Source organism: Nonomuraea sp. NPDC048892, assembly GCF_040649735.1.
GTDB lineage: Bacteria > Actinomycetota > Actinomycetes > Streptosporangiales > Streptosporangiaceae > Nonomuraea > Nonomuraea maheshkhaliensis.
On sequence record NZ_JBEZFZ010000008.1, the window covers coordinates 248683 to 305937 of the forward strand.

Here is a 57255-nt window from a genome sequence, read left to right on the forward strand (position 1 = left end):
GCGTCATCCGGCCGCCGATCCCGTCGCCCGGGGCGCCGGCAGGACGGCGTGCACCTCGAAGCCGCCGCCCGCGCGCGGCCCCGCCGTCAGGGTGCCGTCGTGCAGCTGAACCCGTTCGCGCATCGCCACCAGCCCCGTGCCGCGGCCGCCCGGCTCCACGGCGCCGCCGCGGCCGTCGTCGCGCACACGCACGGTGACCTCGCGCCCGGTGACGGTGATGGCGACCTGCGCGCGGGCGGCCGGGCCGGCGTGGCGGAGCACGTTCGTCAGGCTCTCCTGGACGATCCGGTAGACCGTCAGCCCGGCCAGCGGGCCCACGGCGCCCCGGTCGCCCTGGACGTGGAGCAGGGCCCGGTCGTCGAGGCGGGCCACCAGGTCCGCGACGTCGTCGAGACCGACGGCGGGACGGTAGTCGGCGGCCGGCCTCGGCTCGTGCCTGCGCAGCATCGCCACCACCCGGCGCAGCTCGTCGAGCGCCTCCCTGGAGGTGTCGGCGATCACCGTGAGGATCTCCTGCGACCGGTGCGGTTGGCGGGCCACCATCGCCCGGCCGCCCTCGGCCTGCACGGCGATGACGGCCAGCGAGTGTGCCACGAGGTCGTGGATCTCGCGGGCCACCTCATGGCGTTCGTCGTCGGCGGCGCGGCGGATCGCCCGCTCCCGCTCGGCCATCGCGGACCGCTGCCGCTCGGCTCGTTCGTGCTCCTGCCGCTCTCGCAGCTCCTCGCGTTCGCGGGCCCGCCGGCCGACGACGAACGCGGCGACGACGACGGCGCCGTGGCCGGCGATCGAGGTCACCCAGCTCCCCAAGGACGGCGCTTCGAGATGGACGCTCAGCCACCGGGCCGGCCCGATCACCGCTCCGGCCAGCCCGACCGCGAGCGCGGCCCTGGCCGCCGCGACCGTCGCCCAGCGGGCCAGGCTGTGCACGACGACCGGCACGGCCACCACCGCCACCGTCGCGTCCCTCAGCACCACGACGTGGAGCGCGGCGGCGACGCACATCGTGATCAGCGCCGTCCACGGGCAGGCCCGGCGCAGCACCAGCGGGACGCACATCGCCACGGCGATCGCCGCGTGGGGCAGGTGCGGCAGGATGACGACACCGGCCACGGCCAGCCCGACGGCGAGCTGAGCATCACGGAGCAGCCGTCCGACGGGATGGGTGTCCAGCGGCAGCCGGACGGCCGGACGGATGCCGCGCAGCAGGCGGGCGGCCGGATGGGCACGGCGCAGCAGGCGGGTGGCCGGGTGGGATTCACGCGGTGGCCGGGTGGCGGTGGAGTGGTGCGGAGCAGGCATGGCGCCTCCCACCGTAGACGGGACCGGCGCCGTTGCCATCCGACCACGGTCGCAGATCGCCCCAGCCTCTCGTTTGACTCAGGCGGCGCTTCTGGCCAGGAACGGCAGGATGACGTCGGCCATCTCGTCGGGCACCTCCTCGGCGAGATCGTGTCCCGCGTCGAAGACGTGACCGGTGACGTCGTGCGCCATGAGCCGCAGCTGCGACTCGTTGCGTTCGCCGATGAAGGCCGAGCCGCCGAGCGCCAGGACCGGGAGGTCCAGCTTCCGCCGCGCCGCCTGCCGGTTCTGCTCGGCGTCCACCAGCATCGCCCGGTAGATCGACAACATCGCGCGGATACCGCCGGGCATGGAGTAGGTGCGCACGTACTCTTCGAGGGCATCGGGAGTGGCCGAGTCGGGGTGGGTGCGCTCGTTCTTGATCATGTACGTGATCAGCTCGCGCTCGTGCCCCGAGATCAGCATCTCGGGCACGTCGGGCTGGAAGTAGAAGCCCAGATGCCACAGGTGCATGCCACCGGCGACGTTCTCCGGGGTGAGCGCGGTGTGCTCCTCGAAGCCGAACCCGGGGAACAGCGCCTCGGCGAAGACGAGGGCCAGGACGCGCTCGCGGTGCCGGGCGGCGAGCTGGTAGCCGATCACCGCACCCCAGTCCTCGCCCGCCACGGCGTACCTCTCGTGCCCGAGGTGAGCCATGAGTTCGGCGACGTCCTCGCTCATCGTCACGGAGTCGTAGCCGCCGGAGGGGCGGGCCGAGTCGCCGAGGCCGCGCAGGTCAGGTACGACGACGGTGTGGTGAGGCGTGAGCCGCTTGAGCAGGTGGCGCCAGTGGTAGCCGGTCTTGGGCACGCCGTGCAGCAGCACCACGGCCGGGCCTGAACCGGCCGTCCGGTAGTGCAGGCTCGTTCCGTTGACGCCGGCCCGGCCTGTGCGGACCGGCCTGCCGTCGTGTTCGTACATCATGGGTTTCTCAGCCTTTCTGGATCAGTTGATACAGTTTGCGGGCAGGAAAAATCAGTCGAGGGCGGTCAGCGCGACCTCCACGAGGGGTTCGAGGGCGCGGGCGTCCGGCGTGATCTTCGAGGAGACCAGCAGCCCGTTGAGGAAGGTGACGAGGAAGGCGGCCAGCGTGCCGGGGTCGTGGCGGGCCGCGACCCCGCCTCGCTCCGCCGCGGCGCTCAGCACCTCGGTCAGCGCCCGCCGGCTGGCGTCCTGCATGTCGCGGATGACGCGCCGGATCGACGGATCCTCGGGCAGGCGCTCGCACGCGGCGTTGACCGCCAGGCAGCCCTGGCCCCCGTTGTCCACAGCGATCCGGACCCGCTCCACCAGCATCGCGCGGATCGCCGAACGGGCATCCTTGCCCTCGGCCAGGTCGCGCAGGGCGACCGCGGCCAGGGTGGTGCGGTAGTGCTCCAGCGCCGCGCGGTAGAGGCCGTCCTTGTCGCCGAACGCCGCGTACAGCGAGCCCTGGCCGATGCCCAGGCGGCTGGTCAGGTCGCGCAGCGAGGTCGCCTCGTAGCCGCGCGTCCAGAACAGCTCCATCGCCCGGCTCACCGCCGCCTCGGTGTCGAACTCCCGCGTTCTCGCCATGCCCTCACCGTAACACCTTTCTGGATCAATCGATCCACAATGGGTGCCGGCGGTGTTCCCGTGGCATGGGCCCGTGGCATGGGCCCGTGGCATGGGGAGGGGGCCGCACCGGCGGCTGGTGCGGCCCCCTCGGTCTTCCGGTTCTGGCGGAATCGTGGTGAGGCGAGATGGCCGTGATACGGCCCGGCTCGACTCGGTTCGGTTGCTCGTTCTGTCGGTTGGTCGGTTCGGTCGATCGGTTCGGCTTGCTGGATCGATCGGTTCGGCCGGCACGGACGGCCGGGTTCAACCGGCCTGTCTGGTCAGCCGATCCGATCGGCTCGGTTCGGTGGGTTTGGTCGGATTGGTCCGGCTTGGTGCGGCTCGGACGGTCGTCGGCTTGGCTTGGTGTGGTTACTCGGCGTCGATCGGCAGATCAGCCGCCTCCGCCGCCACCTCCACCACCGCCTCCGCCTCCGCCGCCGCCTCCACCGCCGCCGCCTCCACCACCGCCGCCTCCACCACCACCACCGCCGCCGCCTCCGCCGATGTTCTGGTTGCTGATGTCGATGTTGGCGCCGCCTCCGCCGCCTCCACCTCCACCGCCACCGCCACCTCCGCCGCCTCCGCCGCCACCTCCGTGGCCGCGGGCCCGGCACCTGGCCGGGTTCCGGTGGAATCGGCAGGGATGCTGCGTCGTGAGGGTCTCCGTGGACGTCGTGCGCTGGGCCGTGGGCTCTGCTGCTGCGGGCGGAGCCGATGCCGCCACGGGGACGACGAGAGCCGAGGCCGCCATGGCGGCGGCCGCGAGGATGTTCTTGGCGCTGTTCATGCCAGTTCACCTCCGCTGAGGCTGGCGTTGGGGGGCCACTCGGGTCCTGTATCGGGACGCCGGTTCTCGGCCCGGACTTGATGTCCACGCTAGGACGCCGCTCGGGCCGGGCTGATCCAACGGCGGCAAAGGCTCGGCACCCCTAATTTTGAACGGCGGGAACGGCCGGCGCGGTGTGGTGAGGATCGTAAGAAACGGGATCATCGGCGCCAAAAAGCAGACCAACGACGGCCGCCGTACGTAGCGGGATGCCGATGACGGGCGCACGATGCATCGCGTCCTGAGGAGAAGTCGGTAAAGGGCCGCGGACGCCTCCGCCGGGCCCGGAACCCGCGCGGCGGCGGGCACACGGGGCAGGCCGGTCCGGGCGCGCTTTACGACCTGAACGCGGCGGTAGAGCAAGGGGTCCGCCCCGGTTGCGGTTCCATGACCGTCGCGCCCGCCGGAGAAGAGCGCCGCTGCGCTCAGTAGCGCTTGGCGACCAGCGGGTAGCCCGGGCGGGCGCGGGCGGCGGGCGGTATCGAACCGATATGGGAACGGTCCATTCCCTCGCGGAATCGTCAATATGATCGTTTCCCGCATATCGCCCATCGCAGGAGGATGTGTCGTGCGTATCCCCTCAGTGCTGGCAGCCGCCGCGTTAACCGTCGCCGTCGTCTCCCAGCCGGCCCACGCGGCGGCGCCCGCCGTCGTGTTCACCAAGATCTACTACGACTCGCCCGGCTCGCCGGACTTCGGCGCGAACAGCAGCCTGAACGGAGAGTACGCCCAGCTCAAGAATCGGACGAAGAAGGCCGTCAGCCTCAAGGGATGGACCCTGCGGGACGAGACGAGGCGGTCCGACCACGTCTACACCTTCGGCGCCTTCACTCTCGGGGCGGGCAAGACGGTGACCGTGCGGACCGGCAAGGGCAGGGACACCCGCACCACGCGCTACTGGAACAGGAGCGGGGGAACCTACGCCTACATCTGGAACCAGACCGCGGACACGGGCTACCTGCGCAACGCGTCCGGCAGACTGATCGACTCCTGCTCCTACGACTCCTCGCGGGCCGACTACAAGATCTGCTGAGCGTGAACGCAGGAGAGCGGCCCGCCGGGTCCCGGGTCAGTGACGCCGCGACCGCCACCGGCTGAGGAAGCGCCGGGCCTTCTCCTGGGTGTGGGGGTCGCGGGCCATCCGCTTGACCTTCTCGACGTTCTGCCTGCCTTTGGGGCTGCGCAGGTACGCGCGCACCCGTTCCATGACCGTTGCCATGGGTGCCCACTACCCAGCCGTTCCCGATGGAAGCCCTCGGCGCCCGAGAGATCTGGTTCGGGCAGCTAGGACGGGGATGTTCGCTCCGTGCCCTGGGCGGCGGGGGAGACGAGGGGTGGCGTCTCCGTGAGCGGGTCCGTGTGCGGGCGGGGTTGCGGGGGCACCTGGTCGACGATGGTCTGGATCGCCGCCTTCCGCCGTTCGATGCCCGCCCCGTCGATGCTGATCTGCCGCCTGCGTCGGATCCTGTCGTCAGTCACGCTGGGTAGCGTATTGAGACGGCCGCCAACTGTGGGTCACGAGAGGCTCATCAATGGTTGGTCCCCGTCCCAGTCCCCGCCTCTGTTCCCGTCCCGGTGCCGCCGGGGGTCTCGCCGCACGTCGACCCGGGGGCGTACGCGAGGACGTGGTCGCGCAGCATGTCGCCCGACCGGGGATCGTTCCGCTCGAACGCCTCCACCAGCGCCTCATGGTCGCGAGCGTTCTCCTGCGGCCGCATCCGGAACAGCCGGATCGACAGATGCGTCCACACCTCGACGCCCAGTGACTCCCACACCGACAGCAGCACGGCGTTGCCCGCCGCCGCCACGATCTCCCGATGGAAGTCGACCCCGTGCCGCACCTGGTCGGTGAGCGACCCGCCGGCGGCGGCCTCCTGGAGGCGGCGCAGCTGCCGGCGCAGCGCGTGCACGTCAGGACTTCCGAGGCGGACGGCCGTCTCCTCAAGGCTCGCCCGCACCTGGTAGACCTCGCGCAGGTCGGCCTCGGTGATGCCGCGCACCTGGGCGCCCCTGTTGGGCGAGGACTCGATCAGCCGCAGCGCCTCCAGCTCGCGCAGCGCCTCGCGTACGGGGGCCTGGCTGACGCCGAGCTCGGCGGCCACCCGCCGCTCGACGATGCGGTCGCCCGGCGCGTAACGGCCGCTGATCAGCCCGTCCACGACCGCCTGCCGAATCTGGTCGCGTAGTGGAGCCCGCACAACCGGTTTCACGGGCGAAATCCTACCCCTCAACACATCGGATGATCGATCATAGGGTGTAATGGTATACATGGAGACAGACTGGGACCCCCAAGAGACGGCCGAGTGGCTTGAGTCGCTGGAGGCCGTACGGCGCCAGGCAGGCCCCGAGCGGGCCGAGTTCCTGTTGCGGCGGCTGGCCACGAGCGGCCGCTATCTCAACACCGTTCCCACCGAGGACGAGCCCGCCTACCCGGGCGACCTCGCGCTGGAACAGCGGATCGCGGCATACGACCGGTGGAACGCCGCCGCGATGATCACCCGAGGGAGCAAGCTCGGCCTCGGCGGCCACCTGGCCACCTACGCCTCGGCCGCGTGGCTCTACGAGGTCGGCTTCAACCACTTCTTCCACGGCGGCCACGACCAGGTCTACTTCCAGGGTCACGCCTCGCCCGGCATCTACGCCCGCGCCTTCCTTGAGGGCCGGCTGAGCGAGGAGCGGCTGGACCTGTTCCGGCGGGAGCCTGAGGGCGGCCTGCCGTCCTACCCGCACCCGCGGGCCATGCCGGACTTCTGGCAGTTCCCCACCGTGTCCATGGGGCTCGGGCCGCTCAACGCGGTCTACCAGGCCCGGTTCAACCGCTACCTGCACAACCGCGGCATCAAGGACACCTCGGCCTCTCACGTGTGGGCCTTCCTCGGCGACGGCGAGATGGACGAGCCCGAGTCCACGGCCGCCCTCACCCTGGCCGCCCGCGAAGGGCTGGACAACCTCACCTTCGTGATCAACTGCAACCTGCAGCGGTTGGACGGCCCCGTACGCGGCAACACCCGCATCGTCCAGGAGCTCGAAAGCGTCTTCCGCGGCGCGGGCTGGAACGTCGTCAAGGCGCTGTGGGGGCGCGACTGGGACGACCTGCTGCGCTCCGACGAACTGGTGGCCAGGCTGGCGGAGACACCGGACGGGCAGTTCCAGACGTTCGCCGCCTCCTCCGGCGACTACATCAGGCAGCGGCTGTTCCACGGGCTGGAGGTGCCTCACTCCGACGAGGAGCTGCGCCGCATCGTCAGCGGCTCGCGGGCTGGCCACGAGCCGCGCAAGGTGTACGCCGCCTACCGCCGCGCCCTGGAGCACCAGGGCGTCCCGACGGTGATCCTCGTCCAGACGGTCAAGGGCTGGACGCTCGGCGCGGGCGTGGAGTCGCGCAACGCCAACCACCAGATGAAGAAGCTCACCCAGGACGAGTTCCGCGCCATGCGCGACCGGCTCGACCTGCCCGTGAGCGACGCGGAGCTGGCCGGTGACCTGCCGCCGTACCTGCACCCGGGTCCCGGCTCGCCGGAGGTCGAGTACGCGCTCGAACGCCGGCGCGCGCTCGGCGGCCCCCTTCCCGGCCGGACGGTCACGCACCACCCGCTGCCGGATCCGGACGAGCGGCACTTCAGCCGGCTCGCCAAGGGCTCGGCCCAGCCGATCGCCACCACGATGGCGTTCGTCCGCCTGGTCAAGGACCTGATGCGGGAGCCGGAGACGGGACGGCGGTGGGTGCCGATCGTGCCCGACGAGGCCAGGACGTTCGGCATGGAGTCGCTGTTCCCCACGGCCAAGATCTACTCGCCGCTCGGCCAGCGGTACGACGCGGTGGACCGGGAGCTGCTGCTGTCGTACACGGAGGCGGCCGACGGGCAGATCCTGCTGGAGGGCATCACCGAGGCGGGGTCGATGGCGTCGTTCACGGCGGCGGCGTCGAGCTACGCCACCCACGGCGAGCCGATGATCCCGTTCTACATCTTCTACTCGATGTTCGGCTGGCAGCGCACGGGCGACCAGATGTGGGCGCTGGCCGACCAGCTCGGCAGGGGGTTCCTCGTCGGGGCCACGGCGGGACGCACCACGATGACGGGCGAGGGGCTGCAGCACGCGGACGGGCACTCCCAGCTGCTCGCCTCCGCCAACCCCGCCTGCCTGGCCTACGACCCGGCGTTCGCGTACGAGGTGGGCGTGATCGTGCGGGACGGGCTCAGGCGGATGTACGGCCCGGCGGCCGAGGACGTGTTCTACTACCTGACCGTCTACAACGAGCCGATGCCGCAGCCCGCGATGCCGGACGGTGCCGAGGAGGGCATACTCAAGGGCATCTACCGTTACCGCGAGGGCGGCGGGCAGGCCCACCTGCTGGCCAGCGGCACCGCGATCCACTGGGCGCTGGAGGCGCAGCGGCTGCTGGAGGAGGAGTACGGGCTGGGCGTGGACGTCTGGTCGGTCACCTCGTGGAGCGAGCTGCGCCGCGACGCGATGACCGCCACCGGCGTGCCCTACCTGCGCCAGGCCATGGCCGGCACGCAGGGGCCCGTGATCGCCGTCAGCGACTGGATGCGGGCCGTGCCCGACCAGATCGCCCCCTTCGTCCAGCGGCCGTGGACCTCGCTCGGCACCGACGGCTTCGGGCTGTCGGGCACGCGTGAGTCCGTACGCAAGCACTTCGGCGTCGATCCGCGCTCGATCGCGGACGCCGTGCTGAAGGCGGTGGAGGAGGCCGAGGGCTGAGACGCAGGCGGGGGCCGGACATAGGGGGCCGGAGATCGGGTTTCGCGGTCGCGGGGGGTGCCCGTGACTCGGTCGCTTGACCGTGTCAGAGGGAGTCGGCAATGATCATCGCCGAGTCGTACTTCCCTCAGAAAGGGCACCACGTGCGCTTGTTATCGGCAAGACGCGCGGCACTGGCCGCGACCCTGACCGCCGCCACCCTCACCGGCGGCGTCATCGCCGCCCCGGCCCCCGCTTCAGCCGCGGCCCAGCTCATCGCGAACGGCACCTTCGACACCACCACCGCCCCCTGGGCCGCCCTCGGGCAGACCACCGTCACGCTCGAACAGCAAGCCATGCGGATCCAGGTCCGGCAGAACGTGGCCAACCCCTGGGACGCGATGGTGGCCTCGCCCACCGCCGCCGCCCTGAACCCGGGCAAGAGCTACACCCTCTCCTTCGACGCGTACTCCACCGCCGCCTTCACCGCCAAGGCCACGGTCCAGTACACCGCCACCCCGAGCAGCAACCAGTCGCTGGCCACGGACGTGCCGCTGACCACGACGAGCAAGCGCTACACCTTCCCGTTCACGGCCGCCCAGGCGGGCGCCACCGCGGCCGAGGTGACCTTCCAGCTCGGCGGTTCCGGCGGCACGCCGGTCGTCCGCTTCGACAACGTCTCGCTGATGGAGACGCAGACGACCCGCCCGACCGCGCTGTACGTCAACCCGAAGTCGAACCCGGCCCGCTGGGCCTCCGAGAACGACGGCAGGCCCGAGAGCGGGCCCATCATGGACGCCATCGGCAGCAAGCCGATCTTCGACTGGTTCGGCAACTGGTTCCCCGACATCACCAAGGCCGTGGACACGTACGTGGGCGCCGCGCAGGCCGCGGACAAGCTGCCGATGCTGGTGGCCTACAACATCCCCAACCGCGACGCCTGCGCGCTGTTCTCGGGCGGAGGCGCGGGCGACGCCGCCGGCTACCACGCCTGGATCACCGACTTCGCCAAGGCGATCGGCAACCGCCACGCCATCGTGGTGCTGGAGCCGGACGCGATCGCCGCCGCCCCGTGCGTGGCGGACCTGAACCCGCCGAAGAACCCCGACGACCAGTACCGGATGTTGCTGGACGCCACCCAGGTGCTGAGCACGCACGCGCCGAACACGTGGGTGTACCTCGACGCGGCCAACGCCACCTGGCGGACGCCGAGTTTCATGGCGGACAAGCTGGTGGAGTCGGGTGTCGCCAACACGCGCGGCTTTTCGGTAAACGTATCCAATTACCTCACCACCGCCGACAGCGAGCAGTACGCGGTCGCGGTCAACGGCCTCCTGTCCGGCACGGTGGGCGCGAAGAAGTACGTGATCGACACGAGCAGGAACGGCAAGGGCCCGTACGAGGACGACACCCCCGGCGACAACTGGTGCAACCCGCCGGACCGCAAGCTCGGCACTCCTCCGGTGCGGCAGACGAGCGGGGCCGAGTACCTGTTCTGGGTCAAGGTGCCGGGTGACTCCGACGGGGAGTGCGGGTTCATCGACGACATCCCCGCCGGCAGTTTCGACCCCAGGCTGGCCATGTCCCTGATCACCGGGGAGTCCTGACATGAGTGGAGAACGAGTGTCCGGCTGGAGGGCGTGCGCGGCGGGCATGACCGTCGGCACACTGCTGGCCGCGGGCCTGATGACCACCCCGGCGGCCGCGGCCGCGGATCCCGCCACCTACTACGTCGACAGCGTCTCCGGGCGCGACACCGCCGACGGCACCTCCGAGGCGACCGCCTGGCGCACGCTGGCCAAGGCCGGCGCGGCAGACCTGACCCCCGGCTCCAAGCTGCTGCTGCGCCGCGGATCGTCGTGGTCGGAGCAACTGGTGGTCTCCAAGTCCGGGGACGCGGACGACCCCATCACCGTGGACGCCTACGGCACCGGCGCCAGGCCCATCATCAAGGCCGGCCCCGCCTACTCGTGCGTCCTGCTCTCCGGCGACTACATCGAGCTGCTGAACGTGCAGGTCGGCGTCAAGGGCGCGCAGCGCTGCCTGTGGTCGGGGGTGACGGTCGAGGGCGACCACAACTTCCTCAAGAACAACTACTTCACCGGCTCCTCGGCGGGCGTCTACATCGACGAGCCGGCCCGCTACACCTCGATCAACGCCAACGACTTCGTCGACAACAACGTCATGAGCGTCAACACCGACGCCGAGGAGATGGGGGAGGAGTACGCCGACGACGACGCCGGAGCCTTCGCCATCCTGGTGCACGGCGACGACTCCGAGATCTCCTGGAACGACATCAGGGGCTCGATCGCGCAGAGCTACGACTACGTCTGGGACGGCGCGGCCGTCGAGATCTTCAAGGGCTCGCGCACCTGGGTGCACCACAACACCTCGGTGGACAACGACACCTTCACCGAACTCGGCACCGACAGGGAGCCGACGGGCGAGACCAAGGACCCGGACGGCGTCTCGGACAACGTGTTCGAGTACAACGAGATCTACGGCACGCGCACCAGAGGAGGGCTCGTCACCCGGGGGCCGTTCAAGGAGACCCCGGACCGGCCGGTGGACGTGAACGGCCCCGTGCTGCGCACCATCTTCAGGAACAACTCGGTCAACCTGCCCAACGAGGATGCCGAGGGCGTGGTCTGCGACTCCAACTGCACGAACGAGCACCTGACCATGACCCAGAACGCCATCTACGCCGCCAAGAAGAGCGCCTACGGGCCCGGCATCACCGGGGCCGCGAACTCCTACAACGTGCTGGAAGGCACGCAGTACCAGCTCGGCGACGACGGCGTCGGCAACGTCTTCGAAGACCCCAAGTTCGACCCGGCCCGCCCGCTCCAGCTGCTTCCCGGCAGCAGGGCGATCGGGCTGGGCCGCCAGGCGTACGGGGAGATCGCGCTGAACGGCGTCGCGATCGGCTCGGACGGCGGCATCGAGGCCGGCGCCTACGAGTACGTGCCGGCCAGGTAGCCGCGGGCGGCCGGGAGGGCCTGACCCCTCCCGGCCGTTCCCGGCCATTACCCGGGCAGCGGCGGGTGATACCTGCGCCAGGCCGGCTCCGGTGTCTCCCCGTCCGCGCCGGCGCGGTAGGCGGGCAGGCGCACGGTGAACGTGGCGCCGCCGCCCGGCCGCCCGTCCGCGGTGATCGTGCCGTCGTGACCGTCCACGACCTCCCGTACGAGCGCCAGCCCCAGCCCGAACCGGGCGCCCTCGAACCGGGTGAACAGCCGTTCGGCGTCCCGGGGATCCAGGCCCGCGCCGTCGTCCCTGACCGTGAGCAGCACCGAGGCGGGGCCGCTCGACAGGGTCAGCCAGACGTGCCCGCCCGGTCCCGTGTGGCTCAGCGCGTTGTCCAGCAGCGCCGACAGCACCCGGCGCAGCGCCGACTCAACCCCGCGCACGACCGGCTCGCCGGGCCCGTCGCAGCGCACCTCGACGGCCACCCGCTGCAGCGTGGCCCTGGCGTTCTCGGCCGCGGCCAGCTCGGCGGCCAGCACGGCCAGGTCAACCGGGCCGAACGGGCCGCGCAGCTGCTTGAACCTGGCCGCCCGCAGCAGGTCCTCGACCACCTCGCCGAGCTGCCTGGTGCCGTCGACGAGCTGGTCCACCTCGTCGATGAGCAGGATGGGGTCGGTGCCGCCACGCATGCGGCGCGACAGCAACTGCGCGCGGGTGTGCAGCCGGGTCAGCGGGGAGCGCAGCTCGTGGCTGACGTCGGCGGCGAAGCGCCGCTGGCGGGCCAGCGCCTCGCCCAGCGGGGCGATCGCGCGGCGGGAGACCACCTGGCCGACCAGCAACGCGGCCAGCAGGCCCGCCACCTCGGCCCCGAGCAGCGTGCGCAGCAGCCGATCCCGTTCCGCGGCCTGGTAGCGCAGGTCCATGGCGGCCTGGACGATCGTGCCGCCGCGCGCGCGGGTGTGGATCAGGTAGTCGCGCCCGCCCGCGGTCACCCGCGTCAGCGCCGGCCCCGCGCCGAGTGCCGCCCGCACGGGAAGGACCGCGGGCGCGCCGGGGGAGCTGAGCACGGTGCCGTCGGCGCGCACCTCGTACAGCCACACGCAGGGCGGCGGGTGCGCGACGGGGGAGCTCCGGGCCGCGGCGGCCAGCTCGCGCCCGGCCGAGGCGCTCTGGCCGTGCAGCATGACGCAGTAGACCAGCACGCCGCCCAGCGCCAGCATCACGGAGATCGCGCCGGCCACCTGCACGGTGATGCGGCGGCGGGCCCGCACGAGCAGCCGCCGGTCGGGGTCGCGCCTCCTGGGCCGGTCGCCGCCGGCCGCCCTGGGGCGGCCCGGCGCGGTGACGCTCATAAGTCACCCAGGCGGTAGCCCACACCTCGCACGGTGCGCACGACGTCCGAGCCGAGCTTGTTGCGCAGGTAGTAGACGTAGGTGTCCACGATCGACTCCTTGCTCGCGCCGTCGAAGACCCGCTGGCGCAGCGACCTGCGGGTGTGCACCTGCCGCGGGCGGGCGGCCAGCGCGCTGAGCAGCTTGCACTCCTGCCCCGACAGCGTCACCTGCTCCCCGCTGGGCAGCCGGACGATGTGGGACTCGGCGTCCAGCCAGCCCGCGCCGAGCGGCAGGAGCATGGCCTGGTCGAGGTTGCGCCGGCTGAGCGCGCGCACCCTGGCGAGCAGCTCGTCGATCTCGAACGGCTTGACGAGATAGTCTTCGGCGCCCGCGTCCAGCCCGTCGACTCGGTCGGAGACCGAGCCGAACGCGGTCAGCAGCAGCACCGGCGCGGTGACCGCCTGCCGCCGCAGCCGGCGCAGCAGGTCGAGGCCGTCGAGCGCGGGCAGGCCGCGGTCGACGATGAGCACGTCGTACGCGCGGCTCAGCCCCAGATGCAGCCCTCGCTGCCCCTCCAGCGCCACGTCGACCGTGTAGCCCTGTTCGGTGAACAGGCCGGCCAGCATGTTTCCCAGCTCGCGGTCGTCCTCGACGAGCAGCAGCCGACGGGAGGGCAGGTCGGCCGCGCCCGGTGTCCCAGCCACGGCACAACCGTTTCACCACCGCCCGGCATTTTCCAGGTCCACTGGTTCAATCGGACCACAGAGCGGCCCCTACCTCGGCGATCACGATGAATTGGACCGGACGTCGGCCGTCGCGGGCACGGGCGGCGCGACCGTGGCGCTCCGCTCCAGGCGCTCGGGCAGGGCCAGCTTGTAGAGCGGCAGCGCGCCCGCGGTGGTCAGCACGGCCACGAGCACGAGCATGGAGAACAGCTCCTGCGTGATCATGCCCTGGGCCAGGCCGATGTTGATGAAGATGAGGATCATCAGGCCGCGGGCGTTCATGAGCGCCCCCACCGCGTACGCCTCCCGCCGGCCGAACCCGATCCAGCGCATCGCCAGCGAGCAGCCGAAGTACTTCCCGCAGAACCCGGCCAGCAGGATCAGCCCGAACGCCAGCAGCATCGAGCCGCCCGCGATACCGCCGAGCTGCGTGTTCAGCCCGGAGAAGGTGAAGAACGTGGGCAGCAGCAGGGTTGAGACGATCTCCATCATGCGGCCGTGCAGCACCTCGCGGAACTTGGGGTCGCGCGGCATCGCCAGGCCCGCGAAGAAGCCGCCGAAGACCGCGTACACGCCGATCCAGTCCGTCATCCAGCCGGCCGTGAGCGGGACGAGGATGACGACGTACACGCCGGTGGGGCCGAGCCGGCCGGTGCGCGCCACGCTCCGGCCCAGGGGGCGCAGCATGGGGGCGACCACCTTGAGCATGACGACGGCGAACGCCGCGGTCAGGCCGATGGTGAGCAGCGCGCTCGAGGTGCCCGTGCCCAGGTGCATGGCCGACAGGACGGCCAGCAGGCACCAGGCCAGGGCGTCGTCGATGGAGGCGGCCAGCAGGGTGAGCCGGCCGATGGGGGTGTTCTCCAGGCCGCGCTCGTACAGGATCCTGGCCAGCATCGGGAAGGCGGTCAGCGACAGCGCGCCCCCGACGAACAGCGCGAACTGGAAGGGCGACACGTCGGGACGCGACAGCAGGCTGTGCAGCAGCAGGCCGGCGCCGAAGCCGAGCAGCAGTGAGGGGACGATCCCCGACGTGGCCAGCACGGCCGCCTTGCGCACCTCGCCGGGCGTCCTGGAGGTGTGGTCGATCCCGGCCCCGACCAGGAACATGTAGAGGGTCAGGCCGATCGTGCTGAGCACGTACAGGATCGGGCGCACCTCCGGCGGGAAGAGGGCGGCCTGGGCCTCGGGGAACAGCCAGCCGAACAGCGTCGGCCCGAGCAGCACGCCGGCGACCATCTCGCCGAGCACACGCGGCTGCATCACCAGGAGCGCCAGCCGCCCGCACACCGCCGCGGTGATGAGCAGGACGACCAGGGCGGGCATGACCTTCAGGACGAGCGCGAGGTTCGCGTCAGGAGCCGCGACGGTGGTCAGAGCCAGGACGGGCATACGGGTTCTCCTCTGCAGAGGCGAAGTGGCGTTCGCACAGCCGCTGCCGGCGCGCGTCCCAGACCATGTAGGCGCCGAGGACGAGCTGCGTCAGGCCGCGCCAGACGTCCTCCCAGCGGTCGCGTACGCGCAGGTACGCCAGCGCCGGACCGGGACGGTGCCGGGCGCCGAGCGGGGTGAGCAGGCAGGGGCCGCGGCTGGGCAGGGATCGGGTGTGGGACACGGAGGAGTCCAGGACGTAACGGGCCAGGACCTCCCGCGCCACCACCCGCATGGCGATCGGCGCCAGCCGCCAGGCCGGGCACGGCCGGTTGGCCGCGATGCCGAACGGGATGTGGTTGAGCTCCTTGACCGGCCGGTCGGCGCGGTCCGGGTCGAACCTGCCCGGATCGAACCGGTCCGGGTCGGCGAAGCCGGCGCGGTGGAACGCCGGATAGTCGAAGCAGAGCACCGAGCCGGCCGGGATCGTGGTGCGCTCGTCGAGCTCGATGTCGCCGGTGGTGACGCGGTGGGCGATGCCGAACAGCGGGTAGAGCCGCAGCGTCTCGGCCATCACCTGGTCGAGGTAGCCGTCGTCGCCCGCGCGCGCCCGCTCCTGCGCCTGCGGATGCTGGGCGAGCACCAGCAGCAGGTGCGCCATGGCCTCCGACAGCTGCACGACGGCGGTGTTGAAGAAGGCCCCTTGCAGGTAGTACGCCTGCTGCGTGGGCGACAGGCCCGCAGGGAGCGGCACCCGTACCCGGCCGAGCCGGTCGAGGAGGTAGGCGGTCAGGCGCAGGCGGCGGCGCATGTGCCGCAGGCCCGTGCACTTGAGCGAGCTGACGACGTCGTTCGCGTTGGCCGCGATCAGGTCGCGGGCGCGGCGCGGGCAGGGCTCGGCGAAGACGAGCTCGTACGCGAACTCCGCCCACAGCGGCATCATCAGGTCCCGCAGCCGGACCAGGCCGCGCACGTCCGCCAGGGCCCTGGCCGCGCAGCGGCGGGCCAGCTCCTCGGCCCCGGCGCGCGGCACCGCGAGCAGGGCGCGGGTCACGCGTGCCACGGCCTCGTACCGCTCGCCCGCCTCCAGGTGCTCCTGGTGCATCTCGGGGCCGGGCGCCAGCCAGTACCAGAACAGGTCCGACAGCGCCGCCCCCTCGCTGCGCCCGCCGGCGGCCGGATGCGCGTAGATCTCCCTGAACCGCTCGACCCCGATCAGGTCGCCCGGCACCGTGATGCCCTCCTCGCCGTTGATCCGGGCGAACACACGGCCCCGCAGCGCCACGATCCGGCTCGCCATCCACCCTGGGGTGGTTGGTACGACGCTCACCTTGGGACCGGGGCGGTGCGGCGGGCGAAGAAGGCCCGCAGCGGCTCGACGTGCACCTCGGCGGAGTTCCACTCGTTCTCCAGGTTCTCCGTGATGTGGTGGGCGGCCACGGGCTCGCCGGGGAAGTGGTGGCGCACGACCGGATGCAGGTAGTGGCCCTCGTGCGCCCTGGCGGCGTCGCTCTGGGCGATGCGGCCGACCGCGATGTCGAACGGGTCGTACGCGTCGTGGTGGGGACCGTACTCCAGGGTGATCGCGAAGTGGCCGCGGTCGCCGACCGGCGGGCCCTGGAGGTCGAACGGGACCTCCTCCAGATAGCGGGCCCCGCCCGCGCCGTCCAGCACGATCATGTCGGCCAGCAGGCCGAACTGCTGCCACAGGGCCGAGGTGCGGTTGATCCGCTCGACGACCGCCGCCGCGAGCGCGGCCGGGTCCGCGGGCAGCTCCCTGGCCGGCCAGGGGACGTCGTGGTAGCGGGACTCCATGATGCGGTGCAGGGCGCGGGCGCCGTACCTGAAGCCGTGGATGAAGCCGCTGGTGCCGCGCCGGAAGTCGCGCGACTGGGTCAGGGTGCCGGCGAAGTAGAGGTCCGGGACGCTGACCGACTCGTACGCGGGCGTCAGCGCCGGGAACCTGCCGTCGATCACCAGCTCGGGGCGGCAGCCCGCGGCGAAGATCGAGGCGTCGAAGCGGAAGCCGGTGCACACGATCACCCGGTCGTACGGGATGTCCTTGGTGACCTCGTTGACCCGGGCGAAGGCCACCGTCGCCAGATACGTGCCGTCCGCCTGCCGCTCCACCCGCCTGACGTCGCCGTCGAGCAGGGCGTTCTGCGACTTGAGCTGGTAGGTGTCCAGGAGGCCGTTGTTGATCGCCCGCAGATGCCCGACGTAGTGGGTGCGCCACGCCATGCGCAGCGAGTGGGGGCCCGCCACGTGAATGACCGCGGCCGTCTCGATCAGGTTGTCGGCCGTCTCGAAGCCCGAGTTGCCCTTGCCGATGATGAGCACGCGTTTGCCGATGTAGTCGGCCGGGTCGGTCGAGGCTTCCGCGTAGGTGTCGGCCGTCTCGATGCCCGGAATGGGCGGGATGTTGGGCTTCGTCACGCCGGCCGCCACGATGACCCGCGCGGCCTCGTACGTGGTGCCGTCCTCGACCGTCACCAGGAACTTCTCCGGCCGCTCTATGCGCACCACGCGGGAGTCGTAGGAGACGCGCAGGCCGCGCGCCCGCGCGAAGTCGCCGAGGTAGCGGACCAGGTCGTCGGCGGCGGGGAAGTAGCGGTCGCTGTAGCGGGTGAACAGCAGCTCGGGGTCGTCGGAGAGCAGCGAGTTCCAGTCCATCCGCAGGTTGAGCTCGGGGTCGTCCCAGCCGGTGTGCTTCTTGTTGATCGAGATGAGCGTGCGGTGGCGGGGGAAGGTGCGGAAGAAGCGGCCGGGGGCCTCGCTCGCTTCGAGGATCAGGTAGTCACGGCCGGCTTCGTGCAGGAAGTGGCCGAGCTGAAGGCCGGCGGGGCCGGCGCCGATCACCAGGTAGTCCAGGGAGTTGTCCGGCACTGACGCCTCCGTTGCGACGTAAGTGATTGAAAGGGCAACCTCAGTGTGGGCGGGTGATTATCAGAGATTGCTCAGAGACGCCGGAGGGACTTGCCCGATTGCTCAGGGGGCACTTGTGCCGTACTGGGCGAGCAGGGCCCGTTTGTCGGGCTTGCCGCTGGTGGCCACCGGCGCGCCGGGGACCATCGTGATCGTCTTGGGCACGCTGTCCTCGCCGAGCTCCGCGCGTACGAGCTCGCACAGCGCGGCCGGATCCGGCACCGGTCCCGGCGCGGGCACCACGAACGCGTGCACGGCCTCCCCGGTGCCCTCGTCCGGTGCGCCCGCCACATACGCCTCGGCCACGCCGGGATGGCCGGTCAGCACGCGCTCGATCGGGCCCGCGTACACCACCATCGCGTTGACCATGATCACGTCGCGGGTGCGGCCCGCCAGGTGCAGGAAGCCGTCCGCGTCCACGTGGCCGAGGTCGCGCGTGCGCAGCCAGCCGTCCCGCAGCGTGTCGCGGGTCTCCTGCTCGTCGCCCCAGTAGCCCGCCATGACGTACGGGCTGCGTACATGCACCTCGCCCGTCCGCCCCGGCGGCAGCTCCAGGCCGTCCTCGTCGCGCACGCTCAGCTCGACCCCCGGATGCGGGCGCCCGACCGGGGCCACGACGCCGGCGGCGATGTGCTCGGGGGTGAGCATGGCGACGTTGCCCGCCTCGGTCTGCCCGTACCCCTGGTAGACGACCGGGCCGAGCCGCTCGGCCGCCTCCGCCAGCCGGCGCGGGCCGATCGGCGAGCCCGACACCATCAGCGCACGCAGGCTGGACACGTCCGCCGTGTCCACCAGCTCCAGCATCGCCGCCAGGCGCGGCACGGTGATGATCGAGCCGGTGATCCGGTAGCGCTCGATCGCGTACGGGAACAGCGGCCGCCCGTCGTCCTCGGGGATGACCGCCGTGCCCCCGCCCAGCAGGCACGGGGCCAGGAACTCCAGCACCACCATGCTCGCGAGCGTGCCGAACAGGAGATAACGCTCGAACCCCCGCGCGAGGGCCGCCGCCATCGGGCCCCAGACGCGCGGCTGCCAGGCCCAGTGCTCGGTGAGCGCGCGGTAGGTGATCGCGCAGCCCTTGGGGCGGCCGGTGCTCCCACTGGTGAAGGTCAGCGCCGCCACGTCATCCGCCCGCGCCACCACGACCGGCGACGCGGTCGTACGGACAGGATGGGCCAGCAGGTCCGTCGCCCCGGGCACGGGGCCGAGCGAGAGCGGCGTCCCGGTGCGGAGAAGCCGTGGCGTCGCCGTCTCCGGGTCCACGATGACGGCGTCCACCCCCATGCCGAGCACGTGGTCGAGCTGCCCAGGCGGGTACCCGGGGCGGATGCCGACGACCCGGCACCCCAGGACGTGCGCGGCCATGTGGGCGGCGAACGCCTCCGGCGTCACCTCGGTCCTGACGGCGACCGCCCGGCCGGGGCCCAGCCCGGCCTCGCGCAGCGCGTCCGTCAGCCGCCGGATCAGCTCCAGCAGCTCGCCGCGCGTGACGGTCCTGGCTCCGTGCTCGAACGCCGGCGTCGCGGGGGCGGCCCGCAGCGCGTCGAGCAGGGCGGTCGGGAAGAGCATGCTCGGCTCCTCATCACAACAGTGGCCTATTGCCCAATGCCGTCATATAACGGGATTCACATCAGAGGCGGATCAGAGACGAGCCTGACGTGAAGGTCATCGGCGCCGGATTCGGCCGCACGGGCACCAGATCCCTGCAGGCGGCACTCGAACTCCTGGGCTTCGGGCCCTGCTACCACATGGCGACCGTCATCGCCGAGCCGTACCGGGTGCGGCAGTGGCTCGACGTCGGCGAGGGCCGCTCCCGCGACTGGGACGCGGTGTTCGCCGGGTTCCGGTCCGCCGTCGACTGGCCCGCCGCCGCGTACTGGCGCGAACTGGCCGCCCACCACCCCGACGCCAAGGTCATCCTCACCGTCCGCGACCCCGGCCGCTGGTACGACAGCGTCAGCGAGACCATCTTCCGCGCCTTCCTGGAGCAGCGTCGCCCGCCGCCGCACCGCCGGATGATCAGCCGCCTGGTGGCCTGGCGGGCCCCGGACTTCGCCCTCTTCCCGCGCATGACCAGGGCGACCTTCGTCGATCCCGTCTTCGACGGCCGCCTCGACGACCGTGACCACGTCATCGAGGTGTTCGAACGGCACATCGCCGAGGTGAAGGCCACGATCCCCGCCGAGCGGCTGCTGGTGTTCGAGGCGGGGGACGGATGGGGGCCGCTGTGCGCGTTCCTCGGGGTGCCGGTGCCGGCGGAGCCGTACCCACGGGTCAACGAACGAGCGGCCTTCCGCCGCAAACGCCCCCGCCGCCTGGCCCGCCTGATCCTCCGCGGCCGCTGACGCCGCCTGTCCCGGGCCGAGCCCCGCAGGACCGATGACGCCTGTCAAGACAGCGTCCACTCGCCCTTCTGCTCGGCGAACCCGCTGTCCAGCGCGAACTGGAACTTCGCCGGCACCGCGCCCTCCGGCACCTCGAACACGATCATCCCCATGCGCGAGTCGCCCGCGTTGATCGTCGCGCTGCCGCCGAAGCTCTGGCCCTCGCGGACCGCGTAGACGGTGGAGCGGTACTGCCGGCCCTGGGTGTCGATGAGCCAGGCGCCGTTCGACGGCGCGTCGCCGTAGACGGCCTGGCTGGTGTTGGCGATCGTGACCTGGACGGCGACCAGCTTGGCGCCCGCCTTCGGCTTGAGCAGGTCGGAGGCCGGGGTGGCCGCGGCGACCAGCTGGTTCACGGTCACGGTCATCTGCAGGCCGGGAGTACGACCCGCCAACGTCACCGCCTCACCGACCGCGACCGGCCCTCGCCCCGTCTGCCCGACCGAGCCCTGTCCCGCCGGGCCGGTGGCCGGATCGGTCGTGTCCTGCGCGGGTGGGTCCCCGAGCGGCTCGCGGGACGGCATGACCATAGTCGCACCGTCGGCCACCGGGCCCCCGCCGGTGTCCGTCAGCACCATCGCCACGGCCGCGCCCCCGCTGAGAAGCAGCAACGGGACACCGACCGCGAGCAGCACGATCAACGCCACATTGGACGAGAGCGGCGACGACGGCTGAACGTGAGGCTGCTGCCACGGAGGACCATACGAGCTCTGCGGCGGTCGCGCAGGACCATAGGGGCCATGCGGCGCTCGCGCGGGGCCGAACGGGCCTTGCGGCGGCTGGGGCGGAAAGGCCATGTCGGGGCTCCTGGTCGAAGACGGCAGTATGGGGACGTTCCAGGAGCGAGTCCGGTTGACTGGATCTTCGCCGGAGCAGCCGGTGCCGCCTCAGGCGGTGTCGCGGGTGGCGAGCAGGGCGTCGATGCGGGCGCGGGTCAGGGGACGGGCGAGCATCGAACGGAGTCTGGACCGGGCCCTGGAGCGGTTCTCCGCGGACTCCCGCGACGACATCGCCCGGTTCGCGTAGATCTCCAGCAGATGGCCGTGCTCCGCGATGGCCATGGAGAAGTCGGCCGGTTCGGCGAGCACACCGAGGCCGCCCTCATCCCGGTAGGCCCGCCACGCCTGTGCCGCGTCAGGGTGCGGAAGGTCGGCCAGGATCTTCGCCAGCTCCCAGGCCGGCCGCGCCGACCCACAGTTCTCCCAGTCCAGCACCATCACACCGCCGTCCAGGGCCCGCCGCACGTTCTCCACGTTGACGTCCCGATGGCACGTCTCCAGTGAGGTCGTGTCAGGCGGAACGACAAGGGCGTCCAACGCGATCAGCTCAGGCAGCAGCCGCTCCAAAGCACCCACCCACCCCCATTCAGCCTCCCCACCGGCCTCCAGCCCCACATCAGCACCCGGCCCGGGGTCTGTGCCGGGTCCGGGATCCGCGGCCGGATGTGCGCCCGCTTCCCGGGCCGCGTCGGTGGCGGCCTTCAGCAGGGACTCCCAGCGGGTGCGGCCGAGGGGTTCGGCGAACCAGGGGATGACGGGGCCTTCTGCGGGGTGTCCGATTCGGTGCAGGTGGGCCGTCACCGCGCCGAGCTCCCGCCCCGTGACCACGTCCCCCTCTGCCAGGTCCACCCATGCGTACACCCGGAACCCCTCGTGCAGCACCGCGCCTCGCGTCGTCACCCGCGGCTCCGGCAGCCGGATGCCCGCTTTCGCCGCCGCCCGCTGGAAGGCGAGGTCGGCGCGTACCTCGTGCTCCTCGACGGGCACCAGCAGTTCCTTGACCGCCCACGTGCCGGCGTCGGTGTCGAGTCGCCAGATCCGGCCCAGTTCGCCGCGCGCCGCGTACACCGGGGGCCGCAGCGGCCGGCCCAGGTCGTACGCCGATGCCACGGCCGCGGACCACGTTTCGGTCGGGGCATCAGGGGATTCGGACATGGTGACTCCTGGTTTGGGGGATGGGGTCCATCGTAGGGTGGCGGCAGCTCGCGGCAGGCTCCGAGGAGGCGTCCATGAGCGAGAGCGCGTTCGAACTCGTACGCCGCCACAAGAGCCGTGAGACGACGGCGACCGAGACGGTGCGCGAGACGCTGGACCGGCTTGAGGAGCTGTACGCCCGGATCGGCGCGGTGGCCGCGATCGACCGTGAACGCAGCCTGGTCGAGGCGGCACAGGCGGACCGGCGGCTGCGCGCGGGCCGGGGCCGGATCCTGGAGGGCGTGCCGGTCACGGTCAAGGACTGGATCGACGTGGCGGGCTGGCCGGTCACGGGCGCGACGAGCACCCTGAGTGGCAGCCCGGGGCGCCGGCCCGCCGCAGACGCCACGGCGGTCGCCCGGTTGCGCGCGGCGGGCGCGATCGTGGTGGCGATCAGCGCGGCGATGGCCGACAACCGCCTGTACGGCGTCACCAGGAACCCGGCCGCCCCGGACCGCGCACCCGGCGGCTCGTCCGCCGGGACGGCGGCGCTGGTGGCGGCCGGTGCCGTACCGCTCGGGCTGGGCAGCGACTCCGGCGGCAGCATCCGGCTGCCGGCCGCGTGGTGCGGGATCGCCGGGCTCAAGCCCACGTTCGGACGGGTGCCGCTGACCGGCCACTTCCCCCGCTGCGGCGCCCTGGAGGACGGCAGGACCGTCATCGGCCCCCTTACAGGCGGGGTACGCGACCTCATCACCGCCCTCGCGGTGATCGCCGGCCCCGACGGCCTGGACGCCGGCGTCGCCCCAGTCCCTCTCGGCGACCCGGCGGCAGTGAACCTGAGAGGGCTGCGCGTGGGCGCCATCGCCGTCCCCGGACGCGTGGTGGGAGAGGGGGCGCAGGATGCCTTGACAGCGGCTCCCGGACCCGTGGCGGCGGCGGTCGGGGCGCTGGTGGAGGCCGGGGCCGTGGTCGTGGAGGAGCCGGTGGCCGACCTGCGCGAAGAAGCGATGGAGCTGACCCGCCGCCACTGGGGCCGGGCGGCGTTGTCGGGGGCGGAGCACGTGCAGGTGCTGTGGGACTGGGACCGTTTCCGCAGGCGGGTGCTGGCCGCCACCGCCCACCTTGACCTGCTCGTCATCCCGGCCGCACCCACGCCGCCCCCGCCCTGGCGCGAGTCCGAGGAGTCGGACTACATCTGGACGCTGCCGTGGAGCCTGACCGGCGCACCGGCGGTCGTCGTCCCGGCCGGCACGCAGGCGGGCAGGGCGGGCGCGGTGCAGATCGTGGCGCGCCCCTGGGAGGACCACGTCGCGCTGGCGGCGGCCCTGTGTGTGGAGGCCGCAACCCTCGCGGTCTCGCGGAAGCCGTAACGGCGCAACGACCGCACCCGCCGTGCCGGCGGGCCCCTCACATCCGCCGGACCCGCCGCACCCCCGGCCGGACGCGTCCCCTAGGGTGCGGTGGATGAGTGGACGTGGAGTACTTGTCACGGGAGCGTCAAGGGGCATCGGCCGGGCCGTCGCGGCGGCCTTCGCCGCGGCGGGAGACCGGGTCGCGATCCATCATCGCGACTCCGCCAAGGAGGCCGACAGCCTGCTCGCCGAGCTGCCCGGGCACGGCCACGCGGTCGTCAGGGCCGACCTCGCCGACCCCGAGGGCGTCAGGAGCATGGCGGACGAGGCCGCGGCGGCGCTGGGCGGCGGGATCGACGTCCTGGTGAACAACGCGGGCGTCTACCTGCACCACCCCATCGCCGAGCTGTCGTACGAGGAGTGGCAGGACGCCTGGCGCCGCACGCTGGACGTGAACCTGGTGGGCGCGGCCAACCTGACCTGGTGCGCGCTGCGGCACATGCAGGACGGCGGGCGGATCGTCAACGTCTCCTCGCGCGGAGCCTTCCGCGGCGAGCCCGACAGCCCGGCGTACGGCGCGAGCAAGGCGGGCATGAACGCGCTGGCTCAGTCGCTGGCCATCGCCCTGGCCCCGCGCGGCATCGCGGTGGCGACCGTGGCGCCGGGGTTCGTCGAGACGGACATGGTGAGCGAGCACCTCAAGGGCCCGGGCGGCGCCGCCATCAGGGCGCAGAGCCCGTTCGGCCGGGTCGCGCGGCCGGAGGAGATCGCCGCGGCGGTGCTCTACCTGGCCTCCCCGGCGGCGGAATGGGCGAGCGGGACGGTGCTCGACCTCAACGGCGCCTCCTACCTCCGCTGATCCCAACACATCCCGCTATGCCGTGATCTGCCGGAAATAGCGGGCTATTGTGACCCTCAGGGCACTTCGGGAACTCGTTCAGAGGGAGACGGTGTGGCCAGGGGCTGCGGATACGCGTTGGTGTCGGTCGTGTTCGTCGTCACGGTCCTGGCCGGCACCCTCCTCGTGTACATGACGAGCGGCCCCGCCGCCACGGTCGCCGCCGTCCTGCTCGCCGTGATCGGCCTGTGCGGAGTGGTCGTCGTCCACGACCTGCGGCGCCGCAGGTCGGCGGCGGCCGAGGAGCGCATCCTGCTGGCCAGGGAACGCGAGCACGTCAAGCGCACCGTCGACCTCGTCACCGACCCCGGCCTGAGCGAGCAGGAACGACTGGTCGTCATCGACTCCTTCATCCCCAGGCTCGGGCAGGCCGCCTCGCGCGCCGCCTACCGCGACCGGTTCGTGCTGGTGCCGGAGTTGTCGCCGCCCGCCAGGGCCCTGCTGGAACGCGGCAGAAGGGCGGTCATGTCCGTCTACACCTCGCAGGTCATGTACCAGCGGCTGCTGGACGGGCTGGCCAACGAGGTGCTGCTGCCCCGGCAGATCTGGGAGATCGCCATGCTGCTGCGGGTCCAGACCCAGTTACGGCACGAGCAGGAGCGCGCCATGCGCGGCGTCGTGACGCCCGAGCTGCGGGCCGTGCTGGAGCCGCAGCAGGAGGCGCTGCGCCGCTCGGTGGCGTCCGTGACGGCCCGGATCGAGGGCCTGGAACGGTACGCCCGCCGGGTCCAGGAGGCCGACGCGGCGCTCAGGGCGCAGGCGGCGCTGGCCGACAACGACAAGTACCGGGCGCTGCTGGCGCACACCGACGACGCCGACGGGATGCGCGAACTGGAGGCGCACGGCGACGCGCTGGAGCAGACGCTGGCCAAGAGCGTGCGCGAGGCCATCGAGGCCGGTCGGACGCTCTCACTCCGACCGGCCGCCCCCTGACCCCCTGACCCCCTGACTCCCTGACTGACCTACGCTGACACCCTGACCTACGCGGAGAGCCGGCGCTCCAGCAGCAGCGCCCCCCGACCGGCCAGCAGCGTACGGCACCATCCGCGCAGATCCGCCGGCTTCGGCCCGGACACCTCGCCCGAGTCCAGCAGCACGGCCCAGTCGAGCAGCGACTCGGCCAGCATGAGCGGCACCCCCTGCCGCTCGTGCACCTCGGCCGCCGCCTCGAAGTGCGCGGCCGCCCTGGCCGGCTCGCCCATCGCCAGGCACAGGTGGGCCAGGTAGTGGTGCCCGCAGTGGTGGGCCACCGTGCCGTGCCCGAACGTCTCGCCGTCGGCGGCCAGCGCGTCGTACAGCGTCGCGGCCAGCTCGGACCGGCCCAGCCGCGCGGCGGCCACGGCGAGGTTGTCGAGGGCGGGCCTGTGGGCCATGTTGCGCGGCGGCGTGGCGCCCCCGTAGGCGAGGATGCGGTCCAGCAGCGGGCCGGCCTCCTCGTCGTCCAGCTCGCACAGGTAACGCAGCACCGCGTGCACCGGGTCGGCCCGCGGCGCCTGGCCGGCCTTGCGCAGCCGGTCGCGCAGCTCCCACAGCCGTCCCTGCAGCCGCCGGATCTCGGCGATCTGCTCGGAGTAGAAGGCCATCGCGTCCAGGCGGTAGCCGATCCGCGAACCCAGCCGCAGCGCCGACTCGGCCTCCGACTCGGCCTGGGCCAGGTCGCCCTGCATGAGAGTCAGGCCGGCTTTGGAGTAGCCGATCAGCCAGGTGAGCTGGGGCTGCCCGAGCCGGCGCGCCAGCTCCTCCGCCCGGTCGAGCAGCAGGGCGGCCTTGGCCGCGTCGCCGCCGTCGAGGACCGGGGGAGTGCGCTGCATGTACGCGTGGAACAGCACCAGGTCGTCACCCGTCCTGCGGGCCGCCTCCAGCATCTCGTCACCGTCGCGGTGGCGCTGGTGCAGCGGGTCGGCCGGGATGATGGTCAGGCTGCGCATGCCCAGCACACCGGCCAGCGTGCGCGGGTCGCCGGACTTGCGGGCCAGCGCGACCGCCTCGTCGCTCAGCGCGAAGCGCCGCTCCCCGTCGGGCGCCCAGATGAGCTCGGAGGCGAGCTGGGCGGCCAGCAGCGCCCTGGTGCTGACGTCGGTGGAGTCGACCACCTTGCGCGCCTCGGTCAGCAGCTCGATCCGCTGCCGGTCGGGCGCGGGCGAGATGCTGGAGGCCCGGTTGCCGCTGAGCGCCGCGGTGACGACCAGGTCGTGCCGCTCGCACTCGCGGGCCAGCCGCGCCGCGTCGAGCAGCGTCCGCCTGGCCTCGGGGTGCCCGGCCAGCCACATCGCCCGGCCGCAGTCGACCAGCAGCTCGGCCCGGCGTTCCACGGTGCCACCGGGGGAGTCGTGCAGCAGGTCGAGCGCCCGCTGGTACCAGGTGACCGCCTCACGGTGCGCCAGTCCGGCCAGCGCGTGCTGCGCCGCGAGCACGGCCGCGTCCGCCGCCGCGCTCACCCGGGCCGGGTCGCTGCCGTGCTCGGCGGCGGCCAGCAGGTGCGTGGCCACCACGTACGGCCGCGACCGCATCGCCTGCGGGTCCGTCTGAGACAGCGCGTCGGCCACCCGGCCGTGCAGGAGAGCGGCGCGCGGCGCCGACAGCGTGGAGTAGAGGGCGTTCCTGGTCAGCTCGTGGGAGAAGTGGCAGGACCCGTTGTCCAGCATGGTCACCAGGCCCGCGCCCATCGCCTCCTCGGCCGCGGCCACGAAGCGCGCCTCGTCCAGGCCGAGCCCGTGACGCAGCTCGGCCGAGGACATGCGCTCGCCGACGGCCAGCAGGCTGACCAGGTCTCTGGCGTCGGGATGCAGCTGCGACAGCCGGGCCAGCACCATCCGGATGACCGAGTCGGGCACGGCCAGCGCGTCCAGGTCCTTGCCCGCGGCCAGCTCCCTGATCACCTCGCTGATGAGGAACGCGTTGCCGCCGGTGATCCGGTGCAGCACCGCGGCGTCGCCGGCGGCGCGCGCCTCCGTCAGCGCGTGGGAGACCTCGTCGGGCCCGAACGCGGGCACCGGGACGACGCGGGCGTCGGCGGTCAGCTTGTGCAGCTCCGGCATGGCCGACTCGACCGGCACCGGCCGCGACATCGCGAGGATCAGCAGCGGCAGCGCGTCGGCGTCCCACATGAGGGCGTTGAGCATCTGCAGCGACTCCAGCGTGGCCCACTGCAGGTCGTCGACGACCAGCAGCACGGGCCGTACAGTGGCCAGGCGCTCGATCAGCGTGCGGGCCGCGGCCAGCAGATGGTAGCGCTCGGAGACGGGCTCGGTGGCCGGCGGCACCTCCAGCGACAGCGGCGGCGCGGCCAGCGACGGCGCCAGGCGCACGAGCTGGCCGCACTGCTGGTCGATCCCGGCCCGCAGCAGCAGCGCCGGCGAGGTGCGGGCCAGCCGCTCGACCGCTCCGGCGATCGGCTCGTACGCCTTGCGCGCCGGGTCCGTGCACCGCCCCGCGAGCACCGTGAACTGCCGCTTGAGCGCCCGCCTGGCCACCTCGGAGGCCAGCCGCGTCTTGCCCACCCCCGGCTCGCCCTGCAGCAGCACCAGGTTGCCGCCGAACTCGGCCGCCGCCAGCTCCGCGTCCAGCGTCCGCAGCTGCTCCTCCCGGCCCACGAACGGCAGCCCCCGCTCGTCCAGCCACGGCGCCAGCCCGGCGCCGAGGTGGTGGTCGGCGCTCTGCCAGTGCAGCTCGTAGGTGTGCATCGGCTCGCGCAGCCCCTTGCCGGGCAGCCGTCCGAGATCCTTGAACTCGTGCCGGCTGCGCCCCTGGGCCAGCCGCCGCACCAGGTCGGTGCAGAGCACCTGCCCGCCCTCGGCCACCGCGACCAGCCGGGCCGCCTCCACCGTCGGCAGCCCGCTCACGTCGTCGTGACCCCAGCACACGTCGCCGGCGGCCAGCGCCGCCCTGATCGAGATCTTCTCCTGGGCCCGCTCGTTCTCGTCGGCCACGGCCTGCTGCACCGCGATGATCGCGTCGAGCCCGGCCGTGGCCGAGTCGAACACCGCCATCAGCCCGTCGCCCAGGCTCTTGGTGAACGACGACCCGCTGGCCGTCACCACCGAGCGCAGCAGCTCGTACAGGCGGCGGAAGACGACGTTGGCCCGCTCTTCGCCGAGCCTGATCCGCAACGCGGTGGAACTGACCACGTCGGTGAACAGGATGGTCGCGGTGGTGAGCGTGCCCGGCTCGTGCGCGCGGTCGGCGGTCACTAGTGCGGCCCTTTCCGCCCCTGGGCGGGCGCTCGTAGCGTGCGGCGGACCGTGCGGCGGATCGCGCGGGTCTTCACCGCGGTGCCGGAGCGCCTGATCCGCCACGCGCGGGCCAGCTCCGGAGGGATCCTGAACGCCGCCTGCCCGCCGGAATGGCGGTCGATCAGGGCGACCACGATGTGCCGCCCGGACTTGCGTACCAGCCAGCGAACCACAGAGTCCACCGGGCGGGCCAGCCACGTGCCCCTGTTAGCTTCTCGGGCCAGCCGGAACAGCGCCGTGAACCACCAGGCCGGCGGGGGCACGTCGAGCAGCTCGGGCACCCGGTCGGCGCCGTGGGCGGCGTCGCGGAAGATCCAGTGCACCAGGCTGCGCGGCAGCTTGCGCCAGCCCAGCGGCATGAACGCCTCCATCTCCTTCAGCAGCACGGTCATCAGCCTGACGCCCTCGTCGCTGGGTTCGAGCAGCCGGCCCAGGCGCGCGCTGATCGGCTCGACGTCGTCGAGCGTGAGGGGGCCGTCGCGGCAGACCTCGATGCCCATGAGGTGGCCGAAGACGCTCCAGGTGTAGAGGTTGGCGGCGCGCTCCTCGTCGCTGAGCGTCACCCCCATGGTCTCCATCGCCTTCCACGTCACCACGGAGAAGTCGAACAGTGTGGCCAGCAGGAGCTCCTGGTTCACCGGCGGGCCGTGCCGCTCGATGTCCCACCGGTCGGCGTAGCGCTCCTCGACCAGAGCCCGGACGAACGAGTGCAGGATGCGCAGCCCGATCGCCGTCGTGTGGCCGGGCCGGCCCGGTTGCAGGCTGTCGGTGGACTTCAGCCCCATCACGTCCACCAGCATCTGGCCGGTCTCCGCCACCCGGCGGGTCATGTGGTGCGTGGCCAGGTTGGAGACGCCGGCCAGCACCCTGGCGCTGGACGTCTCCGCGTACGCCATCGGCAGGCAGGCGAAGAACAGCGCGGCCGACTGGTAGAGCCCGTAGTCGGAGAACACGGCCTGCCCCTTGGCCAGCGACTCCCGGTCGTCCCCCCACTCCGGCAGGTCCCTGGCGAAGCCGAGCGCGTCGAAGATCTCGTGGGCGGGCGACTCGCCGGACGGCTCCCTGGCCTCCCGCTTGGCCTCGGCCAGCTCGGCGACGACGGCTTTCACCAGGTCGAGCGCGCTCTTCCCGGCCGGCTGCGCCGCCAGATACTCGGCCACGACCTTGTCGATGTCAGGGTCGGCCTGCCGGCGAAGCTGCCGGAACCTCTCCTCGGGCCAGCGCTCGTCGTGATCGTTCATGTGCCCCGTACTCCAGATTCGGTCAGAGGCCGCCCCGTTTCCGCAGGGCGGCGACATTCAGCAGCGTGATCGTCCGCCCCTTGACGGCGATGAGGTTGCGCGACACGAGCGACTGCAGGGCCCGGTTGACCGCGGGCCGCGAGGCGCCGATCAGGGCGGCGAGGTCGGACTGGGTCAGGCCGGGCAGGTCGACCACCCCGTCGGACTGGCCGTGCTTGTCGGCCAGTTGCAGCAGCAGCTTGGCCAGCCGCCCGCCCAGATCGAGGAAGGCGAGGTCGGCCGCCTGGTCGGTGAGCCGGCGGACCATGCGGCCGAGCAGCCGCAGGAACTCGTCGGCCAGCCCGGGATGCTCGCGCATCAGCTCCAGCAGCCGGGCCCGCGGCAGCGCGAACACCCAGGCGGGCCGCACGGTTGTGATCGAGGCCGACCGCGGCGAGCCGTCGAGCAGCGCCATCTCGCCGAAGGTGTCGCCCCGGCTGAGCATGTTGAGCACGATCTCGTCGCCGTGCTCGGTGGTGAACACCACCTTCACCAGCCCGTCCAGCAGGACGAAGAGCGACTCTCCAGGATCGCCCTGGTGGAAGATGATCTGCCCCGCCCGGTAGCGCCGCGACACCCCCGCCTGGGCCGTGCTCCGGATGCCCTTCTCCCCCAGAACGCGGAACAACGGGATCTCCGCCAGCACGGCGGCGACCGGCTCGACGTCGTGGGGAAGCCCGCTGCGCGCGTTCATGCAAGAACTTTAGGACGCATTCCACGGGCGAACAGCCTCCCGTTGCCGATCTCCGGAATGTGACGAGGACCACACGCGCACTGTCACTTCCGAGACAGTCTTTTCGGATCATCCGGCGCACGGTGAGGTAGCCGGCCGGAATTGGCCCCCCGAGAAACCGGACCGGCGGGGAGAAAGTCATGCAGTTGGACACCATCGAACGCCTCGACACCGCCGCCCTCGTGTCCGCCGCCCAGGAGGGCGACACCGTGGCCTGGGAACGGCTGGTCGAGGAGTTCAGCCCGATGCTGCGCGCGCGCATCCGCCGCTTCCGGCTCAGCCACGAGGACGCCCAGGACGTGCTGCAGACCACGTGGCTGCTGGCCTGGCAGAACCTGCGCAGCGTCGAGGACGGCCAGCGGATGGCCGGCTGGCTGGCCACGATCGCCTTCCGCGAGTGCCTCAAGCTCACCAGGCGGACGAAGGAGATCTGCACACCCGACCTCGACTCGCTCGGCAGCACCGACGACGTCGACAGGGAGCTGGCCAGGATCTGGCTGGCCGGCACGCTGGCCGAGCTGGTCGAGGAGCTGCCGGCGGCGCAGCGGGTGCTGTTCAGGGCGCTCACGGAAACCTCCGAGCCGCACTACGTGGACGTGGCGCGCAGGCTGGGCAGGCCGGTCGGGAGCATCGGGCCCACCCGTGCGCGCTGTTTCGCGAAGCTGCGCGGGCTGCTCCAGGCCCGCGAGATCACGCGCGACTTCCTGGACTGATCTCTTCTCGGTCGGTCATGTCTGGTTGATCGGGTCGGGTCAGGCCTCTTCGGTGACGGCGTCGAGCGGGATCGCTTCAAGGAACGGCTCGAAGTCGAAGTGGGCCATCTCGTGCGCGTCCGGGTCGGTGGTCTCCGCCGGATAGGCGTAGAACCGGCGCCGGCGCCGCAGACCGGGCAAGCTGTCGAACATCACGCTGACGGCCTCGGGCACGAGCCCCCGCGTCATCTCCTCGGCCAGCCCCTCGGCGATCTTCCCGTCGAACGGCACCCGGTAGAGGGCCTCCACGTTCTGGTAGACGCGGAAGTAGCTGACGATGAAGCGCATCCGGTCGGGGTAGGACACCCAGTCGCGCACCCCGGCCGTGGCGGCCTCGCGGTCCTCGGTGATGAACTCCTCGGCCAGCTTGCGTACCTTCTCGTTCTGGATCGGCGCCCACGCCCGGTCGATGTCCACGCCGGCCGGCGCCGTCAGCGGCTTGCCGACCTTGATGTCGCTGAGCGGCGTGGCGACGGCGAACAGGTGGCGGGTGTAGAGCGAGGACCACAGGTCCTCCAGCTTGCGGGTCGGCCAGGGCTGGTCGGCGTGGCTCGCCGCGTACAGCTTGAACCGCTGGAACGGCTTGCGGGTGACCAGTGAACGCAGCGAACGCCACGACACCCGGGTCAGCCAGCGGACCGGCCGGTAGAGCACCAGCTCCAGCGCCGCCTGCGCGCGAGCCTGCTCGTACGCCGACAGCGCGATGTTGGCGCCGAACAGCAGCTCGCCCCTGGCCGCCGGATCCTCGGTCCGCGCGGCCTCGACCATGAGCTGCGCCGCGTCCTTCAGATAACGCGGGTCGGCGGGCGACAGCAGGCCGGTCAGGAACTCGGGCGGCTCGGGCGTCAGCTCGGACTCCGGGCTGACCTTGAGGTAGCGGTCGGGGGTGTCGTTCCACAGGTTGACCGCGAGGCTGGCCGTCTCCAGGAAGATGGCCCGGTTGGCCAGCGCCAGCCCGAGCTGGTAGCTGGGCCCGAGCAAGGTGAGCAGCGTGGCCCGGAACAGCCGCTTGAAGCGCTGCGGCACCCGCAGGCGGCGGCCGAAGTCCTCGATGAACGGCGAGTCAGGACCCAGATCGAGGCTCTCTCCGATGGCCTTCGAGGTCCAGGTGGCGTAGCAGTACCAGTTGTTGGCCGCGCGGCCCAGGCGTACGGCGAGGTCGGTGGCCACACGGTGATAGCTGTAGGCGATGACCATCGCTTCGAGTGCCGCGTCGCGGTCCTTGTAGGCCGCGATGCGCAGTACGTCGTCCGCGGTCACCGCGGTCGGCTCGGACATGAGGTCTCCCAATCGGCTGGTCCCGTCGCCCCCGTGGCGCGCTCATGGGGATAAGAGCGCCTTCGGGTGGCGTCAGATACAGTCCGGCGGCCTCGAAGCCCCGTGACCGCCGGGCAGGAGCGTAGGAGCGCCCGCTTGCGACAAGCTTGCAGCGCGCCGCCCCGGGCGCCCGGCCCGGAGCGGCGCCGCTCATTCCTTAACCATGATCTTGCTGATCACCACGAATCCGCCGAGCGCCCCCGCGGTGCCGGCGGCCGTCGTCGTGGTGAGGTTGACCACCAGGTCGTACGTGCCCGGGGCGAGCTGGCCGCGCATGGGGATCGAAGCGGTGTAGCGGCCCGAGCCAGGGGTGAAGGTCATCTCCACGGGAGGCGACGGATGCCGCGACTCACCACCGCCCAGCAGATCCGCGATGATCTCCAACTGCCAGCGTCCCGTCAGCCAGTCCACCAGCTCACCGGTGACCTCCCAGCTCACGTCCACGGTCCAGCCCTCGCCCCGGTGAACGACGTTCGTGGGTTGAGCTCCGGGATCGACAACCTGGCCGTGAAGAATGCCGGCCAGTTGCTCGGCCGGCACTTTCATCACCTGGAACTCTCCGGTCGCCATTTTTTCCGATCTCCTCTCCGTGCGGGACGGGTCCCCCGCGTGAGGAGCAGAGCGACGACGGCGGCGGCGAAATACGCGTCGTTTCCCCGGGATATGACGGACTTTCGTCAGCCGGTGAAACCACCGATCCTGACCAGATCGCCGGGGCCGGCGGCGCCGGTGCGTACGCCGTCCAGCCGCACGCTGGCCTCGACGGCGCAGTCCAGGTAGGCGTTGACGCCCTTGACCACCACGTCGCCGATCTCGCCGCCGGCCAGGCGCAGCACCGCGCCGCCGCCCTCGGCGGCGACGACCTCCACGGTCCCGTACGGGGTGCGCAGGCCGATCGGCCCCTCGTTGCCCGTCTGGACGAGCACGACGAGGTAGTGCACGTCCCCGTCGGGGTGGCTGCGCAGGTACGCGTCCGCCTCCCCGTACAGGACGAGGCTCTCCCCATCCGGCGGTGCGGGGGCGGCGGGCAGGGGAGTGACGAAGGGGGCGAGCAGCGCGTACGGCTCCAGCCGCTCGTCCAGCTCCGGCACCGGCCCGTCCACCAGCACCACGCCGCCCGCCTTCGCGTACCCGGCCAGCAGCTCCTGCACCCGCCGGTGCAGGAAAGGACCGCCCGGCACGGTGAGCGACCGGTAGGCGGCCAGCTCCTCCTGCGTCGCGCTCTCCAGCTCGACCAGCCCGTAGTCCAGCCCCCGCGCCCGCATCCGCTCGTGGAAGGCCAGCAGCGCCCGCCCACACCCGGGCCCCTCGGAGCCTCCCGAGAGCGCGGCGATCCCGGCATAGGGGAGGTACAGCCCGAACGCCTCACTCCGCTGCGGGACGCACTCCAGGAACTCGGCCCCGTGCGCGGCGAAGAAGTCCGCCAGCGCCCGCACCACCGGCGCCTTCCCGGTCGCCGCGCCGCCCGCGTCCACGGGCGCGCAGTCCGGGTAGGCCCCCGTGTGCGCCGCGTCGAGCTCAGGCCCCCACCCCGACGTGGCCACCCCCGTGTAGACGTTGAACCCGGTCGCCCCCGCCGCCAGCGCCAGCAGCGACTGGTGGAAGCTGGTGGCGCCGTCGATGTAGGCGGGGTCGTACAGCTCGGCGAAGCCCCAGTTCTCCTCCAGGTTCGGCCCGGGGGCGCGCTTGGCCGCGATCACGTAGCGGGCCTGCGCGGCGGGGTCGGCGGACACGACGCCCATCCAGTTGGTGAAGCCGTAGGAGATCTCGCCCCACAGCTCCGGCCTGACCCTGGCCAGCCAGTCGTCCAGCTCGGGCATGGTCGGCGGGTTCAGATTGACCAGGACCGGCAGGTCCGAGCCGACCGCCCGCGCCCAGACGCGGTAGACGCGCGCCAGGTACTCGGCGTGCGCGCGCCCCCAGTCGGCCTGGGCGAGCGGGCCGGCGGCCGGTCCCGGCGGCTCGATCTCCGCCCAGTCGGCGTGGCCGGTGCCGTGCAGTGCGTTGTACTCCTCGGGCGTGCCGTACCAGGACCGCAGCCGGTCCCGGTAGAACGCGATCCCGGAGGGGCTGTAGTCGTAGGCCGTCAGCGGCAGCGCCCCGCTGGTGTAGACGCCCTCGTTCGCGATCTGCAGCGCCACCACCGCGTCGGCGCCGGGCAGCACCTCCTTGCCCACGCTCGCCAGCCAGCGCGTCGTCATGGCCAGGAACGCCGTCCCGAACGGCGCAGGCAGCGGGCGCTTGGCCGCGCCGTCGTCCCAGCATGCGGGCACGCCGCCCGCGTCGAGCAGCGGCTCGATCGACGGGTCGGCGTCCGGGCAGACCCAGTCGGGCAGCCCGCCGTAGCTCAGCTCGGCGTGCACGAACGGACCCGGCTTGGCGATCACCCGCAGCCCCAGCTCGTGGCAGAGCGCCAGGAAGCCGACGACGTTCCTGGCCGGATGGGTGCGGCCGGTGAAGTCGGGGGCCGCGCCCGCCTCCGGCTGATGGTGCCGCCAGGGCAGGTAACAGGTGATCACCTCGATCCCGAGCTCGTCCCGTACCGCACGCAGCCGATCGGCCCACACGGCCGGATCGTCGCGATAGTACGGATAGTCGGCGGTGACGAGCACCCGCGGCACGCCGTCGACGACGGCGACCCCGTCGCGGACCTCGATGACCACAGTGATTTCCTCCTGGTTCCTGAGATTCAGCCCTTGAGGCCGGTGAAGGCGATGCCCTGAAGGATGCGGCGCTGGAAGACCAGCAGCACGCCGATCACGGGCAGGACGGCGAGCGTGGCGCCCGCCATGATGTAGTACGCGCGACCGCCGTCAGGACTGGCCACGAGCTGCTGCAACGCCAGCGGCAGCGTGTAGAGCTCGGGGTCGTTGGTGACCAGCAGCGGCCAGACGAGGTCGTTCCAGTGGTAGAGGAAGCTCGTGATGGTCACGACCGCCAGCACGGGCTTCGACAGCGGCAGCACGATCGTCCAGAAGATCCGCATCCGGCCCGCGCCGTCGATCAGCGCGGCCTCCTCCAGCTCCGCAGGCAGCGACAGGAAGAACTGCCGCATCAGGAAGATGTCCAGCACCGAGGCGATGTTCGGGACGATCAGCCCCCATCCGGTGTCGAACATGCCCAGCGACTGGGTGACGTGGATGCGCGGCACCAGCAGCGTGATCGCGGGCACCATCATGCCGCCCAGCATGATCACGAACAGCCGGTCGCGGCCTGGAAAGGGGATCCGCGCGAACGCGTACGCGGCCAGCGCGTCGATCAGCAGTTTGGCCGGCACCAGCACCGCGCACACCCAGACGCTGTTGACGAAGGCGCCGCCCAGCCCGCCGACGTTGAGCACGTAGTCGTAGTTGCCCAGCGTGGCCGCCCACTCGCCGGTCTTCCTGTCCAGCGGCAGCAGGTTGGGCACCTTGGTGTAGATGTCCTGCCCGTGCTTGAACGAGGTGGCCAGCATCCACAGGAACGGCACCACCGACACGGCCGCGAGCAGCACCAGCGCCGCGTACATGGACGCCTTCCTCACGACGCCTCCTGCCTGACGAACCGGAACTGCAGCGCCGTCACGATCACGATGAAGACCAGCAGGATGAACGACATCGCGCAGGCCGCCCCCATCGCGTCGTAGCGGAAGGCGAACAGGTAGAGGTGCAGCACGTAGGTCAGGCCCGACTGCTCGGGGCCGCCGGTGACGCTGCGCCCGTTGCCGGAGAAGATCACGTACACCAGCCCGAACACCTGCAGCGCCGCGATCACCCCCGTCACCAGCAGGTAGAACGTGGTCGGCCTGAGCATCGGGAACGTCACCCGCCAGAACCGCTGCCACGGCCCGGCCCCGTCGATGACCGCCGCCTCCTGGATCGTGCCGGGGATGCCCTTGAGCCCCGCCAGATAGATGATCATCGAGATGCCGCACTGCCAGGCCGCGATGAACGCCAGCGCCGGGATGACCAGCTCGGGGGTGTTGAGCCAGTTCTGCCCGGGGATGCCGACCAGGCCGAGCAGCGTGTTGATCAGCCCGTACTGGGGGTCGTACAGCCAGCGCCAGATCGCGCCCACCGCCGCCTCGGCCGTGACGACCGGCAGGAACAGCAGCAGCCGGAACAGGTTGGCGCCGCGCCTGATCGCGTTCAGCAGCAGCGCCTGGGCCAGCGCGGCCACCAGCGTCAGCGGCACCGCGATCAGCGTGTACTGCAGCGTGACCCGCACCGATGTCCAGAAGTGCGGATACTTCACGTCGTCGAAGAGCAGGTCCGCGTAGTTCGCCAGGCCGACCCAGTTCGCGTCGGAGCGCAGGTTCCAGTCGGTGAAGCTGTAGTAGAGCGCCGACAGGGCCGGATAGAGCAGGAAGACCACGAAGTAGACGAGCGCGGGCGTCACCAGCAGCACGCCCACGAGATGGTCGCGGCGGCGGCCGGGCCCGCGGCGGGCCCGCCCGCCGGAGCCCGCCGCCACCCGCTCGTCCGCCAGGGCGGGTGCGGCCACGTCAGCCGTTCCAGCCGAGCAGGGAGCGCGTCTTGCCCGCCGCGTCACTCAGCGCCTGCTGCGCGGTGGCCTTGCCGGTCAGCGCCGACTCGATCGCCGGGGCGATGATCTCGTCGTTGACCTGGATCCACTGCGGCACCGCCGGCCGCGCGTGCGCCACCTTGAGCTGGTCGAGGAAGGCCGCCTGCTCGGGCCCGCCCGCGACCACCTGCGCCTTGAGGTGGACCGGGAAGCCGCCGAACGCGTCGGCGACCGCGCCGTTGTGCTCCGCGCTCGCCAGGAACGCCAGCCACTTCCAGGCCAGGTCGGCGTTCGGGCTGGCGGAGAAGACGACGGAGTCCTCGCCGCCGATGTTGCCGGCCGGCTCGCTCTTGTACGGCAGCGGCGCCACGCCGAAGTCCAGGTCGGGGAACTGCTCGCGGATCGTCGGCACGTCCCACGGCCCCGAGATCGTCATGGCGGCCAGGCCGTTCTCGAAGGGCTTGTCGGAGTCGGTGATCTTGCGGGGCGACGACTGCTGCAGGTCCACCCACAGTTGCAGCGCCTCCACGGCGGGCTGCTGGTCGAACAGCACCTTCTTGCCGGCGTCGTCCACCATCTCGCCGCCCGCGCCGTGCACGATGCCGGGGAACATCCAGGCGCCGTAGCCGTCGCCCTTCGGGACGTTCATGCCGGCCACGTTCGCGTCGGCGGCGTGCACCTGGGCGGCGATCCGCTTGAGCTCGTCCCACGTCTTGGGCGGCGCCGGCACCAGCTTCTTGTTGTAGAACAGCGCCACGGTCGTCTGGTCCTGCGGCAGGCCGTAGAGCTTGCCGCCCGCCCGGTTGGTGTCGAGGGCGCCCTTGTAGTAGTCGGCCTCGTTGACGAGCCCGGCCGGGACCTCCTTGATCGTGCCGTCGAGGGCGTACTTGGAGACCAGCGGCTGGTCGAGGATGCCGGCGTCGGGGGTGCTCTTGGCGGCCACGGCGCTGCCGAGCTTGGTGTTGTAGTCGTCCTTCGGAATCTTGACGATCTTGACCGTGACGCCCGGGTTGGCCTTCTCGAAGTCCTGGCGCACCTTCTCGATGACCTGCCCCGCCTGCGGGGTGCGGTCCTGGTACATCCAGAACGTCAGCTCTTTACCATCGCCCTGCCCGCCGCCGCCACCGCCGCCACATGCCGCCACCGCGGTCGCGAGCATCGCCACGACGGCGCCACGCACAAGTCCTCGGCCCATTGTCGTACTCCTCATCGGGGGGATGGTCGGACCATAATCTAAGACTCGAAGAAAGTCAGGAAACGAATCGGTAACATCCATCCGGCCTCGCCGCCCCCTGCGAGGACGTTTGAACCGTGAACTAACATGGCGTCGGGTTCGCCGGAGAGGACGGGACGAGGATGGGCACGTCAGGGCGCAGGACCGTACGCGATCTCCGCCGGGGCAACCGGGCGATGCTGCTGCGCGCGCTCTATTTCGGCGGGCCCGCCAGCCGCAACGAACTGTCGGCCGCGACCGGCCTCAGCGCGGCGACCGTCAGCACCATGACGGCCGGCCTGTTGGAGTCGGGGGTCGTCGTGGAGGCCGGCCAGGTCGACTCCGACGGCGGGCGGCCCCGGGTGCTGCTCAAGGTGAATCCCGGCTACGGCTACGCGGTCGGCGTGGACGTGGGCGAGACCCAGGTCAAGGTGGAGCTGTTCGACCTGGGGATGAACGTACGGGCCGGGGCCCACTACGCCGTCCGCTCGGCCAAGCACGACCCCGAACTGGTCGCCCGCCACATCCTGACCGGCGTGGACGCGGTCATCGCCGAGAGCGAGGTGCCGCCCGAGGGGGTGCTCGGGGTGGGCGTCGGCGTGCCGGGCATCGTCGAGCCGGGCCCCGACGCGCTGGTGCGGGCCAAGACGTTCGGCTGGGAGGCGGTGCCGCTCGGCACGCTGCTGCGGGCCGGCACCGGGCTCGGCACTGGGCTGCCGCTGTACGTGGACAACGGCGCCAAGACGATGGGGCAGGCCGAGCTCTGGTTCGGCTCGGGCCAGGGCACCCGCGACGCGATCATCCTCCTGGTCGGCTCGGGCGTCGGCGGCACGGTGGTCACGGACGGCCGGATCTACCGGGGCGCGGGCATGGCCGCCGGAGAGGTCGGCCATCTGAAGATCGTCGCCGGTGGGCGGGCCTGCCGGTGCGGGGCGCGCGGCTGCCTGGAGGCGTACCTGGGGGCCGAGGCGATCCTCGACCGCGCGGGCGTCGTGGCCGACTCGGCCGACGAGGAGAGCGCGCTGGCCCGGCTGCTGGAGGAGGGCTCCCCGGTGATCGGCGAGAGCGTCGAGCTGCTCGGCGTGGGCCTGTCGAGCCTGGTCCACCTGTTCAACCCCGAGCGCGTCGTGATCGGCGGCTGGGCGGGCCTGATGCTGGGCGGGCGGCTGCTGGCCGAGATCCGCGCGGCCACCGCCGCGAACACGCAGGCGCAGCCGTTCCAGCCGGAGACGGTGGTGCTCGGGCGGCTCGGGCCCGACGCGGTGGCGCTGGGGGCGGCCACGCTGGTCGTCGAGCCGTTCCTGGGCGGGGCGGCGTATCCCGAGTCCGTCCCGACTATTGCCTAGAAGTTAAATCAAGGCTTGACAGAAGTCCGGGCCGCGGTCACGCTCGGCCGAGAGAGCGCTCTCCCACTACCCCCTGCTTGTTCCCGTGAGGAGTCCGCAGTGCACCCCCGCCGCCGTACCTCCCTCGTCGTGGCCGCACTGGCCGCCCTGCTGCTGCCCTTACCGGTCGCGGCCCCCGCCCACGCGGCCGGCCCGCTCATGTCCCAGAGCGGGGCGGCGACTGCCGCGACCGCCGCCTCTAGTGCGAGTGCCGGCGGGTCCGGCGCCATGGCCGCGCCGAGCTGCGGCAGCGCCAACGCCGCGCTCGGCCGCCCCGCCACCGCCTCCTCCGTCGAGAACGCCGGCCTGCCCGCCTCGGCCGCCGTGGACGGCGACGCGGGAACCCGCTGGTCCAGCACGTTCAGCGACCCGCAGTGGCTCCAGGTCGATCTGGGCGCGTCCCGCCAGATCTGCCAGGTGGTGCTCCAGTGGGAGGCCGCGTACGCCTCCGCGTTCCGCGTCCAGGTCTCCGGCGACGGCTCCGCCTGGACCGACGTCCACTCGACGACCACCGGCACGGGTGGCACGCAGACGCTCGACGTGTCCGGGACCGGCCGCTACGTCCGCGTGCACGGCACCGCCCGCGCCACCCCGTACGGCTACTCGCTGTGGGAGCTCACCGTGCGGACCATCACCGACACGCCGGGCGGCGGCGGAGACCTCGGGCCCAACGTGCACGTCTTCGACCCGTCCATGCCGGCGGCGAGCATCCAGTCCACCCTCGACTCGATCTTCACCCAGATGGAGTCGAACCAGTTCGGCCTCCAGCGCCACGCCCTGCTGTTCAAGCCCGGCAGCTACAACGTCAACGCCGACATCGGCTTCTACACCTCGATCATGGGCCTGGGGCGCAACCCCGACGACGTCACGATCAACGGCCAGGTGCGGGTGGACGCGGGCTGGTTCGGCGGCAACGCCACCCAGAACTTCTGGCGCTCGGCCGAGAACCTGTCCATCACGCCCAGCGGCGGCACCAACCAGTGGGCGGTCTCGCAGGCGGCGCCGTTCCGGCGGATGCACGTCAGGGGCAACCTCAACCTCGCGCCCTCCGGCTACGGCTGGGCCAGCGGCGGCTACATCGCCGACAGCAGGATCGACGGGACCGTGCAGCCGTACTCGCAGCAGCAGTGGTTCACCCGTGACAGCAACATCGGCGGCTGGCTCAACGGCGTGTGGAACATGGTCTTCTCCGGCGTCGCGGGCGCGCCCGCCCAGTCGTTCCCAGAACCGCCGTACACGACGCTCGACACCAGCCCCGTGACCAGGGAGAAGCCCTTCCTGTACGTGGACGGCGCGGGCGCCTACCAGGTCTTCGTGCCGGCCCTGCGGCGTAACTCGCGCGGCGCGAACTGGCCGGGAACCGGCTCCTCGATCCCGCTCAGCCAGTTCTACGTGGCCAAGCCCGGCGACACCGCGGCCACCATCAACGCCGCCCTCGCCTCCGGCCTCAACCTGCTCTTCACGCCCGGCATCTACCACGTGAGCCAGAGCATCAACGTCACCAGGCCGGGCACCGTCGTGCTCGGGCTCGGCTACGCCACCGTCATCCCCGACAACGGCGCCGTGCCCATGCGGATCGCCGACGTGGACGGCGTCAAGGTGGCCGGCCTGCTCTTCGACGCCGGCCCGGTCAACTCGCCCATCCTGATGGAGGTCGGCCCGTCCGGCTCCTCCGCCACGCACGCGGCCGACCCGATCTCCATCCAGGACGTCTTCTTCCGCATCGGCGGCGCTCACGCGGGCAAGGCCACGACCAGCCTCGTCGTCAACAGCGACCACACGATCATCGACCACATCTGGGCCTGGCGCGGCGACCACGGCACCGGCATCGGCTGGACCGTCAACACCGCCGACACCGGGCTGATCGTCAACGGCGACGACGTCACCGCGTACGGACTGTTCGTCGAGCACTACCAGAAGTACCAGGTCATCTGGAACGGGCAGCGCGGCAAGACGATCTTCTTCCAGAACGAGATGCCGTACGACCCGCCCAACCAGGCCGCCTGGATGAACGGCTCCACCCGCGGCTACGCCGCCTACAAGGTGGCCGACTCGGTCACCTCGCACGAGGCGTGGGGGCTGGGGGCGTACTGCTACTTCAACGTGAACCCGAGCGTCGTGGCCGAGCGCGGCTTCGAGACACCCGTCACCCCCGGCGTGCGCTTCCACGACCTGCTCACCGTCTCCCTGGGAGGCAACGGCACCATCGCCCACGTCGTCAACGACACGGGAGGCCCCGCCCAGGGCACCGACACCATCCCGGTGAAGGTCGTCACCTTCCCCTGAGCCGCGCGACGCCGGGGCCCAGGCCCTGGACGCCGCCCACCCCCAGCAGTTGCAGCGTACGGACGAGCTCGGCGCGCAGCAGGTCAAGCACCCGCGTGACGCCGGGCTCGCCCCCCGCCATCAGGCCGTAGAGGTAGGCGCGGCCGACGAAGCAGGCCCTGGCACCCAGCGCGACCGCGGCGGCGACGTCGGCCCCGCTGCGCACGCCGCCGTCGAGGAACACCTCCGTGCGCTCGCCCACCGCCTGCGCGACCTCGGGCAGCAGCTCCAGCGGCGTGGGGGAGCGGTCGAGCTGACGCCCGCCGTGGTTGGACACCACGATCCCGTCCACGCCCACCTCGGCCAGCTCCTTGGCGTCGTCGACCCGCTGCACCCCCTTGACCAGCAGCTTGCCCTGCCACATCGACCGGATCCACTCCAGGTCGGCGATCGTCACCGACGGGTCGAACAGCAGGTTCGTCAGGCCCGCGAGATCGTCGGGCGCGCCCTCCGCGGTGGCGAACCGCAGCGGCTCGCTGGTCAGGAAGTCGAACCACCACGCCGGATGCCGCAGCGTCTCCAGCGCCCCGCTCCAGCGCAGCGAGGGCGGCACCGTCAGCCCGCGCCGCACGTCACGCAGCCGCGCCCCCGCCACCGGCACGTCCACGGTCACCACCAGCACGTCCATCCCGGCGTCCGCGGCCAGAGCCAGCGTCTCGGTGTTGCGGCCGCGGTCACGGACCACGTACAGCTGGAACCAGTTCCAGCCGCCGGGCGCGGCGGCGGCCACGTCACCGGCCGTCGTGGTGCCCATCGTGGACAGTGTGTAGGGGACGCCCGCCTTCTCCGCGGCCCGCGCCACGGCCCGCTCACCCGCTCGGTGCATCATCCGGGTGAACCCGGTCGGAGCGAGCACGACCGGCATCGCGATCCGCCGGCCCAGGATCTCGACCTCGGTGGGTGCCTCGGAGACGTCACGCAGCACGCGCGGGCTGAACTCCACCCGGTCGAACGCCTCCACCGCCCTGGCCATCGACCGCTCGCCCTCGGCCGCGCCGTCCACGTAGTCGAACACCATGCGCGGGGCCCGCTTCCTGGCCAGCCGCCGCAGGTCGGCCACGTCGGCCGCCGCCTGCACCCTGGCCGCCCTGGACAGCCGGGGCCGGCGGGGCATGACACCGCGCAGCTCCCGCCAGCGGGGCAGGCGCCGTGGGTCGTCCGATGAGGTGCCGATGCTCAGGACGTTACCTCGCGACGGCGTACGGTGAGAAGATGATCGACGATCGAACCCCGCCCGACGACCCTCCCGACGACCGGACCGCCGGGGAGACGGCGGTGGGGGAGACGGCGGCGGTCGGTGACTGGACCGGGTGCGGGCGGTGGGTGGCGCTCGCGGGCGGTTCCGCCGCCTCGCTCGCCGTGCGCGCCGAGCTGCTCGCCCGCTGGGCCGAGCCGCACCGCCGCTACCACACCCGCACCCACCTGGCCGCCGTCCTCGCCGCCGTCGAGCCGCTGGCCGCCGAGGCGCGGGACGCGGCGGCGGTACGGCTGGCGGCCTGGTTCCACGACGCGGTCTACGACGGCCGGCCCGGCTGGGACGAGGAACGCAGCGCCCAGCTCGCCCAGTCGCGCCTGCCCCGGTGCGGCGTGCCCGCCGGCCGCGTCGCCGAGACCGCCCGTCTGGTCCGTCTCACGGCCGCGCACGACACCGTCGAACCGGGCGACAGCAACGGGGCCGTCCTGTGCGACGCCGACCTCGCCGTGCTCGCCGGGCCCGGCTACGCGGCCTACGCGCGGGCGATCCGCGAGGAGTACGCCCACGTCCCCGGCCCGCTGTTCGCCCACGGCCGCGCGGAGGTGCTGCGCCGCCTGCTCGCCACGCCCTCCCTCTACCGCACGGCCAGGGCCCGCGACCTGTGGGAGGAACGCGCCCGCGCCAACATGACGGCCGAACTGACCGCCCTCCTGGGACAGGACACCCGGTAGCCGGGAGTGCGGGACGTGTCGCCCTGACCTGCGAGGAACGGGACGTGGCGTTCTGCGCCGTTCTGGCCGGGTGGTGCGGCTGGCGTCAGCCCTGGGCGGGAGGTGCGGGGTGGTGCTTCTTGCGACGGCGCAGGCCGGAGGCGATCAGCCGGCGCAGCAGCTCCCGCGAGCTGACCGCCTCGGCCCCCAGCGCGACGGCCCGCGCGTGCACGGTCTCGGGGACGTCGTAGTGGTCCCGGTCGAACGCCCGTACCGGCACCCCCAGCCGCGCCGCGAAGTCGTGCAGTTCGTCCAGCGAGCGGTCGCTGACGAGATGCGACCACATCAGGCCCCGCGGCCCCGGCCAGTCGGGCGGATCGATCAGAACAGTCACGACGTCAAGGGTAGAACCCTCCCAGTGACCCCGAGCTCCCCCAGATCGGGCACCACGACGTGGGCCCCGGCCCCGTCGCCGCCGGTCGTCAGCGCGTCGGTCGTCATCGGGCCGGTCGTCACCGCGTCGGTTCTCACTGCGGCCACCAGCCCGAAGCCGCCCTTCCTGCCCGCCTCGATCCCCGGCAGCGCGGACACCACCACCGCCACCTTGACGGCGGGCAGGTCGAGGCGGCGCGCGGCCTCCAGGTAGCGGGCGGGGTCGGGCGGCCCGGGCAGGTTCATCAGGGCCGCGTCGTTGCCGTCCACCATGAGGTCGAACAGGTGCGTGACGCCCGCCGACCCGATCAGCTTGCGCGCGTGCAGGCTCGCCGAGACCGCCGCCGTACGGGCGCCGCGTCGGCGCAGCTCGTGCAGCAGCGCCACCGTGGACGGGAACGCCGCCACCCCGTACTTGTCCACCTGCTCCATGAAGAGCCGGTCCTTGGCCAGGCCGAGCCCGTGCACGGTCGGCGCCCCCGGCTCGTCGTCAGGCGACCCCTCGGGCAGCTCGATGCCGCGCGAAGCCAGGAAGGTGCGGATGCCGTCGAGCCGCGGGCGCCCGTCCACGTGGCGCAGGTAGTCGTCGCGGATGTCGAACGGCGTCGAGCGGCCGCGCAGGAAGGCGTCGAAGACGTGTTTCCAGGCGGCCGCGTGTCCCCGAGCGGTGTCGGTGACCACGCCGTCGGTGTCGAACACGACGGCGCCGATCACGGTCAGATCGATGACGGGCTCGTTCACACAGCGAACGTAACCGCTCTACCAGGCGACGGGTAGCTCTTTGACGCCGTAGACGATGGCGAGTTCCCTGAACGGCACCTCACCGGCGACGTGCAGCCCGGGGAAGCGGCGCAGCAGCGCGGGGAAGGCGATGCGCATCTCCATCTGCGCCAGCGGCGCGCCGATGCAGCGGTGGATGCCGTGGCCGAACGCCAGGTGCGAGCCCGCCGTCTCGCGGCCGGGCCTGACCTCGTTCATGTCGTCGCCGAGGAAGGGGTCGCGGTTGGCGCCGGTCAGCGAGCACAGCACCATCTCGCCCTTCTTGATCGGCACCCCGTGCAGCTCCAGGTCGTCGCGGGCGAAGCGCGGGAAGGCGACCTGGACGACCGTCATGTAACGCAGCAGCTCCTCGACCACGTCCACGACGTAGCCGCCCACCTCGCGCACCTTGGCCGCCTGCTCGGGGTTGCGCAGCAGCCACAGGGTGCCGAGCGCGAGCATGCTGGTGCTGGTGTCGTGGCCGCCGGTCAGCAGCCCGTCGGCCATGCTGGCCAAGGTGCGGTCGTCGAGCTCGTCGCCGTGCTCGCGCAGCAGCTGCCCGAGCAGCCCGTCGCCCGGATCCAGCCGCTCCCTGGCCACCAGGTCCGTCAGGTACGTCATCGCGTCGTTGATGGCCTGCAGCGACGCCTCGGGCCCCGCGGTGAAGTCGAAGCGGTCCTTGCTGATCTTCACGAAGTCGGCCTGCTCGTCGTACGGGACGCCGAGCAGCTCGCACACGACCAGGGACGGGATCGGCAGCGCGAACTCCTCGACCAGGTCCACCGGCATCCCGTCGGCGGCGCCCTTGGCCTCGATGCGGTCGAGGTGCTCCTCGACCATGGCCTCGATCCGTGGCTCCAGCCTGCGCAGGCGGCGCATCGTGAACTCGGGCGTCAGGTACTTGCGCAGCCGGGTGTGCTCGGGCGGGTCGCGGAAGCCGAGCCCGCCCGGGTCCTCCTGGCTGGAGCCGAGCCCGATGACGCCGGCGAAGTCGTTGCTGAAGCGCTCATGGTCGCCGAGCACCCCGCGTACGTCCTCCCAGCGGGTGACGAGGTAGACGGTCTGGCCGCCCGGGATCTCCATCGGGAAGACCGGCTGCTCCGCCCGGATACGAGCGAGCTCGCCCACGGGGTCGAACCCGTCACGCATGAACTGGACGAGCGGGAACTCTTCTGTTGCTGACATCGATATCCGTCCTGCTGGGATACATCACACCATGTTGGGATAAATCCCTGCATAGATGGTCCCATCCGGAACGGCGGATGTTGCCCTCCGAAAGGACGATTTGCATCTCACCCCAGGCCCCATGGCGCCTCAGCCGCCGCCGCTCTCCAGGAGGAGTTCGCTGCGGTCACGGGTGTGCACGGGCGGCTCGGGCGGCGGCGCCTCGACCGACAGCGCGGGCGGTGCGGGCTTGGGCCTGCGTGGCTCGCGCACGCCGTCCTGACCGCCCCGCGGCCCGTCGGGCGGGGAGTCGTCGTCTCCACCCCAGTGGGGCTCGCCGGGGCCGAAGCCGGGTAACCAGGCGGGCGCGCCGCTGGGCAGGGCGCGGCGTCTGCGTGATCGCTTGCTCACGATCCCTCCTCCCGTCCTGTTCCGTCTCATTGTGCGCCCGCCCCCGGATCCCGGCCACCCCGAAATCCCGGCCGTCATCAGGAGCCCGCCCCGGTCGTGATCGAAGGGTCGCACCGGCTGTGATCGGGCGGCCGCCTCGGGGTGTGATCGGCGAGGCGCGTCCCCGGCCGTTCGCGGGCCGGAACCCCGTCACCACCGGGCTTGTGCGGGCGCGAGTGATGACACGCTCCGTCAAGAACCCTGAACTGCAGTGAAACCTGGGCAAAGTGGGGCAGCCGATGCCGTTTGGCGTACAAGATGGCGACATTCTGCGATGATCTCGTCGCATAGAGCCGGAGTTTGAGCCATCACGGATAGTGACTGATGCCGACATTTGAGGAAATAACAGCCTTCGTAACCGAGAAGCCGCTCGCCACCGCCGTCATCGCGCTGCTGAGCCTCGCCGGGCTGGTCCTGGCCTTCCTGGTGCTCAGGATCGCCTGGCGCGTCGTCTCCTGGTTGTTCACCAGGTACATCGCCCCCCGCCCCATAGAGGACGTGCTGACCGTCGTCGCCGCCTCCATCGCCACGGGCGTGTCCGCGCAGGGCATGTGGCGCTTCTCCGGCGACGTGCTGGGCCTCGACGGGCCGCTGCGGTTACTGCTGTTCGCGTTCATCGAGGTCGCGATCATCACCTCCGCCGTACGCGCCCGCCGCAACATGCGCGAGAACTTCTCGGCCGGCATCGACGGCATCGCCGTGTGGGCCCTGACCTGCCTGACCGCCGTGCTGTCCAGCATGGACGCGCGCAGCCTGCCCGAGGCGGTGTTCCGCCTGGCCGCCCCGCTGGTGGCCGCCTGGCTGTGGGAGCGCGGCATGGCCATCGAACGCCACCGCATCCGCGGCACCGGCCGGATCAACTGGCGCCTGACGCCCGAGCGGCTGATGGTCAGGATGGGCCTGGCCGAGGTCAGCGACCGTACGGCCAGCGAGGTCGACGCCCACCGCAGGCTGACCAGGGTCGCGCTGGCGGCCAAGAAGGCCAAGGCGCTGCGCGAGGGTGGCGCGCCCGAGCGCAAGATGCGCGCCGCGCTGGCCAAGCTCGACAAGGCGATGGACCAGGCCGTCGAGCACACCGGCCTGGCCGTGGACGCCTCGCGCCAGGAGGCGCTGCTGGCCCAGATCGCCGCCCTCTACAACACCTCCGCGCTCATCGACGCCGACCCGCGCGTGCCCTGGGAGCCCACGGCCGACCACCACCCCGTCCCCGCCCGCCCGGCGCTGCCGCCCGCGCTGGCCGAGCTCGTCTCCGACGAGGACGAGGACATCGAGGTGTTCGACACCACCCCGCAGGTCCTCAGCACGGCCGAGCGGGCCGCGCGCATGCGCTCCGCCCGTGAGTACTGGGACCGGCAGATCGCCAAGGGCATCGTGCCGCGCACGGTGGACATCGCCCAGGAGATCGGCATCTCGCTGGCCACGGCACGCGAGTATCGTGCTCTGTGGAAGCTGGAGCCGCAGGCCCACGCCCTCATCGAGGCGCTGTACCAGCAGCACGGCATCGTCGACACCGGCGCGTTCCCGGCCATCGACGACCAGGGGCGGGTGCTGTCCGGCAAGTCCTGAGCGAGTCCTGGGGGTCACACGGTTGCGCGAACGCACGCTCGAACGGGTCAGGAAACTGCTGGCCAAGGCCGAGCGCACCGACAACGAGCACGAGCGGGCCACGTTCATGGCCGCCGCGTCGGCGCTCATGGCCAAGTACGGCATCGACTCGCTGCCGCCCGCGGGCACCCGCCAGACCCCCGGCGACCGCGTCGTCACCCTGCCGGCCCCCTGGGCCAGGGAGAAGGCCCGCCTCGTCAGCCTGGTCGCCCAGGCCGTGCGGTGCCGGCCGCTGCTGATCGGGCGGGGCGAGGGCGGGCAGCGGGTGCACGTGTTCGGGTTCGCGGCCGACCTGGAGCGGGCCGACCTGCTGGCCACCTCGCTGCTGTTGCAGATGGCCTCGGGCCTGGCCCGGGTGGAGCCGCCGAGCGACGTCCGCGCCGTGCGGGCCTACCGCAGGTCGTGGCTGCTGGGCTTCACCGACGAGGTCTACCGGCTGCTGTGCGCGGCCGAGTCACGCGCCGAGGGCGAGCCGGCGGCCATGGGGGCCGCGCTCGTCCTGGCCGACCGGCGGGCCGAGGTCGAGCGGGCGGTCGCCGCTCACTATCCCGACATCCGCAGGAGCGTGCCGAGGACCAGCGGCACCGGCTACCGCGACGGGGTCGCCGCAGGCCGCAGGGCCGATCTCGGGCGGACCGGGATGAGCACCGCCACGGCCGCCGAACTCGAAGGGTAAGCCCTTTCCGGACAGCCGTTTGACGGGGCGGGAAATGGGCATGGGGGCACTCGCGGAACGTAGTCCTGCTCGAAGCGAGACAGATGACCGTGAACGCCTCCGTACACGTCCTCGCCGCCGGCCGCATCCGAGACCTCGCCCATGACCTGCTGACCGCCGCCGGTGTGCCCGGCGACACGGCGGCCGTCGTCGCCGAGTCCCTGGTGGAGGCCGACCTGGCCGGGCACGGCTCCCACGGCGTGCGGCGGATCAAGCCCTACCTCGACCGGATCGCCGAGGGCGCCATCGTGCCGGGAGCCCGGCCCGAGGTCGTCTCACGCCGTGGCGCGAGCGCGGTCGTGTCGGGACGGCGCGGTTTCGGCCAGGCCGCCGCGCGCCTGGCCGCGGCCGAGGCCGCAGACCTGGCCGAAGCGCACGGGGTCGGCGTCGTCGCCGTCCGCGAGTGCAACCACGTCGGCAGGCTCGGCGAGTACGCGCAGACGCTCGCGGGCCGGGGACTGATCGCGCAGGTCGTCGGCAACGCCGACCCGACCGTGGCCCCGTACGGCGGCCGGCGCAGGATGCTCGGCACCAACCCCATGGCCTGGGCCGTGCCTCGGGCCGGTGGCGCCGCCGTGGTCATGGACTGGGCCACCGCCGCCATGGCCGAGGGCAAGCTGGGCCTGCTCCGCGCCGCCGGCTCGCCCGCCCCCGAAGGGGTGCTGGTCGATCCCGAGGGCCGCCCGTCCACCGATCCGGCCGACTTCTACCGGGGCGGGGCGCTGCTGCCGTTCGGCGGCCACAAGGGATATGGGCTGAGCGTCCTCATCGAGTTGGTCGGCGGCCTGCTCACGGGCACGGGCACCGCCTGCTCGCCGGGCTACGACGGCACGTTCGGCACGGTGATCACCGCGGTGGACATCACCGCGTTCGTCCCCCTCGACGATTACGTCGCCGAGGTCGAATCCTTCTGCGAGGCCCTGCGCGCGTCCGGCCCCGGCGTGGTGGTGCCCGGCGAGCCCGAGGCCGCGGCGCGCGCGGAGCGGCTGAGGGACGGGATCCCGGTGCCCTTACCGGTCTGGGAGGAGCTCTGCGGTCTCGCCGCACGGCTCGGCGTACCCACAGGGAAGACCACAGAGAAGATCACAGAGAAGGCCCCTGAACACGACACAGCGCACGACCCGGAGCACACCGCACGGCCGCCGACAGGCCGCTGAAAGGCGGCCGGACACGCCCTCTGGAGGTCAGATGCCCGCCAACCCGCCCGCCACCCCCGAGTTACGGCGCGTCGTCCTGGGCGCCCTCGTCGGCACCGCCCTGGAGTGGTACGACTTCTTCATCTACGGCACCGCCGCCGCCCTCGTCTTCAACCGCCTGTTCTTCACCCAGGCCGACCCGGCCACCGGCACCATCGTCGCCTTCGCCACGTTCGGCGTGGGGTTCGTGGTCCGGCCGTTCGGCGGCATCCTGTTCGGCCACCTGGGCGACAGGATCGGCCGCCGCTCCACCCTGATCATCACCACCATGATCATGGGCGTGTCGACCGGCCTGATCGGCCTGCTGCCCACCTACCCCTCCATCGGCGTGTGGGCGCCCATCCTGCTCACGGTGCTGCGCGTCTGCCAGGGCCTCGGCGCGGGCGCCGAGTTCGGCGGCGCGGCGACCCTGCTGGCCGAGCACGCCCCGCCGGGCCGGCGCGGCTACTACGCCTCCTTCGCCCAGACCGGCGTGCAGATCGGGCTCGTGCTGGGCACGTCGGCGTTCCTGCTGGTCCAGCTCCTGCCGGCGCAGGACGTGCTCGCGTGGGGCTGGCGGGTGCCGTTCCTGGTGAGCTTCGCGCTCATCGGCGTGGCCCTGTACGTACGGCTGCGCGTCGCCGAGTCGCCGGTCTTCCAGGAGATGGCGCGCACGCACGGGATCGTCAAGCTGCCGATCAGGGACGCGCTGGCCCGCCACCCGCGCAACTTCCTCGTCGGCGTCGGCGCGCACATCTGCGACACCGCCGTGGTCTACACGCTGGCCACCTTCAGCGTCGCCTACGCCACCACTCAGCTCGGCCTGACCAGCCAGACGGCCCTGCTCGGGGTGATCCTCTTCGGGCTGACCGTCATCGCGCTCCAGCCGTTCTACGGGGACCTGTCGGACCGGATCGGGCGGCGCCCGCTCAACCTGTTCAGCGTGGTGTTCGTGGCGGTCTACGTCTTTCCGTACTTCCTGCTGGTCGGCACCGGCGTCCCCTGGGTGGTGTGGCTGGCCATGATGCTCATGGGCGCCTTCGGCTTCGCGCCGCAGGTGGCCGTGCAGCCGGTCTTCTATGCCGAGTTGTTCGGGGCCCGCGTGCGCTACACCGGCTTCGCCGCCTCACGCGAGCTCGGGGCCGCGCTGGCCGGCTTCTCCCCGCTGATCGGCGCGGCGCTGGCGGCCCGGCTGGGCGGGGCGCCGTGGCTGGTCGCGGCGTTCCTGATCGGCACGGCGGTGATCTCGTTCGCGGCCTTCTACGCCGCCCGCGAGAACAAGGACATCGACATCGCGGCCATGGACACGCTGCGCGACCCCATGAAGGAGTGAGCTTATGGACCTCGACGGCGCGGTGGCCGTGATCACCGGCGGCGGCACCGGCATCGGCGCCGCCGTCGCGGAGAGCCTGGCCAGGAAGGGGGCGGCCGCCGTGATCGTGAACTACTCACGCTCGGCCGACGAGGCAAGGGCCACGGTCGAGCGGCTGGAGGACCTGGGCTGCAAGGCCGAGGCGGTGGCCGCCGACGTGTCCGACGACGCCGCCGTACGCAGGATGGCCGAACGGGTGCGGGCCGCCCACGGCCGGGTGGACGTGCTCGTGTGCAACGCGGGCACGACCAGGTGGGTGCCGTTCCCCGACCTGGAGGGGCTCACCGACGAGGTGTGGCGGCAGCTCATGGGCGTCAACCTCATGGGCCCGTTCTACTGCGCCCGTGCCTTCGCGCCCGACCTGCGCGCGGCACGCGGCGCGATCGTCAACGTGGCCTCCATCGCGGGGCTGCAGGCCACGGGCTCCTCCATCGCGTACGGGGTCAGCAAGGCCGCCCTGCTCCACCTCACCCGCGACCTGGCGGTGGCCCTCGCGCCCGAGGTCAGGGTGAACGCGGTCGCGCCCGGCATCGTGGCCACCCGCTGGCACATCGACCGGGTGGGGGAGCAGGTGTTCTCCGAGATGGCGGCGAAGGAGGAGCTGAAGGCGCCGCTGCGGCGTACGGCGCGGCCCGAGCACGTGGCGCAGCTGGTCACCTCGCTGCTGGAGTCGGACCTGGTCACGGGCGAGACGCTGATCGGCGACGGCGGCCGCCACCTCGGCTACTGACCCGGCCCCGGCCAGACCCGCCGACTCGTGGCGCAGCGGTCGGCGTGTGCTGACGCGACGCCGGCCCGCGGCGAGCGGGCCGGGCGCCGTCGTTCAGCTCAGGGCCGCCGACACCAGGGAGCGGGCCTCCTCCTGCACCTTGGCCAGGTGGTCAGGCCCCTTGAAGGACTCGGCGTAGATCTTGTACACGTCCTCGGTCCCCGACGGCCTGGCCGCGAACCAGGCACTGGCGGTCGAGACCTTCACCCCGCCCAGCGCGGCCCCGTTGCCGGGCGCCGCCGTCTGGACCGACGTGATCGGCTCGCCGGCCAGCGAGGAGGCCGTCACCTGCTCGGCCGACAGCTTGCCCAGCACGGCCTTCTCCTCGCGGGTGGCGGGCGCGTCGACCCGCGCGTAGGCCGGCTCGCCGAACCGCTCGACCAGCCCGCGGTAGCGCGCGCTCGGCGACTCGCCGGTCACGGCCAGGATCTCGGAGGCGAGCAGGGCCAGGATGAGGCCGTCCTTGTCGGTGGACCAGACAGACCCGTCACGCCGCAGGAACGACGCCCCCGCGCTCTCCTCGCCGCCGAACCCGAGCGAGCCCTCCAGCAGCCCCGGCACGAACCACTTGAACCCCACGGGCACCTCGTACAGCGGCCGGCCCAGCGACTCGGCCACCTTGTCGATGATCGTGCTGCTGACCATCGTCTTGCCCACCCCGGCCCCGGCGGGCCAGCCGGTGCGGTGGCCGTAGAGGTAGTCGATGGCCACCGCGAGGTAGTGGTTGGGGTTCATCAGCCCGCCGTCGGGCGTGACGATGCCGTGCCGGTCGGCGTCGGCGTCGTTTCCGGTGGAGACGTCGTACGTGTCGCGCCCGGCGATCAGCGAGGCCATCGCGTACGGTGACGAGCAGTCCATCCGGATCTTGCCGTCCCAGTCGAGCGTCATGAACCGCCACGTCGGATCGACCAGCGGATTGACCACGGTCAGGTCCAGCCGGTGCCGCTCGGCGATCTCGCCCCAGTAGGCCACGCTCGCCCCGCCGAGCGGGTCGGCCCCGATCCGCACCCCGGCCGATCTGATCGCGTCGAGGTCCACCACCGAGGGCAGGTCGTCGGCGTAGGCGCCGAGGAAGTCGTAGCGCCCGGCCCGCCCCAGCGCCGCCGGGTACGGCACCCGGCGCACGCCCTTGAGCCCGTCGCGCAGCAACTGGTTGGCGCGGTCCTGGATCCACGTGGTGGCCTCGGTATCGGCCGGGCCGCCGTGCGGCGGGTTGTACTTGAACCCGCCGTCGGACGGCGGGTTGTGCGACGGCGTGACCACGATGCCGTCGGCCAGTCCGGTCGTGCGGCCGCGGTTGTGGCGCAGGATCGCGTGGGAGACGGCGGGCGTGGGCGTGTAGCCGTCACGGGTGTCGACGAGCACCTCGACGTCGTTGGCCGCCAGCACCTCCAGCGCCGAGACCCGGGCCGGCTCCGACAGCGCGTGCGTGTCGATGCCCAGGAACAGCGGCCCGTCGGTGCCCTGCGTGCGCCGGTATTCGCAGATGGCCTGGCTCGTGGCCAGGATGTGGTCCTCGTTGAACGCGGTCTTCAGCGACGATCCGCGATGCCCCGAGGTGCCGAACGCGACCCGCTGGCCGACCTCGTCGGGGTCGGGGTGCAGGGCGTAGTAGGACGTCACCAGCCTGGCGACGTCGACCAGGTCGGAAGGCCCGGCGGGCTGTCCCGCGCGTTCGTGCGTCATGAAGGCCACTTTACAAATCACGACCGGCCCGGCGGGTGAGCGCGGGGCGGCGCGGGGGGATACATTCGCCTCAGTCACCAGAATGGAGTTCTGTTTCATGCGTTACGGATACTTCCTGTCCGAGCCCCGGGGCGACGACGCCATCGGCGGCCTGCGCGACCAGATCGCCCAGGCGGCCGGCATGGGCTTCAGCTCGGCCTGGCTCTCCCACATCTTCGGCCTCGACGCCATCACCGCCCTGACCGCGGCCGGCGTGCAGGCGCCGCCGATCGAGCTCGGCACCGCCGTGGTGCCCACCTACCCGCGCCACCCGGCCGCGCTGGCGCAGCAGGCCATGACCGCCAACGCCGCGCTCGGCGGCCGGTTCGCGCTGGGCGTCGGGCTGTCGCACAAGATGGTCATCGAGGACATGTTCGGCTACAGCTTCGAGCGCCCCGGCCGGCACATGAAGGAATACCTCGACATCCTCATCCCGGCCTCGCGCGGCGAGAAGGTGGCGTACGCCGGCGAGACGCTCAAGGCCGACATCAAGCTCACCACGCCGGGCGCGGGCTTCCCCGTGCTGGTGGCCGCCCTGGGCCCGCGCCTGCTCAAGCTGGCCGGCACCGTCGCCGACGGCACCGTGCTCTGGATGACCGGCCCGAAGACCATCGCCGGCCACATCGCCCCGACGATCACGGCGGCCGCCGCCGAGGCGGGCCGCCCCGCGCCCAGGATCGTCTGCGCGCTGCCCGTCAGCGTCACCGACGACCCCACCGGCGCCGTCGCCCGCGCCAACGAGATCTTCTCCGTGTACGGGCGGCTGCCCTCCTACCGTGCCATGCTCGACAGGGAAGGCGCGGACAGCCCCGGCGACGTCGCGATCGTCGGCGACGAGGACACCGTGCTGGCCAAGCTCGACGAGCTGAGGAGGGCGGGCGTGACCGACTTCGTCGGCTCGGCGTTCGCCAACCGCGACCGTACGCTCAGCCTGCTGGTCGGCGCGGCGAAGGGCTGAACAGGGGACACCTCCATAGACTCCGACAGGGTGAAACGCGTGCTACATGGCATCGATGTGTCGAACTGGCAGGGCACGGTCGACTGGGCCGGCCATGCCGAGGCCGGCGTCGCCTTCGCCTTCGCCAAGGCCACCGAGGGCGGCGACTACACCGACAAGTGGTTCGCGCGCAACTGGAACGGCATGCGCGAGAGCTGGATCGTCTGCGGCGCGTACCACTTCGCCAGGCCGAAGGGCGACCCCGTCGAGCAGGCACGCCACTTCCTGAACGTGATCAGGTCGGCCGGCGGGCTGCGCCGCGGCGACCTGATCGCGCTCGACCTGGAGGACGACGACGGCCTGCGCCCGGAACGGGTGGCCCGGCACGCCCGCCGCTGGTGCCACCACGTCGAGCGGCACACCGGCGTGCGGCCGTTCATCTACACCTTCCAGTCGTTCGCGCACGGCGGCAACTGCGCCGGCCTGGCCGAATACCCGCTCTGGATCGCCAGCCCGCACAGCCCGCGCGGCCGTCCGCCCGTGCCCAGGCCCTGGAGCGACTGGACCATTCACCAGTACGCCGGCAGCCCCATCGACCGCAACGTCTTCCACGGGACGCGGCAGGAGCTGACCAGGCTGGGGTTCGACCCGCGATAGCATCGGGATTCACCATCGAACCAGCCTCGGTGCCGGGCATCGAGCGCGATCCACGAGGAGTCACCGTGTCAGCCGAGCTACGCATCACCCTCGCCGGAGCCGAGCGTGTGGTCGCGGCCGGCACGACGGCCGGAGAGGCGCTGGAGGCTGACGGCCGCACCGTCGTCGCCGCCAGGGTCGGCGGCGAGCCGCGCGACCTGGCCCACGTGCTGGCCGACGGCGACGTGGTCGAGCCGATCGAGGTCTCCAGCGAAGAGGGCCGCGCGATCGTGCGCCACTCCACCGCCCACGTCATGGCGCAGGCGGTGCAGGAGCTGTTCCCCGAGGCCAAGCTGGGCATCGGGCCGCCGGTCGACAACGGGTTCTACTACGACTTCGACGTCGAGCAGGCGTTCAACCCCGACGACCTCAAGCGCATCGAGAAGCGCATGCGCGAGATCGTCAAGCAGGGGCAGCTGTTCTCGCGTCGGCCCGTCAGCGACGACGAGGCGCGCGAAGAGCTGGCGGCGGAGCCGTACAAGCTGGAGCTGATCGGGCTCAAGGGCGGCGCGGCCGACGAGGAGTCGGTCGAGGTGGGCGCAGGACAGCTCACCATCTACGACAACCTCGACCCCAAGACCGGCGAGCTGTGCTGGAAGGACCTGTGCCGGGGGCCGCACGTGCCCTCCACCCGGTCCATCCCCGCGTTCAAGATCATGCGCTCCGGCGGCGCCTACTGGCGAGGCAGCGAGAAGAACCCGCAGCTCCAGCGCATCTACGGCACCGCGTGGGAGTCCCGCGACAAGCAGGACGAATACCTCAAGCTGCTGGAGGAGGCCGAGAAGCGCGACCACCGCAAGCTCGGCGCCGAGCTCGACCTGTTCAGCTTCCCACCTGAGCTGGGCAGCGGCCTGCCGATCTTCCATCCCAAGGGCGGGATCATCCGCAAGGAGATGGAAGACTACATGCGCAGGCGGCAGGCGGAGGCGGGCTACGAGTTCGTCAACACGCCCCACATCACCAAGTCCTCGCTCTTCGAGACCTCCGGCCACCTGCCCTGGTATGCCGACGACATGTTCCCGGCCTTCGAGCTGGAGGGCATCGAATACCGCGTCAAGCCGATGAACTGCCCGATGCACAACCTGATCTACCGGGCGCGCGGGCGCTCCTACCGCGAGCTGCCGCTGCGGCTGTGCGAGTTCGGCTCGGTCTACCGCTACGAGAAGTCGGGCGTGGTCCACGGGCTGACCCGGGTGCGCGGCATGACGCAGGACGACGCCCATATCTACACCACCCGCGAGCAGATGGCGGACGAGATCAAGTCGCTGCTGCGGTTCGTGCTCAGCGTGCTGCGCGACTTCGGCCTTGAAGACTTCTACCTGGAGCTGTCCACCCGCGACGACTCCGAGAAGTTCATCGGCGACCCGGCCGAGTGGGAGGAGGCCACCGAGGCCCTGCGCCAGGTGGCCACCGAGTCGGGGCTGGAGCTCGTCGACGACCCGGGCGGCGCGGCCTTCTACGGGCCGAAGATCTCGGTGCAGGCCAAGGAC

51 protein-coding genes (2 of these 51 cut by a window edge) are annotated in these 57255 nt (G+C 71.9%); 20 read left to right on the top strand and 31 right to left on the bottom strand.

Annotated elements, in window-relative coordinates; genetic code table 11:
- The 5 genes from AB0C28_RS27750 to AB0C28_RS27770 form a co-directional block, all read right to left on the bottom strand.
- Positions 1–7 carry the start of a response regulator transcription factor gene (locus tag AB0C28_RS27750; protein ID WP_357850974.1) on the bottom strand. Its footprint begins 659 nt before the window's first position, so the window shows 7 of its 666 coding nt (coding positions 1–7); its start codon is at positions 5–7; its stop codon lies off the left edge, out of view.
- Positions 4–1302, bottom strand: a complete 1299-nt coding sequence (locus tag AB0C28_RS27755) for a sensor histidine kinase (protein ID WP_358078483.1) — start codon at positions 1300–1302, stop codon at positions 4–6. Before AB0C28_RS27755 ends, AB0C28_RS27750 begins: the two co-directional genes overlap by 4 nt.
- A 78-nt stretch (positions 1303–1380) precedes the next feature.
- Complete coding sequence (locus tag AB0C28_RS27760; protein WP_358078486.1) at positions 1381–2265, bottom strand: alpha/beta hydrolase; 885 nt, start codon at positions 2263–2265, stop codon at positions 1381–1383.
- 51 nt (positions 2266–2316) lie between these two features.
- On the bottom strand, positions 2317–2895 hold the full coding sequence (locus tag AB0C28_RS27765; RefSeq protein ID WP_358078489.1) for a helix-turn-helix domain-containing protein: 579 nt from the start codon (positions 2893–2895) through the stop codon (positions 2317–2319).
- A 393-nt stretch (positions 2896–3288) separates the two neighbouring features.
- Positions 3289–3510 carry a hypothetical protein gene (locus AB0C28_RS27770; RefSeq protein WP_358078492.1) on the bottom strand — a complete coding sequence of 74 codons (222 nt, stop codon included), beginning with the start codon at positions 3508–3510 and terminating at the stop codon, positions 3289–3291.
- A gap of 803 nt (positions 3511–4313) precedes the next feature.
- Here AB0C28_RS27770 and AB0C28_RS27775 point away from each other — a divergent pair.
- Positions 4314–4778: a lamin tail domain-containing protein gene (locus tag AB0C28_RS27775; protein WP_358078495.1), complete on the top strand. Its 465-nt coding sequence runs from the start codon at positions 4314–4316 to the stop codon at positions 4776–4778.
- 36 nt (positions 4779–4814) lie between these two features.
- On the opposite strand, the gene AB0C28_RS27780 is transcribed toward AB0C28_RS27775, so the two are convergent.
- The 3 genes from AB0C28_RS27780 to AB0C28_RS27790 all read right to left on the bottom strand — a co-directional run bounded on the left by AB0C28_RS27780 (position 4815) and on the right by AB0C28_RS27790 (position 5955).
- Positions 4815–4964, bottom strand: a complete 150-nt coding sequence (locus AB0C28_RS27780; RefSeq protein WP_357850991.1) for a hypothetical protein — start codon at positions 4962–4964, stop codon at positions 4815–4817.
- 65 nt (positions 4965–5029) lie between these two features.
- Positions 5030–5224 carry a hypothetical protein gene (locus tag AB0C28_RS27785; protein WP_357850994.1) on the bottom strand — a complete coding sequence of 65 codons (195 nt, stop codon included), beginning with the start codon at positions 5222–5224 and terminating at the stop codon, positions 5030–5032.
- Between the two features lie 50 nt (positions 5225–5274).
- Positions 5275–5955, bottom strand: a complete 681-nt coding sequence (locus AB0C28_RS27790) for a GntR family transcriptional regulator (protein ID WP_357850997.1) — start codon at positions 5953–5955, stop codon at positions 5275–5277.
- Positions 5956–6004: 49 nt separating this feature from the next.
- On the opposite strand from AB0C28_RS27790, the gene aceE reads away from it, so the two are divergent.
- The 3 genes from aceE to AB0C28_RS27805 all read left to right on the top strand — a co-directional run bounded on the left by aceE (position 6005) and on the right by AB0C28_RS27805 (position 11428).
- A complete protein-coding gene (gene aceE / locus AB0C28_RS27795; protein ID WP_358078498.1) occupies positions 6005–8470 on the top strand; it encodes a pyruvate dehydrogenase (acetyl-transferring), homodimeric type in 2466 nt (821 codons plus the stop codon).
- Positions 8471–8571: 101 nt separating this feature from the next.
- On the top strand, positions 8572–10056 hold the full coding sequence (locus tag AB0C28_RS27800; protein ID WP_357851003.1) for a glycoside hydrolase family 6 protein: 1485 nt from the start codon (positions 8572–8574) through the stop codon (positions 10054–10056).
- Position 10057: 1 nt separating this feature from the next.
- The gene (locus AB0C28_RS27805; RefSeq protein ID WP_358078501.1) at positions 10058–11428 is read left to right on the top strand and encodes a hypothetical protein; all 1371 of its coding nucleotides are present in this window, start codon (positions 10058–10060) and stop codon (positions 11426–11428) included.
- Positions 11429–11475: 47 nt separating this feature from the next.
- Here the strand turns inward: AB0C28_RS27805 and AB0C28_RS27810 are convergent, their stop codons facing one another.
- The 6 genes from AB0C28_RS27810 to AB0C28_RS27835 all read right to left on the bottom strand — a co-directional run bounded on the left by AB0C28_RS27810 (position 11476) and on the right by AB0C28_RS27835 (position 19340).
- Positions 11476–12768: a HAMP domain-containing sensor histidine kinase gene (locus tag AB0C28_RS27810; protein WP_358078504.1), complete on the bottom strand. Its 1293-nt coding sequence runs from the start codon at positions 12766–12768 to the stop codon at positions 11476–11478.
- Positions 12765–13454 carry a response regulator transcription factor gene (locus AB0C28_RS27815; RefSeq protein ID WP_357851010.1) on the bottom strand — a complete coding sequence of 230 codons (690 nt, stop codon included), beginning with the start codon at positions 13452–13454 and terminating at the stop codon, positions 12765–12767. Before AB0C28_RS27815 ends, AB0C28_RS27810 begins: the two co-directional genes overlap by 4 nt.
- A gap of 81 nt (positions 13455–13535) precedes the next feature.
- Positions 13536–14867 (bottom strand): cation:proton antiporter, encoded by a 1332-nt coding sequence (locus tag AB0C28_RS27820; protein WP_357851014.1) that lies wholly within the window; start codon positions 14865–14867, stop codon positions 13536–13538.
- The gene (locus tag AB0C28_RS27825) at positions 14830–16146 is read right to left on the bottom strand and encodes a cytochrome P450 (RefSeq protein WP_357851017.1); all 1317 of its coding nucleotides are present in this window, start codon (positions 16144–16146) and stop codon (positions 14830–14832) included. The genes AB0C28_RS27820 and AB0C28_RS27825 overlap by 38 nt, the downstream gene beginning before the upstream one ends.
- A gap of 26 nt (positions 16147–16172) precedes the next feature.
- Entirely contained in the window at positions 16173–17732 is a 1560-nt protein-coding gene (locus tag AB0C28_RS27830) for an NAD(P)-binding domain-containing protein (RefSeq protein WP_358078507.1), read from the bottom strand.
- Positions 17733–17834: 102 nt separating this feature from the next.
- Positions 17835–19340: an AMP-binding protein gene (locus tag AB0C28_RS27835; RefSeq protein WP_358078510.1), complete on the bottom strand. Its 1506-nt coding sequence runs from the start codon at positions 19338–19340 to the stop codon at positions 17835–17837.
- 89 nt (positions 19341–19429) lie between these two features.
- On the opposite strand from AB0C28_RS27835, the gene AB0C28_RS27840 reads away from it, so the two are divergent.
- Positions 19430–20116 (top strand): sulfotransferase family protein, encoded by a 687-nt coding sequence (locus AB0C28_RS27840; RefSeq protein ID WP_357851025.1) that lies wholly within the window; start codon positions 19430–19432, stop codon positions 20114–20116.
- Positions 20117–20160: 44 nt separating this feature from the next.
- Here AB0C28_RS27840 and AB0C28_RS27845 read toward each other — a convergent pair whose 3' ends face one another.
- Positions 20161–20790, bottom strand: coding sequence for a DUF4352 domain-containing protein (locus AB0C28_RS27845; RefSeq protein WP_358078616.1), 630 nt, complete (start codon positions 20788–20790; stop codon positions 20161–20163).
- Positions 20791–21042: 252 nt separating this feature from the next.
- A complete protein-coding gene (locus AB0C28_RS27850) occupies positions 21043–22089 on the bottom strand; it encodes a phosphotransferase (protein ID WP_358078513.1) in 1047 nt (348 codons plus the stop codon).
- Positions 22090–22163: 74 nt separating this feature from the next.
- Here AB0C28_RS27850 and AB0C28_RS27855 point away from each other — a divergent pair, with 74 nt between their 5' ends.
- The 3 genes from AB0C28_RS27855 to AB0C28_RS27865 all read left to right on the top strand — a co-directional run bounded on the left by AB0C28_RS27855 (position 22164) and on the right by AB0C28_RS27865 (position 25254).
- Positions 22164–23441: an amidase gene (locus AB0C28_RS27855; protein WP_358078516.1), complete on the top strand. Its 1278-nt coding sequence runs from the start codon at positions 22164–22166 to the stop codon at positions 23439–23441.
- 94 nt (positions 23442–23535) lie between these two features.
- On the top strand, positions 23536–24282 hold the full coding sequence (locus AB0C28_RS27860) for an SDR family oxidoreductase (RefSeq protein ID WP_358078519.1): 747 nt from the start codon (positions 23536–23538) through the stop codon (positions 24280–24282).
- 93 nt (positions 24283–24375) lie between these two features.
- A complete protein-coding gene (locus AB0C28_RS27865) occupies positions 24376–25254 on the top strand; it encodes a hypothetical protein (protein ID WP_358078522.1) in 879 nt (292 codons plus the stop codon).
- Between the two features lie 47 nt (positions 25255–25301).
- On the opposite strand, the gene AB0C28_RS27870 is transcribed toward AB0C28_RS27865, so the two are convergent.
- From AB0C28_RS27870 to AB0C28_RS27880, 3 genes are read right to left on the bottom strand one after another with little or no spacing between them, the layout of a single operon-like run.
- Positions 25302–28511, bottom strand: a complete 3210-nt coding sequence (locus tag AB0C28_RS27870; RefSeq protein WP_358078525.1) for an AAA family ATPase — start codon at positions 28509–28511, stop codon at positions 25302–25304.
- Entirely contained in the window at positions 28511–29794 is a 1284-nt protein-coding gene (locus AB0C28_RS27875) for an oxygenase MpaB family protein (RefSeq protein ID WP_357851042.1), read from the bottom strand. The genes AB0C28_RS27870 and AB0C28_RS27875 overlap by 1 nt, the downstream gene beginning before the upstream one ends.
- Before the next feature lie 22 nt (positions 29795–29816).
- Positions 29817–30527 (bottom strand): Crp/Fnr family transcriptional regulator, encoded by a 711-nt coding sequence (locus tag AB0C28_RS27880; RefSeq protein WP_346112694.1) that lies wholly within the window; start codon positions 30525–30527, stop codon positions 29817–29819.
- 179 nt (positions 30528–30706) lie between these two features.
- Here AB0C28_RS27880 and AB0C28_RS27885 point away from each other — a divergent pair, with 179 nt between their 5' ends.
- A complete protein-coding gene (locus AB0C28_RS27885) occupies positions 30707–31279 on the top strand; it encodes a sigma-70 family RNA polymerase sigma factor (protein ID WP_346112695.1) in 573 nt (190 codons plus the stop codon).
- Positions 31280–31318: 39 nt separating this feature from the next.
- On the opposite strand, the gene AB0C28_RS27890 is transcribed toward AB0C28_RS27885, so the two are convergent.
- The 6 genes from AB0C28_RS27890 to AB0C28_RS27915 all read right to left on the bottom strand — a co-directional run bounded on the left by AB0C28_RS27890 (position 31319) and on the right by AB0C28_RS27915 (position 38333).
- Positions 31319–32596, bottom strand: a complete 1278-nt coding sequence (locus AB0C28_RS27890; protein ID WP_357851045.1) for a hypothetical protein — start codon at positions 32594–32596, stop codon at positions 31319–31321.
- Positions 32597–32785: 189 nt separating this feature from the next.
- Positions 32786–33205 (bottom strand): hypothetical protein, encoded by a 420-nt coding sequence (locus AB0C28_RS27895; protein ID WP_346112697.1) that lies wholly within the window; start codon positions 33203–33205, stop codon positions 32786–32788.
- A 107-nt stretch (positions 33206–33312) separates the two neighbouring features.
- Positions 33313–35298, bottom strand: a complete 1986-nt coding sequence (locus tag AB0C28_RS27900) for a beta-galactosidase (RefSeq protein WP_357851048.1) — start codon at positions 35296–35298, stop codon at positions 33313–33315.
- Between the two features lie 26 nt (positions 35299–35324).
- The gene (locus tag AB0C28_RS27905) at positions 35325–36158 is read right to left on the bottom strand and encodes a carbohydrate ABC transporter permease (RefSeq protein WP_357851051.1); all 834 of its coding nucleotides are present in this window, start codon (positions 36156–36158) and stop codon (positions 35325–35327) included.
- A complete protein-coding gene (locus AB0C28_RS27910) occupies positions 36155–37117 on the bottom strand; it encodes a sugar ABC transporter permease (protein ID WP_357851054.1) in 963 nt (320 codons plus the stop codon). The genes AB0C28_RS27905 and AB0C28_RS27910 overlap by 4 nt, the downstream gene beginning before the upstream one ends.
- A gap of 1 nt (position 37118) precedes the next feature.
- Positions 37119–38333 carry an ABC transporter substrate-binding protein gene (locus AB0C28_RS27915; RefSeq protein ID WP_357851057.1) on the bottom strand — a complete coding sequence of 405 codons (1215 nt, stop codon included), beginning with the start codon at positions 38331–38333 and terminating at the stop codon, positions 37119–37121.
- 161 nt (positions 38334–38494) lie between these two features.
- Between AB0C28_RS27915 and AB0C28_RS27920 the strand changes: the two genes are divergently transcribed.
- Both AB0C28_RS27920 and AB0C28_RS27925 read left to right on the top strand, forming a co-directional pair.
- Entirely contained in the window at positions 38495–39697 is a 1203-nt protein-coding gene (locus AB0C28_RS27920; protein WP_358078527.1) for an ROK family protein, read from the top strand.
- A 99-nt stretch (positions 39698–39796) separates the two neighbouring features.
- A complete protein-coding gene (locus AB0C28_RS27925; protein ID WP_357851062.1) occupies positions 39797–42022 on the top strand; it encodes a discoidin domain-containing protein in 2226 nt (741 codons plus the stop codon).
- Here AB0C28_RS27925 and AB0C28_RS27930 read toward each other — a convergent pair.
- The gene (locus tag AB0C28_RS27930; RefSeq protein WP_358078530.1) at positions 42009–43175 is read right to left on the bottom strand and encodes an alpha-hydroxy acid oxidase; all 1167 of its coding nucleotides are present in this window, start codon (positions 43173–43175) and stop codon (positions 42009–42011) included. The genes AB0C28_RS27925 and AB0C28_RS27930 overlap by 14 nt on opposite strands.
- Before the next feature lie 98 nt (positions 43176–43273).
- Here AB0C28_RS27930 and AB0C28_RS27935 point away from each other — a divergent pair, with 98 nt between their 5' ends.
- On the top strand, positions 43274–43987 hold the full coding sequence (locus AB0C28_RS27935; protein WP_358078533.1) for a metal-dependent phosphohydrolase: 714 nt from the start codon (positions 43274–43276) through the stop codon (positions 43985–43987).
- Positions 43988–44072: 85 nt separating this feature from the next.
- On the opposite strand, the gene AB0C28_RS27940 is transcribed toward AB0C28_RS27935, so the two are convergent.
- From AB0C28_RS27940 to AB0C28_RS27955, 4 genes are all read right to left on the bottom strand, one after another.
- Entirely contained in the window at positions 44073–44360 is a 288-nt protein-coding gene (locus AB0C28_RS27940) for a DUF4031 domain-containing protein (RefSeq protein ID WP_346107973.1), read from the bottom strand.
- Positions 44357–45139 (bottom strand): HAD family hydrolase, encoded by a 783-nt coding sequence (locus AB0C28_RS27945; protein ID WP_357851070.1) that lies wholly within the window; start codon positions 45137–45139, stop codon positions 44357–44359. Before AB0C28_RS27945 ends, AB0C28_RS27940 begins: the two co-directional genes overlap by 4 nt.
- Before the next feature lie 18 nt (positions 45140–45157).
- A complete protein-coding gene (locus AB0C28_RS27950) occupies positions 45158–46342 on the bottom strand; it encodes a cytochrome P450 (protein WP_357851073.1) in 1185 nt (394 codons plus the stop codon).
- Between the two features lie 129 nt (positions 46343–46471).
- Positions 46472–46732 (bottom strand): hypothetical protein, encoded by a 261-nt coding sequence (locus tag AB0C28_RS27955; protein ID WP_357851076.1) that lies wholly within the window; start codon positions 46730–46732, stop codon positions 46472–46474.
- Between the two features lie 363 nt (positions 46733–47095).
- Between AB0C28_RS27955 and AB0C28_RS27960 the strand changes: the two genes are divergently transcribed.
- The 5 genes from AB0C28_RS27960 (at position 47096) to AB0C28_RS27980 (ending at position 52368) form a co-directional block, all read left to right on the top strand.
- Positions 47096–48337, top strand: coding sequence for a hypothetical protein (locus AB0C28_RS27960; RefSeq protein ID WP_357851078.1), 1242 nt, complete (start codon positions 47096–47098; stop codon positions 48335–48337).
- A 22-nt stretch (positions 48338–48359) separates the two neighbouring features.
- Positions 48360–49052 (top strand): DUF2786 domain-containing protein, encoded by a 693-nt coding sequence (locus AB0C28_RS27965; protein ID WP_357851081.1) that lies wholly within the window; start codon positions 48360–48362, stop codon positions 49050–49052.
- 83 nt (positions 49053–49135) lie between these two features.
- Complete coding sequence (locus AB0C28_RS27970; RefSeq protein ID WP_357851084.1) at positions 49136–50248, top strand: Ldh family oxidoreductase; 1113 nt, start codon at positions 49136–49138, stop codon at positions 50246–50248.
- Positions 50249–50279: 31 nt separating this feature from the next.
- Positions 50280–51599, top strand: a complete 1320-nt coding sequence (locus AB0C28_RS27975) for an MFS transporter (RefSeq protein WP_358078536.1) — start codon at positions 50280–50282, stop codon at positions 51597–51599.
- Between the two features lie 4 nt (positions 51600–51603).
- Positions 51604–52368: an SDR family oxidoreductase gene (locus tag AB0C28_RS27980; protein WP_358078539.1), complete on the top strand. Its 765-nt coding sequence runs from the start codon at positions 51604–51606 to the stop codon at positions 52366–52368.
- A 93-nt stretch (positions 52369–52461) separates the two neighbouring features.
- Here AB0C28_RS27980 and pgm read toward each other — a convergent pair whose 3' ends face one another.
- A complete protein-coding gene (gene pgm, locus AB0C28_RS27985; protein ID WP_358078541.1) occupies positions 52462–54093 on the bottom strand; it encodes a phosphoglucomutase (alpha-D-glucose-1,6-bisphosphate-dependent) in 1632 nt (543 codons plus the stop codon).
- Between the two features lie 97 nt (positions 54094–54190).
- Here pgm and AB0C28_RS27990 point away from each other — a divergent pair, with 97 nt between their 5' ends.
- The 3 genes in view from AB0C28_RS27990 to thrS are tightly spaced (at most 38 nt apart) and all read left to right on the top strand, a layout consistent with a single transcriptional unit that may run on beyond the window.
- Complete coding sequence (locus tag AB0C28_RS27990; protein ID WP_358078544.1) at positions 54191–55090, top strand: TIGR03564 family F420-dependent LLM class oxidoreductase; 900 nt, start codon at positions 54191–54193, stop codon at positions 55088–55090.
- A 30-nt stretch (positions 55091–55120) separates the two neighbouring features.
- Entirely contained in the window at positions 55121–55726 is a 606-nt protein-coding gene (locus tag AB0C28_RS27995) for a GH25 family lysozyme (protein ID WP_357851099.1), read from the top strand.
- A 38-nt stretch (positions 55727–55764) separates the two neighbouring features.
- Positions 55765–57255, top strand: the 5' portion of a protein-coding gene (gene thrS / locus AB0C28_RS28000) for a threonine--tRNA ligase (protein ID WP_357851410.1). 501 nt of this gene lie beyond the right edge of the window; only the first 1491 of its 1992 coding nucleotides appear in the window; its start codon is at positions 55765–55767; its stop codon lies off the right edge, out of view.

What these genes read in the sequence shown, in the direction of transcription:
- AB0C28_RS27810 (WP_358078504.1), bottom strand. Translation starts at nt 12,768, where the DNA reads ATGAGCGTCACCGCGCCGGGCCGCCCCAGGGCGGCCGGCGGCGACCGG.
- AB0C28_RS27895 (WP_346112697.1), bottom strand. Translation starts at nt 33,205, where the DNA reads ATGGCGACCGGAGAGTTCCAGGTGATGAAAGTGCCGGCCGAGCAACTG.
- AB0C28_RS27850 (WP_358078513.1), bottom strand. Translation starts at nt 22,089, where the DNA reads ATGTCCGAATCCCCTGATGCCCCGACCGAAACGTGGTCCGCGGCCGTG.
- AB0C28_RS27950 (WP_357851073.1), bottom strand. Translation starts at nt 46,342, where the DNA reads ATGTCAGCAACAGAAGAGTTCCCGCTCGTCCAGTTCATGCGTGACGGG.
- AB0C28_RS27825 (WP_357851017.1), bottom strand. Translation starts at nt 16,146, where the DNA reads ATGGCGAGCCGGATCGTGGCGCTGCGGGGCCGTGTGTTCGCCCGGATC.
- AB0C28_RS27820 (WP_357851014.1), bottom strand. Translation starts at nt 14,867, where the DNA reads ATGCCCGTCCTGGCTCTGACCACCGTCGCGGCTCCTGACGCGAACCTC.
- AB0C28_RS27930 (WP_358078530.1), bottom strand. Translation starts at nt 43,175, where the DNA reads ATGCCCCGCCGGCCCCGGCTGTCCAGGGCGGCCAGGGTGCAGGCGGCG.
- AB0C28_RS27935 (WP_358078533.1), top strand. Translation starts at nt 43,274, where the DNA reads ATGATCGACGATCGAACCCCGCCCGACGACCCTCCCGACGACCGGACC.
- AB0C28_RS27915 (WP_357851057.1), bottom strand. Translation starts at nt 38,333, where the DNA reads ATGGGCCGAGGACTTGTGCGTGGCGCCGTCGTGGCGATGCTCGCGACC.
- AB0C28_RS27875 (WP_357851042.1), bottom strand. Translation starts at nt 29,794, where the DNA reads ATGAACGATCACGACGAGCGCTGGCCCGAGGAGAGGTTCCGGCAGCTT.
- AB0C28_RS27805 (WP_358078501.1), top strand. Translation starts at nt 10,058, where the DNA reads ATGAGTGGAGAACGAGTGTCCGGCTGGAGGGCGTGCGCGGCGGGCATG.
- AB0C28_RS27760 (WP_358078486.1), bottom strand. Translation starts at nt 2,265, where the DNA reads ATGATGTACGAACACGACGGCAGGCCGGTCCGCACAGGCCGGGCCGGC.
- AB0C28_RS27970 (WP_357851084.1), top strand. Translation starts at nt 49,136, where the DNA reads ATGACCGTGAACGCCTCCGTACACGTCCTCGCCGCCGGCCGCATCCGA.
- AB0C28_RS27890 (WP_357851045.1), bottom strand. Translation starts at nt 32,596, where the DNA reads ATGTCCGAGCCGACCGCGGTGACCGCGGACGACGTACTGCGCATCGCG.
- AB0C28_RS27960 (WP_357851078.1), top strand. Translation starts at nt 47,096, where the DNA reads ATGCCGACATTTGAGGAAATAACAGCCTTCGTAACCGAGAAGCCGCTC.
- AB0C28_RS27990 (WP_358078544.1), top strand. Translation starts at nt 54,191, where the DNA reads ATGCGTTACGGATACTTCCTGTCCGAGCCCCGGGGCGACGACGCCATC.
- AB0C28_RS27835 (WP_358078510.1), bottom strand. Translation starts at nt 19,340, where the DNA reads ATGCTCTTCCCGACCGCCCTGCTCGACGCGCTGCGGGCCGCCCCCGCG.
- AB0C28_RS27975 (WP_358078536.1), top strand. Translation starts at nt 50,280, where the DNA reads ATGCCCGCCAACCCGCCCGCCACCCCCGAGTTACGGCGCGTCGTCCTG.
- AB0C28_RS27765 (WP_358078489.1), bottom strand. Translation starts at nt 2,895, where the DNA reads ATGGCGAGAACGCGGGAGTTCGACACCGAGGCGGCGGTGAGCCGGGCG.
- AB0C28_RS27860 (WP_358078519.1), top strand. Translation starts at nt 23,536, where the DNA reads ATGAGTGGACGTGGAGTACTTGTCACGGGAGCGTCAAGGGGCATCGGC.
- pgm (WP_358078541.1), bottom strand. Translation starts at nt 54,093, where the DNA reads ATGACGCACGAACGCGCGGGACAGCCCGCCGGGCCTTCCGACCTGGTC.
- AB0C28_RS27980 (WP_358078539.1), top strand. Translation starts at nt 51,604, where the DNA reads ATGGACCTCGACGGCGCGGTGGCCGTGATCACCGGCGGCGGCACCGGC.
- AB0C28_RS27885 (WP_346112695.1), top strand. Translation starts at nt 30,707, where the DNA reads ATGCAGTTGGACACCATCGAACGCCTCGACACCGCCGCCCTCGTGTCC.
- AB0C28_RS27920 (WP_358078527.1), top strand. Translation starts at nt 38,495, where the DNA reads ATGGGCACGTCAGGGCGCAGGACCGTACGCGATCTCCGCCGGGGCAAC.
- AB0C28_RS27855 (WP_358078516.1), top strand. Translation starts at nt 22,164, where the DNA reads ATGAGCGAGAGCGCGTTCGAACTCGTACGCCGCCACAAGAGCCGTGAG.
- aceE (WP_358078498.1), top strand. Translation starts at nt 6,005, where the DNA reads ATGGTATACATGGAGACAGACTGGGACCCCCAAGAGACGGCCGAGTGG.
- AB0C28_RS27880 (WP_346112694.1), bottom strand. Translation starts at nt 30,527, where the DNA reads ATGAACGCGCGCAGCGGGCTTCCCCACGACGTCGAGCCGGTCGCCGCC.
- AB0C28_RS27780 (WP_357850991.1), bottom strand. Translation starts at nt 4,964, where the DNA reads ATGGCAACGGTCATGGAACGGGTGCGCGCGTACCTGCGCAGCCCCAAA.
- AB0C28_RS27800 (WP_357851003.1), top strand. Translation starts at nt 8,572, where the DNA reads ATGATCATCGCCGAGTCGTACTTCCCTCAGAAAGGGCACCACGTGCGC.
- AB0C28_RS27755 (WP_358078483.1), bottom strand. Translation starts at nt 1,302, where the DNA reads ATGCCTGCTCCGCACCACTCCACCGCCACCCGGCCACCGCGTGAATCC.